Below are 53,185 nucleotides of genomic sequence, written 5' to 3'. Positions count from 1 at the left end.
TATAACGCTTTGACGTTTCATTGAGGCTCACAAAAGGGAAAAATCGCTACTTATCGTGGCGATTTTTCTTTTTGGGTGTTTGAAAAGCTATGCGGGGTATGGGATAACTAACTACGGGAATGATTCACAATGGTCACTAAGCTTTTTCTGAAAACGGCAAAGGTTTGGCTGATCGCTTACTTCCTTCTTTTTTGCTTCCATAGCTGATACAGCCTTGTCAGTACCATAGCAAGACTAATAATTGCAGCTAACAGCAAAAGAATCAGGAAAATGGCCAGAGGCTTGAACAATGCCCAAAGAATCATAATAAGTACATAAAGACCTGTCATTAAACTAATCACAAAGACTAATACAAGATAAAAAGTCAGCCAGGCTATTAAAGAACCCAGCCTTTTATCTTTAGGAACTTCAAACAAAACATGAAAAATAATTTCGACAATCTCTTCTAACATATACTCCCTGTATCAAGGCTCTCTTTTAGCAATTTTATTTAGTTTATTATAACAAAAAATCCCGTCTGGATGGACGGGATTTTCTTGATTGATAGGTTCAGCACAATTAAGCTTTACCTTCTGAACCAAAGACATCAATACGTTCTTCAACAGCTGCTTGGATAGCTTTAACGCCATCTGCCAAGAATTTACGCGGGTCAAAGAGTTTTTTCTTATCGTATTCAGCTTCATTTGCATCATAAGCACGCGCAAAGGCACGAGTTGCATTAGAGAACGCAATTTGACACTCAGTATTAACGTTAACTTTAGCGACACCAAGTTTGATAGCTGCACGGATTTGATCATCAGGAATACCTGATCCGCCGTGAAGCACGATTGGGAAACCTGGAACAGCTTCTGTCAATTTCTTCAAGTGATCAAGGTCAAGGCCTTCCCAGTTTTCTGGATATGGACCGTGGATGTTTCCGATACCTGCTGCCAAGAAGTCAATGCCTGTTTCAACCATTGCTTTCGCATCTTCGATTGGTGCCAATTCACCGCGGCCGATGATACCATCTTCTTCACCGCCGATAGTACCAACTTCAGCTTCAACTGAAATACCTTTAGCATGTGCTTTTGCAACAACTTCTTTAGCTTTTTCAAGGTTTTCTTCAACTGGAAGATGTGAACCGTCAAACATGATTGAAGTATAACCAACTTCGATACATTCAAGTGCATCTTCATAGTGACCGTGGTCAAGATGAATTGCAACTGGTACAGTAATGCCCATTGATTCTACAAGAGTTTCAATCAACACTTTACAAAGTTTGTAACCGCCCATGTATTTAGCAGCACCCATTGACGTTTGGATAAGAACTGGAGCTTGTTTAGCTTCTGCTGCACGCAGGATAGCTTGTGTCCACTCAAGGTTGTTTGTGTTAAATCCACCAACTGCATAACCGTTGTCACGAGCTGCTTGGATAAATTTTTCTGCTGAAACGATTGCCATTTTTAAAGGCCTCCTAAATATTTTTTGGGGCAACCCCATTACATTGTTTATTTTATCACTTTTACAGTAAAATTTCCAGCCTTTTCTTGAAAACTCACCAAAACAAAAAAAGCCGGCTCAAGCCAGCTAATATGCTATGCGGAGAGAGGGACTTGAACCCTCACGACCAAAAGCGGTCACAAGATCCTTAGTCTTGCGCGTCTGCCAATTCCGCCATCCCCGCAGCAACAAAATAAATTATATCAACTTCCTATATTGCTGTCAAGGATATTTCCCATATTTTTATAAAAATCCTCAAATTGTCTTTTTCTTAAAAGTTCTAACATGAAGTTAGCCGGCTGGATAGTTGAAAAGGTGACGCAGAGAGATCCTGTCATCACTGCAGCCGACATTATACACATTAGAGAGGCACTGAAAACAAGGTCTTTATATGTCGATGAGAAGTAAGTTAAAAAATCCAGAAAAATAATCAAAAGATTTCTCCAAAATGAGTAATTAATAACAATACTGAAAATCCCCTTGAATTTTTCTGTCAAAAGACCTAGACTATGGGCGTATTCGTTTTGTTAATCAATTTTCTTTAGCACAATGAGTATAAAAATCACATTTATTTAAAGGAGATTCAGTATGAATACTTTAGCTTTCGAGGCGTTCGAATCTTTGGATGCTGATAATCTTGCTCAAATTCAAGGTCAAGGCTGGGTTGGTGCCATTGCTGGTGGGGTCACTGGAGTTCTTGCCGGAGCCAAAGCTGGTGGAGCTGCTGCACTTCCAGTTATGTGTGTTCCTGGATTTGGTTGGGCTACTGAAGCCGGGGTTGTTGCTACCAGTGCCATTGCTGGTGCTGTGCTCGGCGCTGGAGTTGGTTATAATACACCATTATAAAGGGGTTGAGTTAGATATATGATATATGTTATTTACTCGTTAATATTATTAAGTTTTGCAGTATTAGTCTTAATTTCTAAGCGGAGTCAAAATGGTACTGTCAAGCTTATCTGTTTTGGAATTTTTATGCTGGAATGCATCTTAGTGATAGCTAATATGTTTTTTTCATTTTTGAATTAAATACTATTTTGTTAGTCGGCACTCTATTCAATTAATGCTATGATACTTAAAGTCGTCCCATATGACTTACGATAATGGCTCTTGCTGTTTATTATAGTTATATGGGGCTTTTTTGATAGATAGCAAAAGCTCTGTATCTCTAAAGCCATTACCTGCTGCAGAGATTACAGAGCTTATTTTTTAATCTGTTCTTATTATTAGTGACTGTTTTCAACTGCCGCTGTTACGAAAGCTGTATAGAGCTCCTCAGGACGGTTAGGGCGTGACTGCAGTTCTGGATGATACTGAGCAGCCACAAAAAATTTCTTGTCTGAAAGTTCTACAACTTCTACCAGGCGATTGTCAGGAGATACGCCTGAGAAGACAAAGCCGGCGTCTTCAAACTGCTGACGGTAGGCATTGTTAAATTCATAGCGATGGCGGTGGCGGCGCTGAACCACATCTTGATTGTCATAAGCTGCCGCTGCCTTGCTGCCCGGCTTTAATTTACATGGGTAAAGTCCCAGACGCAGGGTACCGCCCATATCTTCGATATCAATCTGATCACGCATAATATCGATAACGGGATATTTTGTATTTGGATCCAGTTCAGCAGAATTAGCCCCTTCAAGATTGAGGACATGACGGGCATACTCCACACAGGTCAGCTGCATACCAAGGCAGATACCAAGCATGGGAACATCATTTTCACGCGCATAGCGAATGGCTTCAATTTTACCTTCGGTACCGCGTTGCCCAAAACCGCCCGGCACAATGATGCCGTCTGCACTTTCCAGCAATTCAGCAACATTTTCAGCGGTCACATCATTGGCATTGATCCAATCAAAATCAATAGCCGTATCGTTAACATAGCCTGAATGTTTCAGAGCTTCAACTACAGACAGATAAGCATCCGGAAGCTCTACGTATTTCCCGACAAGGGCAATCTTAGTCGTTTTCTTAAGGTTCATCACCTTATCAACCATGGCAGACCACTCTGTCATATCGGCAGCCGGCACATTCAGTTTTAAATGATCGCAAACGATTTGATCCATGTTTTGCGCCTGCAGATTCAGCGGAATTTGATAGAGGTGGTCAACATCAAGCGATTCAATGACGGCTTCTGGCGCCACATCGCAGAATTGGGCCAGTTTATTCTTAATGCCTTGTTCGGCAGGCTTTTCCGTCCGAATAACAAGCATATTTGGCTGAATTCCCAGACCGCGCAGTTCCTTAACCGAGTGCTGAGTTGGTTTGGTTTTCATCTCACCGGCTGCCTTGAGGTAAGGAAGAAGGGTGGTATGAATGTACATAACATTATCAGAACCCACGTCAGCTTTCATCTGGCGCAGAGCTTCCAGGAAAGGAAGGCTTTCAATATCACCGACAGTTCCCCCGACCTCAGTGATAATAACATCCGAATCAGTAGTGGTAGCAGCGCGTTTAATCTTTTCTTTCAGAGCATCGGTAATGTGAGGAATAACCTGAACAGTAGCTCCCAGATATTCTCCTTTGCGCTCTTTACGGAGGACTTCACTGTATATTTTTCCTGTTGTTACGTTCGAATATTTATTGAGATTAATATCAATAAAACGTTCGTAGTGCCCAAGGTCAAGGTCCGTCTCAGCGCCGTCATCGGTCACATAGACTTCACCGTGCTGATAAGGGCTCATCGTTCCCGGGTCAATATTGATATAGGGGTCAAATTTTTGAATGGTCACCTTAAGACCGCGATTTTTCAAAAGACGGCCGAGACTTGCAGCCACAATCCCTTTGCCAATTGAAGAAACAACACCGCCGGTTACAAAAATATACTTTGTCATTAAATGCTCCTTTAGTTAATTTGGGAAGAAAAAAGAAAAATGCTCCCTAAGATTAGGGAGCTTATACCGACCTCAAAAGAGGTGCCCAGTAAATAATATAAACTATCTGACTTCATTTGTCAATGCAGAAACAAATACGAAAACTTACTCTTCGTCGTCATCTTCCTCTTCGTCATCGTCAGAGTAGTCATCATCTTCTTCATCTAAATCAACATTTTCGTCCAGATCTTCATCCGGAATAATTTCATTGATTTCAGAATCATAAGACTCCACTTCAGACTTTTCATCATCTGGGTTGTCATCATCGTAGTCAGTGTCTTCTTCAGGTGTATCGAAGCTTTCATCTTCAGGATCGTCATCACTGTAGTCGATAGCGTCCTCATCGCCGTCCATAAAGGCGTTGACACGTTTTCTCTTGCGTTTTGGCGCACCGTCTTCATCGTCTTCCAGAGTGACAATTTCTTCATCAATTTCATCGATGCCATACCAGGAGCGCAGACCCCATTTATTGTCACCAAGCGGAATAAAGCTGCCGTCAGTATTCAAATCTGAATAGAAGTAAGGCAGCGCATGACGAATATCTGAATCCGATTTTTCCAAATAAACTTGAATAGCATTAACAAGATCACTAAAATACATCTCATTGTCCCGGCCGCGTTCTTCTAAAATGGCACGGGCAACTTCAATCATTGAGAGTTCGCTTTTTTCTTGTCCAGCAAATACTTCTAATTCCAAGGTGATTCTCCTTATTTTGTCGTTAACTTATATTTTACGATATTTTTAGCAGTAAGTCAAAAGAGATCTTGCAGGATCCCTTCCTTATCTGACCTTTATACAGCAGGCCCTGCCCTCAGCTAAACAGACTTGATATAGTCCAAAATATCTAACATGTCTTTAGCCACATAATCAGCCTGTGACTGATCAATGGTCATGCGTTTTTCTTCATAGGCGACCGTCCGCATGCCTGCTCCCTTAGCTGATGCAATTCCTGAAGGTGAGTCTTCAACAGCAAGCGCCTGTTCACTGGGAACACCTAAGCGTTTGAGAACCGACAGATAAATGGCCGGATCAGGCTTACTGGCTTCAAAATCTTCACCGCTGACAATGACATCAAAATAATCCTTAATCCCGCAATTAGTCAGAATTTCTAGAATGTACTTCTTTTGCGTTGACGAAGCAACTCCCAAGGCAATGTGATTAGCCTTAGCATACTCCAAAACCGCAAAGATATCTTTGCGAAACAGCGGCAGATAGCTTTCCTTGCGATATTTTTGCGCTTCAACCCTTTGCAGCCCCTGTTCAATCGTTTCATCAGCAAGGTCCAGCTGACTGAGTTTTTTAATTCTCGTTAACAAATCTTTGCCGGATCGGCCGACAAGGCTGGAAAAGTCTTCATGAGTCAAAGCAGCTGGATTTTGGGCAATCGTTTTGATGTACTCCTGCTGCAATTGAAAATCCAGATACTCAGTATCAACGATGACACCATCCATATCAAAAACAATCAGTTTTATCATAGGCAACTCCTCATTTGCATTAAAGACTAGATATAATTGCGTTTCCTTCTACCTTATTATAACAGGCTGTTAAACACCTTGCTAGAAAAAGATGAAGAAATCCGTGACAGGGCTCTCTGTTTCTTTGATTTTTCTGCCATTACAGACCCTTAACCTTGCCTGTTCTGTAAATACCTGAAAAAATTAAGGACCTGGAGCAAATTCCCCAAGTCCTATTTAAGAAAAGCAGTGAAGCAGGCTTATTTAACGCTTGCTGTGCTTGTAATAGTATCAACAGCTTTTTTCATGGCAATGTCATGCTTGAGCATATCAGGCGACAGAAGTGAACGTACTTGTTCCGCATCCATGCTGTATTCAGCTGCAAGATCAGTGATTTCTTTTTCGATTTCTTCGTCTGAAGCTTCGAAGCCTTCTGCCTTAGCAATCGCCTCAATAACGAGGTTTGTTTTCACACGCTTGTCAGCGTCTGCTTCGTATTGTTTGTGAAGGTCTTCTTCAGTTGTACCGGTCAATTGGAAGTACATTTCTGATGAGATACCTTGGCGCTGCATATTGCCCATAAATTCCTGCATAGCACGATGAACTTCATCATGAACCATTTCTTCCGGCAATTCAACAATTTCCGCATTAGCAACAGCCAAGTCAATCGCTGCGCTTTCAACTGCATCATCATAGGCAGTTTCCTTAGCAGCTTCAAGTTCCTTACGGTACTTAGCCTTTAATTCATCCAAAGTTTCTACTTCTTCGTCAATATCTTTAGCCAATTCGTCGTCCAATTCTGGAACTTCTTTAGCTTTGACTTCATGGATAGTTGTTACAAATTTAGCGTCCTTGCCAGCAAGGTCTGCTGCTTGGTAATCTTCTGGGAAGGTAACGTTAACGTCAACTGTTTCGCCAGCTTTTTTGCCAATCAATTGGTCTTCAAAGCCAGGAATAAACTGGCCGCTGCCCAATTCAAGGGAGAAGTTGTCACCTTTGCCGCCGTCAAATTCAACACCGTCAACTGAACCAACAAAGTCGATAACGACAGTATCACCTTCAGCTGCTGCGTCTTCTTTCAGAACGAGCTCAGCTAAGTTGCTGCGTTCGCGTTCAATTTTTTCGTCCACTTCTGCATCAGTAACTTCTTTAGATTCTTCCACTGATACTTCAAGGTTTTTATAGTCACCAAGTTTTACTTCCGGTTTCGTTACCACTTCTGCAGTAATTTCCCAGTCTTGGCCTTTTTCCATTGATTTAACATCAATTTTTGGCTGAGCTACAACGTCCAGTTCCAGTTCAGCAACCGCTCCTTCGTATGCTGCTGGCAAAATACTGTTCAAAGCCTCTTCATAAAGAGCTTCTTCACCGAATTTTTGATTAAAAACAGTACGTGTAATATGTCCCTTGCGGAATCCCGGAACTGAAATATCTTTCTTCACTTTATTGAAGGCTTGGTCAAGAGCCGGCTGAATCTTGTCTTGGCCAATCGTGAACGTAACAACCCCACGATTTGTAGCTTTGTTTTCAAATGATGTAGACATGAAGTCATTTCTCCTTAAAATTTATTTGCACTTTCCAGTTTATCACATTTATTGTCAATTTGGAAGTTTTTTCTTCTATTTAACGGCGGCTAAATTTCGGAGAAAGCAACAAAATGTATTTTCGCTTGGGAAAACCCACTCCTTTTCTGAAACCCTTTTCATTTTTCTTAAAAAAAGGTATAATGTAAAGGAAAATGATTAAATTTTTCAAAATAAATTTTTTAGAAAGGTGCTCTTATGGTTCATACCACAACTGCTACACCCAGTCCTTTTCAGGAAAAAATAGCTGCAGCCTGCCGTAAAAAAGAGGCTCTTTTTGATGAAAGCCTCGGGCGCTACGCCTTGCGTTCCATGTTTGCAGGAGCCTATTTAACAATGAGTACTGCCGTCGGTGCCATCGCTGCCGATGTCATCTCCCAGTTTTCTCCTGCCTTTGGACGTTTCGCTTTCGCCTTTATTTTTAGTTTTGGTTTGGTTTATGTCTTGCTTTTTAATGGGGAGCTGGCGACATCAAATATGATGTTTCTGTCTTCAGGAGCTTACTACAAGCACATTTCCTTCAAAAAAGCCACAGTCATTTTAGTGACCTGTACCTTTTTCAATCTCATCGGCGCCATTATTTTGGCCTGGCTTTTCAACCAGTCATTCTCCTTTGATCAGCTGACCGACAAAAGTTTTTTAGTCAATGCCGTGCAGACAAAGCTGGCTAAGAGTGATTGGCAAAATTTCTTTGAAGGTATTACAGCCAACATGTTCGTCAATATCGCTATTCTGGGCTATATGCTTCTCAAAGAAGAAAGCGCCAAAATCACCATTGCCCTCTCAGCCATTTTCATGTTTGTCTTTTTAATCAACGAACACTTGATTGCCAATTTTGCTTCTTTCATGCTGGCTGCTTTCAGTTCTGTCGAACATATCAAAGGCCTTGAGCTCATCAATGTTCTGCGCCAGTGGATTGTCGTGTTCTTTGGCAACTGGATCGGCGGCGGTGTTTTCATCGGCTTAGCCTACGCTTGGCTCAACCAAACGCAGACCCCTCATAAGGAACAATAAATAACAATTAAAAGCGACACAAAGTCAGGCCTTGCAAGTGCTGATTTTGCTCCGCTTTTTTCTTTTGGTTTCATCCCTGCAGGCAAAAGGAATTGGTCCGTTGATAGTTTTGTGTTCTAATTGGATGGCACTTTCTGTCAGCCTCTTTTTAATTTTTGGTTTTTTTGATACACTAAAATCATGAAATTTATAACTTCCTATCTGGGCAATTTTGATCTGGAGAAGATGGTGTTTGACTTCTCTTCCAAGCTCCTGTCCATCTTCCTGTTACTTGTCGTTTTTGCAATCGCCAAAAAGGTCATCAACTACCTTTTTAAAAAAACCGTTGCCAAGTCTATGTCTCTGGCTAAATACAGCCAAGCTCGGCAAAAAACCTTGGTAAAACTCTTTCACAACCTGATGGACTACAGCCTCTATTTTCTGCTGATTTACTGGATGTTGGCAATTATCGGACTTCCGGTTTCAAGTCTTTTAGCCGGTGCAGGAATTGCAGGTGTCGCTATAGGGCTCGGCGCCCAAGGATTCCTTTCTGATTTGGTTAACGGCTTTTTCATTTTGCTTGAGCGTCAGTTTGATGTTGGTGATTCCGTCAAGTTAAATACGGTAACTGGAACTATTGCTGGAACGGTTGTCAGCGTCGGCATCCGAACCACACAAATCCGCGATTTTGACGGGACCCTGCATTTCATTCCCAACCGCAGTATTACCATTGTCAGCAATCTGTCCCGCGGTGATATGCGGGCGCAGATTGATATTCCCATTTACGCTGATACAAGCCTTGAAACAGTGACTGCTGTTATCAACCAAGTCAATGAAGAAAATGTTCCCAATTATCCTGAAATTGTTGGTGTCCCCAGTATCTTAGGCGCAACACCATCTGCAGCAACAGGACAGATGGTCTTTCGGGTAGACATCTTTGTCCAAAACGGCAGACAAAACCATATCTACTATACGTTTTACCGCCTCTATCAAGAAGCGCTTACAGCGGCTGGAATTGCTTTGCCTACAGCTAATAGTATGACTAGGCCCCAGTTTCAAAAATAAACAAAACCAGCCCCTTGTCAGAGTTAGTCTGTTAAGAGGCTGGTTTTTAAAATTTACGAATAGGATCCGGCTGATAAGTTGCCCGACTGCCGCCGATAAGTTTGGGACGGCTGGCCAAGGCTGTGACATGGGCTCCGCCGAGTTCTCGCACAAGGGGACGCAAGGGAACCTGCACGCGCTTGATATGCATACCAATAGCCGTATCGCCGATATCAAGACCCGCATGGGCTGTGATTTCTTCAACTTCCACAGGATCGTTCATGTATTTAAAGGCTGCCAGCTGGCCGCTACCGCCGGCATGAAGAGTCGGCAGAACATTGACGATTTCTAAATCTTTTTTCTCAGCCAATTTACGCTCAACCACCAGAGCACGATTGAGATGCTCACAGCCCTGAACTGCCAGATAAATACCCCTGTCATTGAGATAAGACAAGATTGTCTTAACAATCGTTTCGCCAATCTCAAGACTGGAATTCTGCCCAATCACACCGCCGGCAACTTCACTGCTGGATAGGCCGAGAACAAAAATCTGACCGTTTTTAATAGCCGAACGCTCAATGATATCAGCAACAATGCTGTGCGTTTGTCTTTGTATTTCTTGTAAATCCATCTTATCTCCTTTCCAAACGTTTAAAGTTTAGACAGGTAAGGTAGCCAATCAGCATGCCAAAAAAGTTTTGCAGGACATTGCCCCAAATACCGGCCAGCGAAGCTCCCAGACCGTAAAAAGGAATAGAAAACAAAAAGTAAAGCCCAACCATGGTCAAAGAGGCTAAGACGAGCCCTAAACAATGCTTTCTACCGGTCCATCCGGCAAAATAGCCCTGTCCACCGTGCGCCAAAAGACTGATGAGCATCCAATTGGGATAGCCAGCAGTCAGATCCAGCAAAAATGCGGACAGACCGCCAACAGCAGCTCCTTCTTTGCTCCCTAAATAAAAGGCCGTGAAGTAAATACCAGCATCTAAAAAAGTTAAAAAGCCTGTCGGTGTCGGAATCTTTAGAAATAAGCCAAAAACAACACTTAAAGCCGTTAAAACTGCAAGCAGGCTTAGACGCTGCACCTTGTCATCTTTCATAATTTTGTTTTACCCCATAATCATCTGAGTGTTCAATCGCCTGATAGACAAAGGCCTTAGCTTCGCTGACAGCTTCTTGAACAGTCTTGCCAAGTACTAACTGACTGGCAATGCTTGACGCAAAAGTACAGCCCGCCCCCGTATTATTTTTGTCTAAGACAGGGCAGTCCAGCACTTGAAAATGCTGCCCGTCATAAAAGACGTCCAGAGCTCGATCCTTGCGAAAACGATTGCCGCCCTTGACAACCACATTTTGAGCGCCCATGCTATGCAGCATCTGAGCGGCTTCCTTCATATCCTCTAAACTTTCTATGGTTTTTTGGGTCAATAGCTGCGCTTCGGTCAGATTGGGTGTAATAATAGTGACATAGGGGAAAAACCGAATCAGTTCATCTCGCAGTGCACTGACTTCCAGATCGTGATTTTCCTTGCAAACAAGGACCGGATCTAAAACCACAGGAATCCCTTTTTGCTCTTTAATGAAGGTTAAGGCTTTTTCAGCTACTTCCACATTGGGGAGAAGTCCCAGTTTTATGGCAGAAAAATCAATATCTGCCAAACTGTCTAACTGCTGGCCAAAAATATCGCCGTCCACGGGGAAGACTTCAAATCCTTTTTCTGTTACAGCAGTAAGGCAGCTCACTGCTACAAACCCCTTAAGTCCATTAACTGTATAGGTTGCCAGATCGGCAGATAAACCGCCGCCGCTAAAAATATCATTTCCTGAAATCGCTAAAATATATTTAGTCATCATAAATAATCTCCTTAAGATAAAGCCCATTGCCTGCAGCTGTCGGACCGGCTAAATGGCGGTCTTTTAACTCCAAAATACTGTCAATCTGTTCAACCGGCATGCGGCCATTGCCAATTTTCAGCAGGGTTCCGACCATATTTCGAACCTGCTTATACAAAAAACCGTTTCCCGTAAAGGTGAAAATCAGCAAGTGGTTCTCCCCATCAAAAGCAACGTCTGCACGGCTGATTGTCCTAACTTTATTATCAACACTTGTCCCGGAAGCTGTAAATCCTGTGAAATCATGCCTTCCCCGCAGTTTTTTGATTGCCGCTTCAATGGCAGTGACATCAACCGCATAGGGAAAATGCGTCGCATAATGGCGCATGAGAGGATTTTTAGGCCGACCCAGATCAACTAGAAATTCGTAGGTTTTACTATGCTTGCAATACCGTGCATGAAAATTTTCAGAAACCTTATCAACCCTGATAACATCAATATCGTCCGGTGTCTGCGTATCCAAACCAAAGCGCAGTCTTTCCAAATCACGCTCCTCATCCAGGTCAAAATGAATAACCTGACCGTAAGCATGAACGCCTGCATCTGTTCGGCCTGCACCGTGAATCTTAACAAATGTGCCGCTGTTCAATCTCAAAAGCGTCTTCTCAATTTCTTCCTGAACCGTTCTTGCATTTTTCTGCCGCTGAAAGCCGGAAAAATCTGTTCCATCATAAGAAATAATTGCTTTATATCGTACCATAAATGCATTATAGCATGCTAAAAGCTGAGGGACAAGACAAGAACCTTTCATCTGTACGGGGACAGTTTAAACGCTAAAAATCATCAGACATTCCAGCCGACCCATAACTGCAATTACAGATAAAGTCATCCTTGATCCCCGCTGTTAAAGAGACCTCAAGCATTTAAAAACTGAAGAACAAAAGTTTACGGCTACGAAAAAAACCTGAGATAAAATATCTCAGGCTCTTTTAGCTGTTTTACATCTCATCAAAAGCATCTTTTACCTTGTTAAAGAAGCCTTTTTTCTTAGGATGAACGGGATCGAGGCCGCTGGCCTTAGCAAAAGCCTGCAGAGCCTCTTTTTGGGCATCGTTTAGTTTTGTCGGTGTAACAACCTTGACGGTCACATGCTGATCCCCCTGTCCATTGCCGCGCAAACGCGGTGCTCCTTTACCCTTAAGACGGAAAGTTTTGCCTGTCTGGGTTCCGGCAGGGATGGCCAGTTCAACATTGCCGTGAACAGTCGGTACCTCAACGGTATCTCCAAGAGCCGCCTGAACAAAGTTAATGTTCAAGCTATAGTAGATGGTCGATCCATCGCGTTCAAATTTGTCGCTCTTAAGAACATTGATGATAACAAAGAGATCCCCATAAGGACCGCCGTTAAAGCCGGCTTCTCCCTGACCTGCCAAACGGATTTGCTGACCGGTTTCAACACCGGCAGGGATTTTAACAGAGACCTTATGGCTTTGTTTTTCATGGCCTGTTCCACGACAGGTTTGACAAGGCTCCTTGATTTCCTTACCGCTGCCATGACAGACATCACAGGTCACCTGACGGCGCATCATGCCAAGCGGCGTCTGAGTATCCACATTGATAACACCTGAACCATGGCACTTACCGCAGGTAACAGGACTTGTGCCGGGTTTGGCTCCTGAACCGTCACAGGTGTGACAAGTTGCTTCGCGGTTGTAGTGAACCTCTTTTTCTGTACCAAAAACAGCCTCTTCAAACTGAAGATTGACACGATACTGAAGATCATCACCCTGACGGGGGGCATTCGGATTTCTGGAAGCTCCGCCGCCGAAGAAACTTGAAAAAATATCCTCAAAACCGCCGAAACCTGAGCTGTCAAAACCGCCAAAACCACCGTTGCCGCCGAAACCGCCATTGGCTCCTGCCGGACCGTATTGATCATAAGCGGCACGTTTTTGCTCATCTCCCAGTGTTTCATAGGCTTCTTGAATCTCTTTGTATTTTTCTTCGGCTCCAGGATCCTTATTAATATCGGGATGGTATTTTTTTGACATCTTCCGATAAGCTTTTTTAATTTCGTCCTGGCTGGCGTCCTTTGACACCCCCAGACGATCATAATATTCTGTATTATTCATCTTAAATACCTTTTGTTATTTTTTTGATAATTTTCTTAGGTGGTGGGGACGCAAGCGACCGACTATGTCGTTCCATTGCTTATTTTTGAACCCAAAGGTTTCAAAAATCCCCTCGTAACAGTAGCTAAAGCTACTGTTACTCTCACCACGGCAAAAATTATCGGCTGTGCGGTCTTTGACCGCTTTTATTGCTGACGCTATTACCCAAAAACAGAGGCTGGGGTTCAACCTCTGTGATAAATATAGTTACGACAGTAGTATCAACACCAATCCTAACACAACCGGTAGAATGATTAACTCCAATAATTTCTGCAATAAATAAATCGGTTTTCTTCCAAATAAAGTCTCATTTCCGCCCTCATCTTTAGGATATGCAACTACTATTAGGGCCCCAAAGGCAACAATAAATAACAAAAATAGAGCTAATAATCCATACATACCATTTCTCTTCCTTTACTTCTCAGTAAACTCGCCGTCTACGACATCATCGCCGCCCTTGTCTGATGAATCTGCGGATTGGGCTCCTTCTTGGCCGGCTTGTGCTTGCTGCTGAGCGGCTGCTTGTTCATAGAGTTTCATAGCCAAGGCTTGCGCTTTTTCATTAAGCGCTTCAAGCTTAGCCTTCATATCGTCAATATTATCTGATTCTTGAGCTTTCTTCAATTCATCAAGAGCTGCCTGAGCCGCATCACGTTCAGTATCAAAACCTTTGCCTTCGGTTTCCTTGATGGTCTTTTCAGTAGCAAAGATAGCTTGGTCAACTTCATTTTTAAGGTCAACTTCTTCTTTGCGTTTTGCATCAGCTTCGGCATTGGCTTCAGCATCTTTCATCATGCGGTCAATTTCTTCTTCGCTGAGTCCATCGTTAGACTTGATAACAATAGTTTGTTCTTTTTGAGTGCCAAGATCCTTAGCTTTAACAGAAACAATACCGTTTTTATCGATGTCAAAGGTTACTTCGATTTGCGGAATACCGCGAGGAGCAGCTGGAATATCGGTTAATTGGAAACGTCCGAGAGTCTTGTTGTCTGCGGCCATTGGACGTTCACCTTGAAGCACGTGGATGTCAACGGCTGGCTGATTATCTGCTGCAGTTGAGAAGACTTGTGATTTAGAAGTTGGGATAGTTGTGTTGCGGTCGATGAGTTTTGTGAAGACACCGCCCATTGTTTCGATACCGAGTGACAATGGTGTTACGTCAAGCAGAACGACGTCTTTAACATCACCAGTGATGACACCGCCTTGGATGGCAGCACCCATAGCAACAACTTCGTCTGGGTTTACTGATTTATTTGGTTCTTTGCCAGTTTCAGCCTTAACAGCTTCAACAACGGCAGGAATACGAGTTGAACCGCCGACCAGAATAACTTCGTCAATTTCTGACAAGCTCAAACCTGCATCAGAAAGAGCTTGGCGAACTGGAGTCTTCGTGCGTTCTACCAGGTCACGCGTTAAATCATCAAATTTCGCACGGGACAGACTTGTTTCCAAGTGAAGCGGTCCAGCCTCACCGGCAGTAATGAACGGCAAGCTGATTTGAGTTGAAGTCACACCTGACAGATCTTTTTTGGCTTTTTCAGCAGCATCCTTCAAACGTTGCAGGGCCATCTTATCTGTTGATAAGTCGATACCGTTTTCTTTCTTGAATTCTTCAACCAGCCAGTCAATGACTTTTTGGTCAAAGTTATCACCACCGAGTTTGTTGTCACCGGCAGTTGCCAATACGTCGAAGACCCCGTCACCCAATTCAAGGATAGAAACGTCAAAGGTACCGCCGCCAAGGTCAAAGACTAAGATTTTTTCATCTTTATCTTGTTTATCAAGACCGTAAGCAAGAGCTGCCGCAGTTGGTTCGTTGACGATACGTTCTACTTCAAGTCCGGCAATTTTACCAGCGTCTTTTGTTGCTTGACGCTGTGCATCGTTGAAGTAAGCTGGAACAGTGATAACAGCTTTAGTGACTTTTTCACCCAGATAATCTTCTGCATAACCTTTAAGGTATTGAAGAATCATTGCTGAGATTTCTTGAGGTGTGTATTCTTTGCCATTAGCCGCAACTTTTTCAGAAGTTCCCATTTTTGATTTAATGGAAAGAATTGTTTCTGGATTGGTTACTGCCTGACGTTTAGCAGCATCACCAACAACAATTTCACCATTCTTGAATGAAACAACTGAAGGTGTCGTACGGTTACCTTCTGGATTTGCGATAATTTTGCTTTCAGTTCCTTCGAGAACTGCGACTGCTGAGTTAGTTGTACCTAAGTCAATACCGATAATTTTGCTCATTATGTTTTTCCTCTTTTTTATAAATTCTTTTTGATATTTTCCTTAAGTGGTGGGGACGGCAGCGACCTCCTTCGGAGTTCCATGCCTAAATTTTGAACCCAAGGTTTCAAAATTTCCCTGTCAGATAACAATTCTTGTTATCTGACTATCACCACGGCGGAAAATATCGTGTAGCTCACTTCGTTCGCCTTTTGATGCGCGAATCAGTGAGGGATCTGTGCTAGCCTGCGGCTTGCACTTTATTTGTTTCATTAGCAGTAGCTGGCTGCACTTTCTACGCCCTTCAGACGATGAAAATACTAGTCAGTCTTACAGGGATGCGTCAGCGAAATCAAAGATTTCTGACTTACCACCTAGTTTACCGTCGTTTCGGACGTGATTATCTTTATTTTATTGATTAGCCAACATCATTGGCTAGTAAGGAGTCTAGGCAATCCGCCATAGCGGTTGCCGTATAATGATGAGGCATTTTAATGCCCATCATTATTGACTAGTTATACACCACCACCATGGCCGGTCTTAGCAAACGTTCATGGAGTTTGTAGCCCTTTTGCAAGACCTGTGCAATCGAATCTGCAGGGTGTTCTTCATCTGCTTCAAGAGTTTGTACTGCCATGTGAAGATTGGGATCAAAGTTTTCCAGTTCCACTTCTTCAACTCCCTCTTCTTTGAGAGCCTGAATTAGACTTTCCTGCACCATTTCGAGCCCTTTCTTGACATCGTCTGTTAGACCTTCCACAGCCAAAGCTCTTTCCAGATTATCAAGACTGGGGAGAATTTTCTTTGCCAAGTCCTGCGAGCGATACTTTTGTAAGCTCTGACGCTCTTCATTGGCACGGCGCTGAACATTTTGCATTTCAGCATGGGCACGCAGATACTTGTTTTCAAAATCTTCTGCTCGGTCAAGTGCTTCCTGCAGCTCCTTATTTTCAGGAGTTTCTTCAATAGCCTCTTCTGTGACTTCTTCAGCTGCAGATTCAGTTGTTTCAGCTGCTTTTGCTTCTTCCTTGAGCTCTTCTTTAGTCTCTTTTTCCGACAAGGTTACACCTCTTTCCTTTTTGTTTTTAACAATAAAATCAACTGTTTTCTTTGCTTAATGAACTTCATAATGATTACTGTTGAGATAACGGTAAAAGTCCCCAAGCTTAATAGCTAAAATACGGCTGATAATAGTAATCAGACTGACCGTCCGCCGATAATCCAAGTCCACCGGACCAATCACTGTCAAAATGCCAAATCCTCTGTAAGGAATCAGAAATTTCTGACTGATGACCGTCAGCTCTGCTAAACTTTTCTCGCGGCTTTCAGCAATTTGCACCCGATAAGTTTCATCTTCCGGGAGTGTCTCGCGAATCTCCAAAGCAGCGGACTGCGGATTATCCAGAAATTGATAGGTTTCAAGTCCTGCAAATTCCAGTGTTTTAATTTTACCGGAGATGAAGACCTTCTCTTGAAAAATTTGTTTGAAAATATGATCAAATAAATCCAAAACATTATCTGTCCGCGGAAAATACTTTTGAATAATCTGCGGAAGTTCTGTTCGCAAACGGTAATGGATATCCAGCACCGTCTGATTCAAGAGACGTTCCCGAACAATTTTAACAACAGTCAACAAATCGCTGTCCAAAAAATTCTTAGGGATGGCAAACTGCACCGTTATAGGACTGGCCTCATCTAAGGTTAAAACTGCCAAGGCATCGTGATTGCTGAGCTTAACAATATCAAAGGTGGTCAAGCACTGCCTCTTTGGCTCCACATCCATAATCAATGATGTATAGCCTGTCAGCTCTGCCAGAACATCGCTGGCTTTTTGCAAAAGGTCATCTAAACGAAAGACCTCAAAATCAAAAGCCTTAATCACTTGGTAGGTATCCTGTTCATCCAGATTATCTGGATTTAAAGAGTGTTCCACAAAGTAGCGAAAGCCTTCTTGGCTGGGCAGACGGCCGCTGGAGGTGTGCGCTTTTTCCAAAAGCCCCAGCTTCTCCAAAGCCGCCATATCATTTCTGATAGTTGCACTGCTTGAAGCAATCGAATTTTGGAGCGTTTTAGAACCGATGGGCTCATGCGTCTTAGTAAAAATCTCAACAATCAAATTGAGAATATCTTTTTGACGTTGGGTAATCATCTAAGCTGACCTCCAATCTCTGCTCAATAAAATTAGCACTCTTAACAACTGACTGCTAACTTCATGATTCCATTATACCCCATTCATAATTTCTGTCAAGGAAAAAACATCATTTTTTAGCACTCTTTTTATCTGAGTGCTAAAAATACATCTTAAGACCTAGTTTGTTTTTGAAATAGCCTTAAGAAGCCTTAGCTTACAGGTCTTCAAAGCTCAGCAGGTATATTATTCAGCACACCAAAAAACCAGGATGTCCCGCATGAGCATCGTGCACATACTTGGACTAATCCCAGTCTTATCGATCATAATTTGTCAAGTTGTTTTCTTCTATTGTAGTAATTAATTTATCAGCATAGTTGGGATCGCTGTTAAAACCTGCAGCCTGCAGAGCTCTGGCAACTGTTTTGTAGCCGCTGGAAGTTGTCATTGTTGTATAGAGCGCCTTATCCCATACCTTGTCCTGACGCAGGAGTGCCAGATAGTCATACAAGGAATCTTCCCAAGATTTATAAACAAGATAGCGGTTGGTAACCTGATGCCAACGGCCGTTTTTATACTCACGGCTTTTCAAACGAACTCCTCCCTGACCGGGTCTGGCTTTAATACTGAAGAGATTGTGGTATTTACTCGCCAGCAAAGTCCGGCCAAAATTGCTGTCCAAGGCTGCCTGTCCGATGATTACTGAGCTTCTCACCCCGTATGTTTTAGACAATTTTTGCGCTGTCGGAGCAATTTCTCTGATAAATTCTTTATGGCTGTAGGCACTGGCAGTCTCCTTTTGAGCACTCGCCAATCCTCCGCTGCCTAAAATCGGAAGGAAGACAGCCAGAAAAAGAAGCGAAATGATTACCACAAAAAACTTAAATTTGAGTCGTGCTCTCACCGCCTATTTCTCCTTTAACTTTTTTAAATATTCTTCTAAGGTCAGATTATGCTTGGTCATGTATTTGGCAGATTTTACGCCAACGTAGCGATAATGCCAGTCCTCATAGTCAATGCCTGTCGCACTCTTTTTATCCTTAGGAAAGCGCAGCACAAAACCATACTTAGGCGCAAGCTCAGCAACCTTGGCAACAACATCCGGATCGCTTTGATTGAGACTGTCAACAGTACTCATATCAACAGCCAAGCCCGTTTGATGCTCGCTGGCTCCCGGAGGCTGCGAATAGGTCTGCACCTGCTTTTCGGCTTCTTCCTGACTGAGACCGGAATTGTTTGCCTTTTCCTGAGTTACGTAGTTATTATAAAGTTCTTCTTGATAGGCAACACTGCGGTAGCCTGATATCAAGTGCTCACTGGCATCAATTTTTTGAGCCGCTGCCAAAAAACCGCGGGTGTTCTCTGCAATACGAGAATCTACTGAAATACCGTTAATCTCGGTTAGATCAGGATTCATCTCAGCTTTTTTATGGTCTCGGTTGACTAAAACCAGTTCCCAGTCATCTGGCGATGCATCCGGCAGATTCGCCGTCTGAGAAGAGGAGGTCTTTTTTTGAGCTGTGTGTGCTGTTTTGCTTTTGGCAGCTTCCTGATGAGTGCCCTGCTGGCCCTTATTCAGGAAAAGGTAGATTCCAAAAATAAAGAGCAGAACAACCCCGATTTGCACTAAAACAGTCAGTAAATTAGTTTTCTTTCTCATTAGCTTCTTTCAAAATTTGTCTTCCTTGGTGGCGGTAAGCCATGTCTGCAATCGTTTCAATAGAAAACTTCTGATTTTCATAAGAAACAACCGTCACACTGCCATTATCAATAGCAGTTTTCTCTTGTGCATGATCAACCAGCCATACAAATGTTCCTATGGTCAGGCCGTGACTGACAACGATAGCATTGCCACCGCCTGATTTTTCAATGGACTGGGCAATGGCTTCAAAGCCGCCGTAAATACGATTCTCAATCACTTCCCAGGGTTCAGCCCAATTAGCTGTATCTACTTCAACAAGACTGGCTGCCAGCTCAGGGTAAGTAACTTCTGTAAGAGTCTTACCCGTATGAAAAGCTGCTGTCCGTGGCAGAACTCCCTGAAACAGATCCCCGTCATAACCGCCGTCAAGACTGCCAAAACACCATTCTCGGATGCGCTTATCACGTGTGTAAGGCAGACTTTCATTGCCCGTCTCGCGAAGGATAATTTCCATGGTCTGCATGGTTCTGCCGCTGTCACTGGAGAAAGCTGCTTTAAAAGGTATCTTAGCCTCTCTCAGACCAATACCCAGCTCTCGTATTCCTTCTTCACCGAATTTTGTCAGAGGGGTATCACTCCAACCTTGGGCACGTCCAATTGTATTAAACATTGTTTTCCCATGTCTAGCTATATAGAGTTTTGTTTTTGCCATTTTTACCCTCCTAATCTAGCCTATATTATATCATGAAATGAAAACACTTGCAAAAAACTTGCAAGTGCTCTCCTAATTCTTAAAACTGTGTATTGGCGCAGGAATCTGACCGCCGCGGCCAATAAAATCTGCAGATGACTTTTTATTAACTGACATGACCGGGGCAGCCCCCAGCAGCCCGCCAAATTCGATCATATCGCCTTCTTTTCCTTTAGGAATAATCCGGACAGCTGTTGTTTTTTGATTAATAACACCTATAGCCGCCTCATCGGCAATCATAGCTGCAATCGTTGTATCCGGTGTATCAGCCGGAATGGCGATCATATCAAGGCCGACCGAACAGATAGCTGTCATAGCTTCTAATTTTTCAAGGTTGAGCGAACCGTTTTGCACAGCGGCAATCATGCCTTCGTCTTCAGAAACCGGAATAAAGGCTCCTGACAGACCGCCAACCTGATTGCAGGCCATGACACCGCCCTTTTTGACTTGGTCATTAAGAAGAGCCAGCGCTGCCGTTGTCCCATGAGTTCCGACCGTCTCCAGCCCCATTTCTTCAAGAACGCGGGCAACTGAATCTCCAACTGCCGGAGTCGGAGCCAGCGACAGATCAACAATGCCGAATTTGACACCGAGACGTTCACTGGCCAGTGTCCCCACTAACTGACCGATACGGGTAATTTTAAAGGCTGTCTTTTTAACCGTTTCAGCAACAACATCAAAACTTTGGCCGCGGACTTTCTCCAGAGCACGCTTAACAACTCCGGGGCCTGATACTCCGACATTGATAACAGTATCAGCTTCACCTACGCCGTGAAAGGCACCTGCCATAAAAGGATTGTCCTCAACAGCGTTAGCAAAGACGACCAATTTAGCAGGTCCCATTTCAGAAGCGGCAGACGTTTCCTTGATAATCCGGCCCATATCACGGACAGCTGTCATATTGATCCCCGACTTGGTTGAGCCGATATTGACAGACGAGCAGACAAAGTCAGTCTCCGCCAGAGCCTGCGGAATGGAGTTGATGAGAATTTCATCGCCTTTTTGATAACCCTTTTGCACTAAGGCCGAAAAGCCGCCGATAAAGTTCACGCCAATGTCTTTGGCTGCACGGTCAAGCGCCTTAGCCAAAGGCACATAGTCACTGGCATCTGTGGCAGCACCAATGATAGAAATCGGGGTTACGGAGATACGTTTATTAACGATGGGAATGCCCAGTTCTGCCGAGATATCATCGCCAACTTCGACCAGCTTGCCGGCTTTTTCTACAACCTTACTGTAGATTTTATCCGCAGCCTTATTGATGTCCGAATCGATACAGTCAAGCAGTGAAATCCCCATAGTAATGGTACGGACGTCAAAGTTCTGCTCTTCAATCATAGCGATTGTTTCAGTAACCTGTTTAATATCCATTTGCTCAAGCCCCCGTCTTATAAGTTATGCATGGCATCAAAAATAGCCGAACTTTGGATATTGATTTTGACATTCAAAGTATCGCCAAAAGTCTCAAATTCTTTTCTAAGCTGAGCAAAATCTTTTTTCTCATCAGCAGAAACGACGGCCATCATAGTAAAATACCCCTCTAAAACAGTCTGTGTAATATCATCGATATTAAGCCCCAGCTCCGCAATTTTCGTTGCTACACCTGCTACAATTCCAGTCCTGTCTTTTCCAACTACTGTAATAATCGCTTTCATAAAAGCCTCCAAATGTATGATATTTTATTTATTTTAGCATAAAAAAGATGAAAATTCTATATTCAAAAGATCATTAATGTTCGGTTTTTCCTCTATTTTACCCTTGTCTAACTGAAAAAATGTGCAGCAGCTATTACATTTCTAAACGTTAGCTGTAAGAAATAGCCACAGTAGCTTTTCCTTGCTTTTCACCGCCAAAGATGATAAACTATAATTAGTTTATAAACTAACAAGGAGAAGCTTATGTTTGCAGGCAAGAGACTGAAAAAAAGAAGAGAAGAGCTTGGGCTTTCACAGGCGCAGATGGCCGATCAGCTGGGAATTTCCCGCCCGTCTTATTTTAATTGGGAAGCGGATAAAACCCAGCCCAATCAAAAAAATTTAGCTAAGCTGGCTCGGCTGCTAAAAGTGGAGCCTGCTTATTTCTCTGCCCAGTATGATATTGTCCGGATTTACAGTCAGCTAAACAGGGACAATAAGGAAAAAACACTCAACTACTCACAAAATTTACTGAATCAGCAAAACAAGGCGGTGCAACCAATGGAAAACACACTCTATAGCTACAAAGTTTACGAAAAGCTGTCCGCAGGTACCGGCTACTCTTACTTTGGAGACGGCAATTTTGATACCGTCTTCTATGATGAAGAACTGGACCACGATTTTGCTGCTTGGATTTTCGGAGATTCTATGGAGCCGACTTTTCTAAACGGTGAGGTGGCTCTTATTAAGCAGACCGGATTTGATTATGACGGTGCCATTTATGCAGTCGATTGGAACGGTCAAACCTATATCAAGAAAGTCTACCGTGAGGAAAAGGGGCTGCGCTTAGTCTCTCTCAATAAAAAATACGCCGATAAGTTCGCACCTTATGAGGACAATCCGCGAATTATCGGGCTGATCGTCGGCAATTTTATGCCTCTTGAAGCTTAGGATGCCTGCTAAGAACTAAAGACAGTTTTAACGCTCGCCCTACAATGCGGACAGGGTGAAATCACGATACAGTATCTTTAAAATCAAAGAGCAGGACAAACCGATTCTTTTAAGATTATCGATTTATCCTGCTTTTTTACTTATGTCAAATACCCTAACAGCTAGCTTATGCCTTCTTTTCCACATAGATCTGGGCAGCGACAGCTGACGTAATCAGCAGCTGCCTGCCATCCTTTTCAACTGTATAGGCTCCGGCAAAATCATCATACTCCAAAAGCCTTAGTTCATCACCAATCTTTAAAGAACGCTGCTCCATATATTTGAGCAGCTGAAAATTATCCTGAACACGTTTTAAGATGTAAGACCCCTTCTTGTCTGTTCCCTTCAAGGTCGTATGGTATTTTTCAACCAGAGGCTCCCCGTGCTGAGGAATAGTACCGCCATGCGGACAGACTTTTGGATAATTGAGCAGTTTGTCCAAACGTTCAATAAAAATATCGGACACCGTATGCTCCAGCACCTCGGCTTCTTCATGAATTTCGTCTGCTGTATAGCCCAGATGATTCATCAAGAAAACTTCAATTAAGCGATGCTTGCGGTAGAGGGCTGATGTTAAAGCCATCCCTTCTTTGGTTAAAAGATAGCCTGCCTGCTTATCCTTAAGAATCAGGCCTTCCTGCAGAAGCTTTTTGACCATTTCTGAAACGGCCGGAGCAGAGACTGACATTTTGGCTGCAATCTGCTTGTTGCTGATTTTTTCGCCGTGCTCACCGAGTTCATAGATAATTTTAAGATAGTCTTCTTTGTTAGGTGTCATAGTTTATCCTCTTCTTTGTCAAACTCATTATATCAAAATGTTAACAAAAAGGGGATAAAAGTTTTTATTATCAGCCGTTTTACAGGGTCACCTTAAGTGAACAGGTCTATCCAGATAAAAAGATCAACTGCATGGATACAGCCTATTGCGATAAGCCTGCAGTAATTTTATCTAAATTCCATTTCATCATGGCATAGTAGCTGTCCCCGACCTGTCCTTTTTTAGCGATTGAATCTGTAAAAATCTTAGCCGTGATAGGAATGCCCGTATCCTTAGAGACAGTCTTCATTGGACGTTCATCAACGCTGCTTTCCACAAAAAGTGCCGGAACTTGTTTTTTACGCAGAGTTTCAACCAACTGTCGGATTTGATCTGGTGTGCCTTCTTCTTCCGTATTGATTTCCCAAATGTAGGCCGATGGAATATCGTAGGCCTGCGAAAAATACTTAAAGCAGCCTTCGCTGGTGACAATCATTTTCTTTTCAGCTGGAATACGGCTGATTTTTTCTTTAGCTGTTTGGTGCAGCTTTTCAAGCTTGGCGCTGTATGCCTGAAAATTTTTCTGATAATAGCGCTTGTTTTTAGGATCTTTTTCCGAAAGATGTTTCATAATATTCTTAGCATAAATAATGCCATTTTGGAGATTAAGCCAGGCATGAGGGTCTTCCCTGCCTTTTCTTTTGCCGCCTTTAAGGTAAATGATTTTAACACCGTCACTGACTGCAAAGTAATCTTTGCCGGACTTTTTGCCGGCATTTTTGACAAGTTTTGTAAACCAAGCCTGACCGCCATTTTCAAGATTAATGCCGTTGTAAAAAATCACATCAGCCTGAGAGGTTTTTTTGACATCTTCTGCCAAAGGTTCATATTCGTGCGGGTCACGGCCGACAGGAACGATGCTGTGCAGATTAATTTTATCGCCAGCGATATTTTTAGTAATGTCCGCAATAATTGAATTTGTAACTACCACATTCAGCTTTTTAGCAGCCGTCTTTTGTCCGGAACAGGCGGGTAAAATCACTAGGGATAAACAGGCAAGCAGTACTAAACCAAATTTTTTCATATCAATCCTCCTTTATATTATCGTCAAACAGAGCGCTTTTCACTATTTCTTTTTAGGAACCTTTGCTTAGGCGCAAAGACAAAGGAAAGCAGGAAAATCAGCGCTGAGGTCAAAACAATACTGGAACCGGCAGCAATATTAAAACTATAACCGATAAACAGCCCTAAAACAGATGACACAGCTCCTAGGAACGATGACAAAAAAATCATAGATTTCAAACTGTTGGCATAGAGATAGGCTGTTGCTGCAGGTGTAATCAGCAAGGCAACAATCAAGATGGTCCCCACGCTTTGCATAGCTGTCACGGATACTAAAGTCAGTAAAATCATCAGCAGGTAATGATAACGATTGACAGACACCCCCATCGATTTTGCCAAGGTAGGGTCAAAAGATGTCAGCAAAAGCGGTCTGAAAAACAGGGCGATGACTACCAAAACTGCCAGCGAGATTCCTAAGGTAATCCATTTGTCTGTGTCTTGTACCGCCAAGATATTTCCAAACAAAATATGAAACAGGTCGGTCGAACTGTTAGCCAGGCTAATCAAAATAACTCCTAAAGCCAAAAAGGAACTGAAAGTTATGCCGATAGCTGTATCTCCCTTTATAATGCTGTTTTCCTTAATAAAGGTAATCATAAGCGAAGCCAGAAGACCAAAAACAATAGCTCCTATAAAAAAGTTGATTCCTAAAATATAAGATAGGGCGACTCCCGGCAGAACAGCATGAGATATAGCATCTCCCATAAGAGACATTCCGCGAAGAATAATAAAACAGCCGATGGCTCCTGCGACAATACCGATAACAACAGCCGTGATTAAAGCATTTTGCAAAAAATGAAACTGCTTTAAACCTGTTAAAAAGTCTATAATCACCTAGACACCTCCTCCCACTAAAAATGAAGATCCGTAGGTTCTGCTTAAATTCGCGGGCGTAAAGACATCCTTTGCAGGGCCAAATGCAAGGACTTTTTGATTTAAAAGCAGCACTTGGTCAAAATAAGCCTCGACCTTGCTCAGATCATGGTGAATGACTAAAATCGTTTTTCCTTTGGCCTTAAGCTCCTGCAGAATCTTCATGATCGTCTCTTCGCTGACGGTATCAATGCCGGCAAAAGGCTCATCCAAAAAAATATAATCCGCCTCTTGAACCAAGCAGCGAGCTATGAGCATGCGCTGAAACTGGCCGCCGGAAAGCTGATTGATGGGCCGCTCAGCATAATCCGCCAAATTAACCTGAGTCAGTGCTTCCTCAACTTTCCTCCAATCCTGCTTTTTTAACCGTGAAAAGAAAGCAAGGCGATCAAACAGCCCCAGAGCTACGCAGTCTTTTACTCGGATTGGAAAATTCGGATCAATGTCAGCCTTTTGTTCGACATAAGACACTTTTTCAAGCATCTGGTTCAGCCTTTTCCCATCAATAAAGCTGTCTCCTTGATGATCCACCATCCCCAAAATCCCTTTAAAAAGGGTTGACTTTCCAGCACCATTAGGTCCGATAATGCCAGTAATTGCAGAAGGGGTGATTTCTAAGGAAACATGATCTAAAACAAGCCGATTTTGATAAGCGACACTTAAATTTTCTATTTTTAGCATCTTCTCCTCCTTTTATAGATAATATAACTTAATATAAAAATTAAGTCAAGTTAATTTTTATATTAAAGGTGCTTTTTTAGTTGCCGATAGCAGCTGACCAGCCTGTTCCTATTTGAAAATAAAAAAACAAGACAGCAAAGTGATTTCCTAACCACTTTTACTATCTTGTTTTTACTAAACGCTATCAGGCTAAGCTGCTGACAGCTGTGCCTATTGTGTTTGTTTTAAGGTTTTCTTTAAAAGTCTCAGCAGAAAGACTGTCTTAAGCTTTATCCCCCTGTTGTCTGCGCGACACACTGCCTAAATATTGGCACCAGGTTTGTCTGGCTCCATTTTCCAAAAGACTGACGGCAATCGTTTCAGCACTTTTTTTACTGTCTGCTAAGGCAATCAGACAGCCGCCGCGGCCGCCGCCGGTTAATTTCGCTCCTAAGGCGCCAGCCTGCCGTGCCACCTGACTCAATCGGTCCAAAGCAGCATTGGAAACTGTCAGAGAAGCTAACAGCTGATGGGCCTCATTCATAATTTCTCCCAGTTCTTGCGCCTGATTGTTCAAAAGAGCCTCCTTGGCTAATCTGGACAGTTCCCCTAATTCTTTGATTGACAGTTGAGCATTAAACCGATTTTTTTCTTGTTTTAAAAGTTCCTTAACCGACTGGATGGCCTTCAAAGTCTGACCCGTCTGGCCCGTATCAGCAACGACCAAATAAGCATCCATGTCAATCGTCAGCTGTTCAATCGGCTGATCCTTGACAAAAAAAACAGGGACTGTGCCGCTGGTCGTGACCGTGTCAATTCCAGAGGGATTGCCGTGCGCAATTTTTTCTGAGGACTGAACAATCTCCCAAAGTTCCTTGTCACTCAGATCCTTTCCATAAAAATTAAAAAGACTTCTGGCAATGGCAACTGCCACTGCAGCACTTGAACCCATGCCGCGCTCCGCAGGAATAGTAGAGCGAATCTCTATATGGATGGGCGGATCCTGCGGTGCTCCGATGCGGTAGAGGGAAAAACGAATGGCATGCTTAAGGCTTTCGAGGATTTCAGGCATCTTATGTACCAGGCCGTCATAGAAATCACAGGTGACCGTCAGCGCCTCGCCTTCTGCTTTGACTTCCGCTATCGTTTCCACAGCCGAAAAAGGCAGGGCAATTGCCGGTTCCCCGTAAACAACCGCATGCTCTCCCATTAAAATAATTTTCCCGGAGGCTTTCCCTAGGGCAATCTTTTTTTCAATGATAATGTTTCTTTTTTCTTTTAATTGAGGGTTAATCATATTCTTATTATATCACTTTTCTTAAGACTCCCAGATTTAAAAGATATTTTTTCTTAAGGTTTAGCACAATAATTATTTTTTTGCACCTAATATTCAATAAAAATCAAAAATAGACTGGGCGACGAGCTGAAGACTGCACTAGAACACGGCAAAGTGAAGGCAACGACGTGTATAGTTTGGATTTTTGAAGAGTATAAAACTCCCTCTTTATAGCTGCTGAGCTGCAGCTTGATAAAAGAGAGAGCCTTTTTTAAAAGTCTAGATCACCGCCATTACTTGCAATGACTTTTTTCATCCACTGATAAGACTTTTTAGGACTGCGCTTGAGACTGCCCAGGCCTTTGTCGTCCATATCAACATAGATAAAGCCATAACGTTTTTTCATCTCACCTGTTGAAAGAGAAACAAGGTCAATCGGGCCCCACATCGTATAGCCTAGACAAGCCACACCGTCAATATTGATGGCATCTGCCATGGCACGCAGATGGTCTCGCAGATAGTCAATCCGATAATCATCTTCTACATAGCCATTTTCGTCCGCCTGATCAACAGCTCCCAGCCCATTTTCAACGATAAAGAGCGGCTTTTGAATGCGGTCATAAATCTCATTCATGACATGGCGAAGCCCCAAAGGATCAACCGCCCAGCCCCATGGCGTTTCCTCCAAATAGGGATTCGCTGAGCCTCCGACATTGAACCAGTCATCACCTGCCTGAGTCGTGTTGGAACGATAGTAGCTAAAGGAAATAAAATCCAGCTGTCCTTCCCGTAAAAGCTCCTCGTCTCCTTTAGCCATCTGAATAGCTTTGACACCATGTCTTCGCCAAATATCCTTAGCATAGGAAGGATAATAACCGCGCCCCATGGTATCAATGAAATACCAATTTTCACGCCGTTCCTGCAGACGCTGAAAGACATCCTCTGGCTTGCAGGTAGCAGCGTAGAGCTCACTCATGGCGTACATGGCACCGAATTGGCTGTCTGGCATCATTTCATGCCCTAGCTTAACAGCCTTGGCACTGGCTACAAACATATGGTGCGCTGCCTGGTAGCGATCCTGGCCGGTTGAATTTCTGGTGCCGCAGGGGCCAAAGCCTCGAACGGCATTGATTTCATTAAAGGTCAGCCAATAACGGCAGCGATTCCCGTAACGCTCAAACAGCACTCGGCAGTATTTGATATAAGCATCGATTAAGTATCGGGAAGACCAGCCGTCATATTTTAAAGCTAAATTCACAGGCATCTCATCGTGGCAAATCGTAATCAGAGGTTCCATCTGGTACTTGGCCATTTCATCAATAACGCGGTCATAAAACTGCAGGCCTTCCTCATTGGGAAATTCTTCTTCTCCGGTAGGAAAAATGCGGCTCCAGCAAATAGAAAACCGAAAGACATTGAAGCCCATGCCAGCCATTAAGGCAATGTCTTCCTTGTAATGATGGTAAAAATCGACAGCCTTGTGACTGGGATAGTATTCATCATCCAAGAAAACCGGTCTGGCTTTGGGAGGCACCGGATCGGCATAGAAGAAAGAACTTCTGGGCCTAATGATAGAGCCGTCAGGCATTTCCATAGTATGATGGCGGGGACGCTCTGCTGAGCCATCTGTTTCATAATCGTGAGACAAGAGCCCGCGGCCGCCCTCACCAAAACCGCCTTCAAACTGAAAGTCCGCCGTAGCACCGCCCCATAAGAACCCTTCTGGTAATTGATAAGTCATAAATCTTCTCCTAAAGTACTGTTCCTGATTTTATTTTTCCTTCATGTCTGAGGGAAATGTGTTTGCCCTTGCTGTCCGTAACAACCATTATTGTGGTTATGTCATAGCCTTTTTGCACTAAGGCCTCACGGTCAATTTTCACAATGGGCTGTCCGGCCCTGACTAAATCCCCTTGTTTAGCAAGAACATCAAATCCTTGACCCTTTAACTCAACCGTATTGATCCCAATATGGACAAGAATTTCCACGCCGTCTGGTCGTGTCAGCCCAAAAGCATGGCCGGTTGGAAAAACGGTTGTCAATTTTCCGTTTGCAGGGGCAACGATAAAGTCACTTTCCGGACTGACAGCCACACCGTCTCCCATCATTTTTGATGAAAAGACTTCATCAGCAACGGCTTCAAGCGCCAGCAGCTGACCATCAGCAACAGCTACAATAGCATCATCTGCCACTTCAACCTTAACAGGCTCTGTCGGTTCTTCAAAGTCTTTGCTGTCAACACCTAAAACAAAGGCAACAACTGCCGCGACAGCAATGGATACTAAGATGCCGACCGCTGCAGCCATGGCTGTTTCCTTAAAAATCGGCAGAGACAAAATATTCGAATAGCCCATGACATAGGCCCGAACACCGAGGAGACTGGCAACAAGACTGCCAGCAAAACCGCCGGCCATAACGGCGTACATTGGTTTTTTGTATTTCAGATTAACCCCGTAAATAGCCGGTTCTGTAACACCGGCAACAATACAGCCGATGGCAATAGACAGGTACTCACTGCGTTTCACTTTATCTTTGGTCCGCGCTGTCACGCCCAAAACAGCTCCGCCTTCAGCCATATTGTGCATCAAGAAGGCTGGCCGCAGCATAGAATCATAACCCGGATCAGAAATCAGCTGAGGCATAAAAGGTGTGATGGCAGTATGCATTCCAGCCATAACCATCCATGGAAGCGCCGCTGCCAATAAGCCGACTGCCAAAGCACCGACCGTTCCATCCAACCACATAAAGAGGGCGGCAATTCCTCGGCCAATATAATTTCCCAAAGGCCCTAAAATGAGAAAACCTAAACTGCCGGCAATAAAAATGGTTCCCATCCCGACAAAAACAGCCTTAAAAATAGTCGGAATAATTTTATTCAGCAGCTTTTCTGCATAATAGGCTACGATTGCAATCAGTACAGCAGGCAGCAAGGTTGTTCCATAAGAGAGCAGATTGACTGGCAAACCAAACAAACTAACGGGCTTTGCGGCTGTTACCAAAGCTGTAAAATTCCCATGCAGCAAGGATGCTGCTGCAGCCATAGCGTAAATCTGAGTTCCGCCAAGTTTAGTTGCTGCCCCGTAAGCTACAAAAATAGGCATAAAATAAAAGGGCGCATCTGCAATAGCCGAAAGCAGCTGATAGCTGGAGGTATTCGCATAATCCGCACTGATGAAGGTAACCACCAGTAAGAGTGCTACTTTCAGCATACCGCCAGCGATCAGACCCGGAATCATCGGCGTTACTGTGCTGGAAATAAAGCCGATTATTTTGTTCAGAACATTTCCCCAAGTCAAGGGCTCCTTTTGTTTTAAATCACCATCTAAATTTTCATCAATCACTCCGCCAGTCTTAATGTCAAAGTCATGAAGAATAGCATCATAGACAGGAAGAAGATTTTCTCCTAAAATGACCATATACTGACCACCGGCGTAGACCACTCCGATAACGCCATCCAGCGCTTCTAGAGCTTTTTTGTCTGCTTTCGTAGCATCTTTGAGGTTAAATCTCAGACGTGTCATGCAGTGTGACAGTATCTCAACATTGGCTGCGCCGCCGACGTCTAAAACGATATCTTGGGCTAGTTTCTTATAATCCATAGCTCCCTCCTTTTGATAAAATTATCAAAAAAAATTGTTATTTTTTACAAATTATACGACCTTTTGAAAGCGGTGTCAATATCTTTTTGGTAATTTTTTTATTATATTTTGACAATTTTGCCGTTTTCAATTACAATATTATATTAGGTGGAAAGCTATGAATTTTTTAGAAAACATTGAACTGCATAAAACAGATTATTCCAAGACCGAATGGAAAGTCTATCAGTACGTCATCAAAAACATTGAAACGTTAGAGACCTTTACAATTACTAAAATTGCTGAACTGTCACACACTTCGACCTCTGCTGTCCTGAGATTCTGTCAGACCTTGGGCTACAAAGGCTTTAAAGATTTCCGCTATGCGGCTATTGATTACCTTCATCATTACTACAAGCGGGACTCTGCCGATATTTTGGATCAGATGACCGATAATTACACCAGTCTTATCAATCAGATACGCAATCTCAACCGAGATGATATTAATCGTCTGACTCAGGCAATTTTGACACCTGAAAAACTGCATATTTTTGGTATTTATTTATCCTCTCTGCCGGCTAGATACCTGCATATGGGCCTGCAAAACATCGGTATTGCCAGCCATTTTGCAGGCGATTTAAACAGCGGCTCCCATCTAACCAACATCATCAGCGAAGAGGACACACTGGTTATGTTTTCTGTGGTAGGCAGCATTTCCAATTATAAAAAAGCCCTGTCGGCTCTGCAGAACAATATGCCCAAGAATTCCTACTTGATTACTCTCAATGAAAAAGCCACATCCGCTAAATATTTCGGGCACACCATCGTTCTTCCCGGAAGCGTCTTCAGCCAGCAGTCCATTGTCGATATCCAGTCTGTAGCTATTATTTTTGTGGAAATCCTTCTCAATTTAATTCATGAGAAGCTAGGATGATTGAAATAAAGCTGCCAAGGAGCTGTTGAAGTCAGCTTTCCTTCTGCACAATTAGTTAGGACTGAAGCCGCTGTGCTGATATTTGTCGTCTGGAAGGCTATCTAAGCTCAAACCGGCAGGGTCAATCAGTCTTTCTTACTCCCCGCTATTGCCTTTATCAACTCTAAATCAACTCAAAAGGGGCACTGTTAATATCAATCACTCACTGCATTGATAAAAACTCAAAAACGAGGCTGAGCTAAAAACCCAGCCTCGTTTTGCATCTATCAAAGCAGTATCAGATTGACAGTAAGAAAATGTTAGATTCGTTTTAGAGTTCTCCTGACTCCCCTTTAAAGGTAACTGTCATGGTTGTTCCTTGGCCTTGGACGCTTTGGACGGTGATGGCAGCATCGTGGATTTGCAGGGCATGCTTGACGATGGAAAGTCCCAGGCCGGTGCCGCCGACTTTTTTCGAACGGCTCTTATCCACTCTGTAAAAGCGCTCAAAAATACGCTCTTGTTCAGTGTCATCAATTCCAATGCCTGTATCTTTGGCCTCCAAGATAACTGTATCCTGCTGCGGCTTCACACTGACAAAGACTTCGCCATGCTCCCGATTGTACTTAATGGCATTGTCGCAAAGATTGTAAATAACCGAATGAAGCAGGGCCGGATTGCCTGTTACTAAAGCCGTCTGCCCCGATAAGTTCAAAGATACTTTCTTTTGGGTCGCTCTGGATGAGAGGGTGTCCAGTACATTTTTTGCCACCTGATACAGATCAACGGTTTCCATCTTTACTTGGGAAGACTCATCTAAATGCGATAGATTAATAATGTCTTCAACCAGCTGAATCATGCGCTGTGACTCAATGTAGATTTTTTCCGAAAACTGCTGTACATCCTGACTGGAGACCAAATCATTAGTCATCATTTCAGAATAACCGGCAATCAGGTGCAAAGGTGTTTTTAGCTCGTGGGAGACGTTTGCTGTAAATTCCCGTCGCATATTTTCTGCCTGCAGCTGTTCCGTAACATCAAACAGCAAAATCATGACACCGGTCACCTTGCTGTCTGCGGTAATCGGCCGTATCAGCATACGGTAGCTATCCTTGCCAAAAGCAATCAGGCCTTCTTTTTTCTTGCCTGTCAAACCTTCTTCCAAAAGCTGGTTGAGTGCAATATCGCGGGTTATTTCTAAAATATCCTTGCCCAGACAGCTCTTATCTGTCTGAAAAAGCTGCATGGCTGCTGCGTTAATACTGATAATAGAGCGTTTTTCGTCTAGCAGAATCATGCCTTCTCTGATTTTAGAGATAATGGTGTCAAATTCTTGTTTTCTTCTTGTCAGCAGGTCATCTTGCTTTTGCAGTTCTTTTTGGTGCCGATCAATGCGTCTTAGAAGCGGTGACAGCTCTTCGTAAACATCATTGGCCAGCGGCTCCTCCAAATTCAAGCGATTGAGAGGTAAGACCAGTTTTTTGGCGGTGTATCTGGCCACAAGAATTGAGAGCAGTACCGCCAGGACTACAATCAAAATCAGCGGCTGCAGCATGCCCAGCAGTAAGAGAAGAATGCTGCGCTGAGTGATTGACAAGCGGACAATCGTTCCATTATCCAATCTTTGAGCAACATAGAGCGAACGCTGGGTCAGCGTTGACGAATAGCGCGTACTTTCGCCATAACCGTCTTTCAGCGCTTCTTTAATTTCTTCGCGGTTGCCATGGTTGCTCATTTTAGCCGGATTCGACTTGGTATCATGGAGAACCTTCCCCGTGTTATCTACCCAGGTGATACGAACATTGGACGTTTTCAGACTGTCAAAATAATCTTGTCCGTCCAGAGAAATTCCTTGAGCTGCCAATGCAGTCTGCGTCTGCAGCTGTTCCGTCTCAACTTCTGTAAAATAGCGATAGAGCACCCCCATTATTAAAATCAAAGACGACAGAAAGACACCAATATTGGCTAATAAAATCGACCGAAATAGTTTTTTAGTCATGCGGCTCCTCCATTCGATAACCGACTCCGCGCACGGTATGGATGTATTCTCCGCAAGGCCCCAGCTTTGTCCGCAGAGTGCCAATATGAACATCCACCGTCCGCGTTTCAATCAGGAAATTATCGCTCCACACTTTTTCCAACAGTTCCTGACGGGTAAAAACACGGCTGGGATGGCGCATGAGTGTAGACAGCAATTCAAATTCCTTGAGTGTCAGATCAATCCGTGCACCGTTTCGTGTCACTGTGTAATTGCTCGGATTGAGCCTCAGCTGACCAAAGACAAGCTCTTCATCTTTTTGCCCGCTGCCGCTGCGGCGCAGCACTGCCTTAATACGAGATACCATCTCCATCATGCCAAAAGGCTTGACCAAGTAATCATCTGCTCCCAGATCCAACCCTTTGACCTTGTCATATTCAGTTCCCTTAGCTGTCGCCATGATAACAGGAATATGGGAGCCGGCCTTATCTGAGCGCAGCTTTTTTAGAATGCTGAGCCCATCTTCCTCAGGCAGCATAATATCTAAAAGAATGAGTTGGGGCTGCTCTTTATTGAGAGCCTGCCAAAAAGACTGACTGTCAGGAAAGCCCTGAGCTTCAAAACCTGCAGTGCGCAGGGTATATAGCATCAGCTCACGGATATCATCGTCATCTTCAATGCAAAATATCATGTTGCTTCTCCATCTAACTGCCCTGTGATTGAAAAAAGTACCCACTTGGCAATATTAACTGCATGGTCTCCGATTCGCTCGATATATTTTGAAACCATCAGGACATCAATGGCATATTCTCCGTCGGCATCTGCCTCGGTAAAATATGTAATCAGTCCTGCTTTTATTGTATCAAATTGTTGGTCAACATGGCTGTCTTTAATAATAACTTCTTGGGCCAGAGCTTCATCATCACGAACAAAAGCATCAATACTGTCTGTTACCATCTGAACGACAAAACGTGCCATTTCTTGGAGAAGCTGAACCTCTTTCTGCCCGGATTTAATATGCTTTAAGGCGATAATACTAGCAATCTCAGCCGACTGAGAGCCAATGCGCTTCATGTCATAAATCATTTTAAGAGCAGCTGATATCCGCCGTAAATCCTTAGCTACCGGCTGCTGGCGAAGCAGGAGCTTCAAGCACTGTGACTCAATATCTCTTTCCAGCTGATCAGTCTGACTGGCAATTTCACTGACATTGTTAACCAGATAAAATTCATCGTCTTCTAAAATATCAAGAGATTTGGAAATGGCCTCTTCGCAAAGGGCCCCCATTAAAATTAAATCTTTATTCAGTTCATTAAGCTGATTTTCGAATTTTGAACGCATCAACCAAACCTCCCTGTAATGTATTCTTCCGTCCGTTTATCCTGCGGCAGTGAAAAGAGCTGGCTGGTCTTATTGTATTCAATCACTTCTCCCAGGAGGAAAAAGGCTGTTTTATCAGAAATACGGACCGCCTGCTGCATGTTGTGAGTGACCATGACAATGGTGTATTTTTTCTTCAGTTCTGTTACCAGATCTTCGATTTTAGCAGTAGAAATCGGGTCTAGGGCACTGGTTGGCTCATCCATTAACAGCACATCGGGTTCAATCGCCAGAGCTCTGGCGATACAGAGACGCTGCTGCTGACCGCCGGACATGCCAAGTGCTGACTTGTTCAAACGATCCTTCACCTCATCCCAAATGGCCGCATTCTTTAAAGAGCGCTCAACAATTTCATCCAGCTGCGCTTTAGCATGAATGCCGTGTGTCCTCGGACCAAAAGCAATATTGTCATAGATACTCATTGGAAAAGGATTGGGCTTTTGAAAAACCATACCGACTTTTTTGCGTAAAACATTAATGTCAATATCGCGGTAAACATCTTGCTTATCAAGCAGCACATCGCCAGTGATTCTACAATTTTTGACAAGATCATTCATGCGGTTGAGGCTCTTTAAAAGGGTTGACTTCCCGCAGCCTGACGGTCCGATAAAGGCCGTTATCTCATGCTCTTCAATAGCCAGATTGACATCTTTTAAGGCATGAAAATCCCCGTAATATAAATCCAAATGATTGATGGCTAATTTACTCATTGCCTGTCTCACTTCCTAATTTTCTCGCAATTGTCTCCGAAAGGAGGTTAATGATAATCACCAGCACCAGCAAGACAACTGCTGTCGCGTAGGTTTGGTTAATATACAGCCCTTCTCCCGAAATGGCATACATGTGCACTGCCAAGGTTCTGGAAGACCGAAAGAGGCTCTTGGCGACTTCTGCTACTGTTCCCGCCGTAAAGATAAGGGCAGCTGATTCACCGACAATTCTCCCGATAGCCAGAATAACACCCGAAAAAATACCTGGCATCGCACTGGGCAGCACGATGTGAAAAATAGTGCGGAGCTTTCCGGCACCCAGAGCAAAACTGCCTTCACGGTAACTGTCAGGCACAGATAAGAGGGCTTCTTCTGTCGTACGCATGATCAAAGGTAAAATCATGATGCTTAGGGTCACTGCTCCAGACAGGAGCGACAGACCAAAATGCGCATATTTCACAAAGAACAGCGCTCCGAAGAGACCGTAAATGATGGACGGAATCCCAGAAAGTGTCTCTGTTGCAATACGGATGACAGAAACAAAAGGATTTTCCCGTTTGGCATATTCTGTCAAATAAATAGAGGCCCCGATACCGATAGGAACTGCCAAAATTAAGGACAAGACCGTGATAAAGACCGTGTTGACAAGGGCCGGCAGCAGGGAGACATTCTCACTGGTATAGTTAACTTCAAACAGTTTAGGGCTGAGATTGGGAATCCCCTTGATTAAGATGTAGCCCACAATAAAGACAATAGCTACAAAAGTAAGCACAGCTGCACCATATACCAGCAGGAACAAAAAAAGAGAGACCGGATCCTGCTTGTAGGACTTTAATTTCTGCTGAAAATTTCGTTGATTTATATTTTCCTTTTCCATGACTAATCCTCTTTATGAAGCAGGGAGAAACTGATATTGATAATAAGGACAAAAATAAACAGAATAACCGCTGTCCCGATTAAAGCTTCTCTATGCAGGCCGCTTGAGTAACCCATTTCCATAACAATATTGGTGGTCAGGGTTCGAATGCCGGATGTCAGAGAATCAGGCAAAACAGCTTGGTTGCCGGCAACCATGATAACTGCCATGGTTTCACCAATTGCTCGGCCAATACCTAAAATCACAGCTGCCAGAATCCCACGTTTGGCTGCTGGTAAAACGGCAAAAAAGACGCTGCGTTCATGCGAGGCTCCCAAGGCAAGCCCGCCTTCATAATAACTGTTGGGCACTGCTCGGATGGCCGATTCAGAAACGCTGATAATGGTTGGTAAAATCATCAATCCCAGCAAAACTGATGCCGTAAGAACACCCATACCAAATCCGCCGATATGTTCCCTGACAAAAGGCACTAAAACCACGAGACCAAAGAAACCGTAAACAACAGACGGAATGCCTGCCATGAGATTGATAGCGCTGCGCAGGGGCCTGTAAATTTTTTCCGGACAAAATCTGGCCATAAAAACTGCTGTCAGCACACCAATAGGAACCCCTATCACAAGGGCCCCCAAAGTGACATAAACGGATCCCACAATCATAGGAAAAATGCCATATACATTATTAGCAGGCTGCCAAACAGTACCTAGGAGAAAGTTCTTAAGACCGATTTTTTGAATGGCAGGGATACCGCTTGAAAAAAGGAAAACACAGATTAAAATAACCGATATAATAGAAATACAGGCGGTAAGAAAGAATACCGCTTGCATTATTTTTTCTTTAGAATGATTCATTCACAGCTCCTTATTTTGAGAGAACATCATCCCATTTTGTCGTATCGCCCTTAAAGATAGCTTTGACCTGTTTGCTGGTCAGCTCCTTGACGCTGTTGCCTTTATTGACAATAATCGCAATCCCGTCCAGAGCAATTTTCTGCGATTTCACACCTTTTGAGGTTTCCGATTTTTCAAGTTCTCTTGAAGCCATTCCAATATCACAGGTTTTGTCAATGGTATTGGTAATGCCAGTTGATGAGTCGCTCTGCTGAATTTCAATCGTTACCTTAGAATTGACTTTCAGGTAAGCTTCCTTTAGTTTTTCCATAACCGGCGTTACTGAGCTTGAGCCTGAGATAACCAATTTCCCGGAATCAACACTGGATTTATATTTTTCTTTTCCGTCAACTGCAATATAGCCGTTATTTTCAACAACCTTTTGACCGTCGCTGCTCATAATGTAGCTGATGAAATCCTGAGCCACATCACTGATCTTATCGTGTGTCACGATGTTAAACGGACGGGAAATTTTATAGCTGCCGTCCTTGACATGCGCAATCGTCGCCTTAGTACCGTCAATCGATACAACCTTGACCTTGTCGTCTAAAGAGCCCATGGAAACATAACCAATAGCATTTTCATCACCGGCAACTGTTGTCAGCATCACCGCTGTAGAGTTTGTAACAGCAGCTTTATCGGTTGTCAAATCAACCTTTTCGCCGTTGCTCTTTTCCTCTTCAATGCCAAAGAGCTCAACAAAAGCCCCTCGCGTTCCCGATCCGTCTTCACGGGAAACAACATTTATCGTCTGTGAAGACGACTTTGAGTTTGAATTGCCGCAGGCACTCAACAAAGCTAAACCAGCCAAACCAGTCAGCGCAAGCGCCGATATGAATTTCAATTTTTTCATGATAGACTCCTCATCTAAAGACAGTATTAATCTTACAGTCCTTATTATACGCACCAAACATCAAATCTTTTACCTTGGTTGTGTAAAGTTTTTGTAAAATGTTCCGGTGGGTTAGTTTGTCCCAGCAGCATTCCTATATAAAGGGGCAGGCAGCTTTGCTTTGAAAATCTATTCAAACAGCCTTTTCATTGCTATTCAATCGCTCTCAGCAGACCTGCAAAAATTTAAACAGTATAGCAAAAACACTCCATAGCTGAACCATGAAGTGTTGATAACTGTTGATATACCTGAATTATTAGCGTTTTTGAGAACTGCTCAGATTTTTATATCCAACTGCCTTATCGTTTATTCTTACCTTTTAATGTTAAGCAATACATATAAGATTGATAAAGGGGCGGAGTCAAACTTTTATGAATCTTAATACTATTTACGCTATCAAAAAAACAGTTGATGATTTAACAGGAAAGTTTAGCTTTTCTAGGAAACATTATGACTGTAAAGAGCTTAATATTATAAATAATTTAGAACTTCTTTGAGATTTGAAATAATTTTATCAGCCTTTTTCTGGTTGATACAATAATCTTGACTTAAAGCGAGTGTATAAAGACAAGCAGCTTTAGCAGATTGGATACCAAGTTCAGAATCTTCTACAGCTAAGTATTTCCCTTGACCAAGAGCACTTTGTGCACGTTGATAAATTTCTGGATGAGGTTTACTCTCTCTAAGCTCCTCTCCACTGATCACAAAATTGACATATTTTTCTAAATCTGTCTCTACTAGCATCTTTTTAATTTCCCTGTAGGGGGAAGATGACGCAATAGCAAGTTTCTTCTTCCTTTTTGTAATTTCCTGAAAAAGCTTTAAAACTTCTGGTCTCATCGCTTTTTTAAAATCAAGCGAGTGCTCTTCCATATAAACCTTATATCTCCTTTTTAAGTCCTCTTTATTAGAAATATCATCAGGGATTAGCATTTCCCATATTTTTTCATTAGTTTCTCCAATAAAAGTCTCAATCGTCTTAGTTTTTGGAACAATTGCATTTTCTGAACAAAAATCTAAGCGACGCTTAAAATAAAAACGTTCACTATCAATTAAAACACCATCCATGTCAAAAATAACACCATCAAACATATCCTAATCTCTCCAAATTCAAAAGGCTGAGTTTCCCCAGCCATTAATACACATATTAGTATTCTAGTTTCCACATGTAGCGACGTTTGGTCAACGGATGCTGCCTTGCAATAGCAAGTTGTTCAGCGTAAACTCTGAAAACTGCTGTAATCACAAATGGATTAAAGTAATCTACAACTGTTTTCTTAACAGCTGACGACAAACCAAAATCAAGTGCATCCAAGGTTGTGACTTTGGCATCGAAGCGCTGTAGGAAAGTTAAGGCACGAGCATCAATTGGACGAGTGCTTCCTTCATTCATAAAGAGGATAAAAGGAACATCCTTTTCCACAATTTCAAATGGTCCATGAAAAAATTCACCAGAGTGGAAATTCCCTGAGTTGATCCACTGCATTTCCATCATCAGACAAACCGAGGAAGAGTAAGCAACCTCAGCGGTTGCTCCACTGCTCATCACATAGATGCCAGGCACATCTTTATATTGCTCTGCAAAATGTTTCGCATCTTTTTCTACTGTTTTTACAGCCTCATCACAAAAATCATAAATACGATTCAATCCATCAATCATATCAGGATAATACTCATAACCTTCTACTTGATTCAAAATTTCCACAGCTAACTCAAGGGCATAACCCATTTTTTCCAATTTAGCAGAGTAGCTCTCTGCAAATCTATGAACAATGGTATAATCGGCATCAACTGTCAAAGGTGAGCCTTCAGATCTGGTTAAAGCAATAACATGGGCACCATGTTCTTTTGCAATACTGTTGGACTCAACCGTTTCCGGCGTAGTTCCCCCTAATGAAGCAGAAATAACAATTGTTGAAGAACCAAGATTTGCAGGTGTTGCAAAATTAAATTCATTAGCAGTATAATGGCTAACTTGCAAGCTTTTGGCATTGTGGTCTAAAAAATATTTTGCCGGATAAAGTTCACCTTTTGACGCACCGCAGCCAACAAACATAACAGATGTAATGTCGTTAGAACCAACAATTTCTGAAATAATGTCTTTTGAATTCATATAAATTCCTCCTTTTATTTACAAATTATAAATTTATGCCAATACGCCCAGAGCACTTAAAATAATACCCCCCACAATCGAAATAACCAGCATCCAAGTAACACTGACCTTCTTTTGCAATAACCAGTACATCAAGAAGGTCAGAGACAAAGGCAGCATCTGCGGCATGATATCATCCAAAACATCTTGAAGGATAAAGCTCTTGCCGGTAGTAAGTGGTGTCGTAATGCCTATCATACTAGCAATCATTGAACCAATAACCATTAGACCGACAATTGAACAAACATACATTACCTTATCCATCAATCCTTCAGAATAAAGTCGAGTAAGATATTTTTGACCGACTTGATAACCTAATTTCCCACCATAATAAGTTACTAAATAAGAAGGGACAAAAGATATGAACATTGCAAGAATTGGTCCCAAAATGCTTCCTTGCCGTGCCAGAGTAATTCCCAAACCAAAAGCCAAAATGCGAATCGTACCTTGGAAAAATGAATCACCAACCCCAGATAGAGGTCCCATCAAACTCGTCTTCATCGCGTTAATAACATCCGGGTTAAAATCTGTAGGATTTTTAGCATACTGTTCTTCCATTGACGCCGACAAACCTAAAACAAAAGCACTTGTTTGAGGAGTACAATTATAATAGGCCATGTGACGCTCATAAGCTTCCTTTTTTCGAGGAAGATCTTTGACATCAGGATAGAGACGATCTAAGGTTGGAGCAATACCGTACAAAAATCCCATATTCATTTGACGTTCATAATTCCAGGAAGCCTGAATTGTCCATGAGCGCCAGAAAAATTGTCTAAATCTTTTCTTGTCTTCATTTGTTGTTTTTGCCATTTATCTATCTCCTATAAGTCATCATCCAGAGGATCTGCTTCATTACCTGCAGAAACCGCAGCTGTAGAAAATTTTACATCAGCCATAAAGAAGGCTACCAAACATGCAAAGAGAGCCACTCCAGTCACTCCTAAGCCAGAGTAAGCAGTGATTAGAAAACCTAACAGTAAAAACGGGAGCATTTTTTTCGTCAGCATTGTTTGTAACAGTAAAGCAAAACCAAAGGCCGGAAGAATTTTAGCAGCTACTCCTAATCCCGTTGTTAACCATTTAGGTACCATAGTTACAATATCTCTTACTAAGTCAGTACCAAAATAAATTGCTAAGAAAATCGGAACAAAATACATCAAAGAATATAAAACTGTTCCCCAAATAATATGCATGTGGAGTGCACCGGTAAAATTAGCTCTCGAAATCATGTCATCAGCGACATGTGTTAAATTAGACAGGATCGTCCTCATTAATACGCCTAATAATTGTCCTAAAACAGAGATTGGAACTGCAATGGTCAAGGCCGTTTCGGTATTTGCATGAGATAGAATAGAAAATGCTGTAGCAATAATGGCTGCCATATTCATATCCGGCGGTGCAGCAGCCCCAATATTAACAAGACCCAAAGCCATTAATTCCAAAGATGCTCCAATCGTTAATCCTTGAGTAACATCTCCTAAAACAATACCTACCAAGGTACTGACAATCAGCGGTCTTTCAAAATTCAAACGTCCCAACAAACGAGAGTCGAGGACACAGAAAACACCAACTAATCCTAGTAAAACAGCTTTTACAAACATTGTTTGCCCTCCTTATATAGTTTTAAAGTTTATCTGACAGACTTTCTTTTTTTGAAGTCGGAACCTGTTGCATAAAGAGATTAATTCCCATATTTTTTAGAACACGTGAATCCTCCACTTCCTCTTTATTAAGATAAATGGCTTGACTGTATTGCGTAGCGTTTTCTTTTTTAGGAAGAACACCATAGTTGATTTCAGAAATTTTTGGATATCCCTCGCAAAATGCACGTGCTGCTGCAGTATTACCTAAAATAATCATGATATTCTCATTTAAAGTTTCTACTTTAGGCATTTTACTTAGTGCAGTTTCAAGAGTAAAAATATTCAGCTTCACTCCTGAAGGTTTTGACAGACTTAAAGACATTTTTTTAAATTCATCTTCAGCAGTTTCATCATCTATGACAATTATTCTCTCAATACCTAATGTTTTACTCCAAGCAAAGACAACTTGACCATGCAAGAGACGGTAATCAATTCTAACCAATTTAATCATAGGTCATCATCCTCCAAATTTGAATCTTCTATCAACTGATTTATTGATATGAGACTATTTTTTCCTTCATTAATGGCATCTGTAATGTCTGCCTCTTCGCTAAGTGTTAATAAAGTCAAGATTAAAGGCAAATTCATACCAGTAATTAATTGAACCTTTGGAAAATCTAATAGTAGTTCGGTCATCTCCGTATTAACACTACCTCCCAAAATATCTGTTAAAATAATAATTCTTTCATCAGTTACTCCTTTAATTTTTTCTTTCACTGAATCCTTAATCGATTCAATTCCATTACAATAAGCTGAAAATGCAAAGAGATTAGGTTGGGAGCCTGTAATCATTTCCACTGTATGCTTCATTCCTTCCGACAGTTTTCCGTGACTTGCTAAGATTATCATTTTCCTCTCCTTTTATAACGTATTATAACGTATTATCTTTAGCCAAAATTAAATTCAATATGTTTTTACATATCGAATTTATAATACTCACCAAGATAATACTGGTGACCAACGTGAATAGGTTTATTGTTCTGATCAGAAATCCTGACATTCAGATAGAAAAATGCTGTTCCAACAGGCAAAGACATTAAGGTCGCCAACTTATCATCTGCTAAAACAATTTCCAGTGTTTTAGCATCAGAGTTTTCAGCTTTTATTCCTCGCTTTTCTAAAATGTTGTAGAGAGAACCTTCGAGATTCTCCTCCATTAAAAAGGAAAAATCTTTAAGAGAAAAATAATTATTTTCTAGAAAAATAGGCATACCATCAGCAAAACGTTTACGCTGAATATAAAGAACTTCATCGTCTAAATCAATTTGCAGCTTTTCAGCAATTTCAGGTGTTGGTAACATTATGCGTTTTTCTAATACTTCACTTGATGGCTGTAAACCGTTCTTTAAACAGCTTTGTGAGAAGCCCATAACATACGACAGTTTGCGATTGACTCTTTTATGATTGACAAAGGTCCCTTTACCCTGCTTTTTGATAAGATAGCCTTCCGAGACAAGCTCTTTGATTGCCTTCCTGACCGTGACACGACTGACTCCATATAATTCTTCAAGCTCAGTCTCTGTTGGAATTTTTTGACCGACAAGATAAGTGTTATTTCTTATCTTGTCCTTCAAACTACTTTTAATTTGAATATAAAGTGGCACTTGGCTATTTGTAACTGGCATACCATTCCTTTCTTATAATACGTTATATAACGTATTTACACTTGTAATAATACGCTTTCAATTTAACTTTGTCAAGCTATTTTTAATTATTTTAAAATAATTTAGATAATCTAACAAGTTACATTTATCGTAAACAGTCATCACACAGACATTAGAGTAAGTATAGATATAATAAAAGGAACTACTTAAGAAGTACTTAAGCACAAAAAAATCCTACTATGCTTCAAATAACTTTAAGAAACTTATTCAGCTCAAAATTTTTGATAATGAAAATATAAACAATTAAATTCTGGGTATAAACACATTTCTTATCAAAATAAATAGGCAGCAAAACTTATAATCAATGCTAAATGGAGTAAAAACAAAGTTAACTATCATAAAATTAAAATTTGAGAAGAAAATTGTATATAAATTATTTTACTTAATGAACTAAAAATTTTCCAATAAGGCTTAAGGAAATTTTATTCAAAAGCCAGCTAAAGGGTAAATTCTTAGCTGGCTTGAAGTATGTATATAATCATACTAATTAACATTTTTGAAAACTAGCTTTTTCCTAACTGTACTGGATTATTAAACGCTGTTATATCAAGCGGCTTCAATCCTTTGCTTTTCGTCCTAGTCTCATAAAATTGAACTATAATCGAAAACAATTATTGGCTGAACTAAAATGACATATAAGCCTGCAGCCTGTTTGGCATCCCCGCATACAATAGTTCAACTAATCTTTCAACCTCCAATGACATGCCTGACTTAATCCAGCCAATCATTTTATAGATCACACCAAACCAGTACAAACTCAATAAGAATTCAATTTCATCATCAATTTGTGCTAAACCAATATAATCATACGAGACATCCATTAATAAATCATAATAATTTTCAACAAAAAACTTATTATCGAATTCAGTAACCAGCACACGCAAAAAATTCTTTTTTTCTTTTAAATTATTTAGCAGATACTCCGTGCTGTCCCGGTAGCTTTTTCCCTGTTTAAATAAGGCAAAACTTTTTTCTAAATCCTCGGAAAAAATCGAAAACATGGCCGAAGGAATATCCTGAAAATAATGATAAAACGTTTGCCTGGACATACCGGCCTCTTTCATAATCATTGAGACAGTGAGACTTTCATAACTGGTTTTTTCAAGTAAGTGGATAATGGAATTAGAAATGATCTTTTTAGTTGGTACTGTCATTGCAGATGCTCTTACACTTTCTCTGTTTTGTCACAACAAAAGTAACATTTTGTCGCCTTGAAAACGGTTTCATTATGCTATGATAATTATATCACAATGAGGATATAAAAGGGGGTCTAAACATGACTTATCAAAAACTTCTCGAGGAAATTAACTTCCCAAATGGCGGAAAATCTCCTTCAGCTATTGTTATGGCTCCAATGGAAGCAAAAGGTGCCAATCTTGATGGCAGCGTCAGTCAGGCCGATTTAGATTACTTCAGTATTCGGACCAAAGTTGCCGGCTTGATTATCACCGGGGCCATGAATGTTAACATGATCGGACGTGGTTTTAAAGGACAGATCGGCATTTTTGATGATAAATTCATTCCAGGTCTTAAAGAACTGGCACAAACCATCAAAAAAGATGGCAGTAAAGCCATTGCACAGCTCTACCATGCAGGCCGTGAGGCAGATATTACGCAGAATGGCGGCGTTGCTGCTGCCCCAACTGAAATGGAATTCCCATTTTTAAATCATCGTCCTCGGGAATTATCTGCCAGTGAAATCGAAGAAACCATTAAGGACTTTGGCAGAGCTGCCAAACGCGCCATCGATGCAGGCTTTGACGGCGTTGAAATCCACGGAGCAAATCACTATCTCCTTCAGCAATTTTTCTCTTCTTATTCAAATCATCGCACCGATAAATGGGGCGGCTCATTAGCGAATCGAATGAATTTCCCTCTGGCTGTGGCCAAGGAAGTCTGCCGTGTTGTCGATGAATATGCACCAGAAGGTTTTATTGTAGGATATCGCATCTCTCCAGATGAAATTCACGAAGAAACCATTGGATATACTGTGGATGACAGCATGCAATTAGTTGATGCGCTGCTAAAACAAAATAAATTGGATTATATCCATATTTCTCTATTTACTCACTATGATGCTAAACCTGATGGGCACGATGACAGTTACGCAGCTTTAGCCAATAAAGTTATTAAGGGACGCGCCAAGTTAATCATTGTTAGCGGTGTATCTACAGCCGATGATGCATTAGATGCCTTAAATGAGGCTGATTTAGTTGCCATTGGCCGGGCAGCATTGGTTGAGCCAGCATTCACTCAGAAAATCAAAGACGGCAAGACAGATACCATTCTGACAAAGGTCGAAAACTTAGAAGAGCTCAATTGGCCGGACGATTTAATAGAGTGGTACCGTGCTGAAAACTCTCCGCTTCCTCCGATTGAAGGCATTTAAATATTATCAAGAACACCAAAAGGCCTCAGGCAGCAATACCCCCTGAGGCCTTTTTTCTTAGCATCTTAGTTAGTTAATAGTTAATGAATTCCTATTGATTATGTCGTGACACCTGCCTCCGTTTATGACCAAGATGTGGCTTTCGAACTCCTTGAAAATAGTCCTATGTCCCTCATTTATGGTGATAAGGGCTATGTTGATACGAAGGTCAAAGCAGAGCTAACACATTATGGGGGTAGGTCCATTTCCAAACTAAGCAAAAACATGGTAGTCTTTTAATTGTTTGAAAACTACAGGATTAGTCGTTTGAGGAAACCTATCGAAATAGTAATTTCGGTTTTAGGGTTGTTTGGAATGGAGCAGTTACGTTACCGAGGTCTTCAAGCGCTTAAATTAGAGTAGAGGCAATATTACTTGTCTATTCCTTAATATTTAAAGACAGTCACGATAAGTTCAGAATAAATTTGAAATATTCGATGGCTTACGCCCGATTAACTAGCACAAGAGATTAAAGCAGATAGTCTAATAGATTTTCTTCAAAGAATTGAAGCAAAGAATCAATATCAGTTGTATCTCTCCACATGAAATAATTTCTTTCAAACCCTTGGTACCAAAAGTCAATTTCTCTATTTCTTCTTGGATCCCTTGTTATATCTCCAACAAAAACTACCCAAAAAGGGAGAATTTCATCACTAATACCACTTTTTTCACGTATTACTTTTAATAAGCCAGGCGTAAAATATTTATTGCTTCTCTCATGGGCGTTCCCTCGTCCATCTTGCATATTACCTCCTTCAATCCAGCCATCTTGACGTTTGATTTCCCCAAATAATGTTTTACCAGATTGAAGATTACGGATAGCAAAATCCATACTAATCCCCCACTGATAATCTTTTCCATTTGATTTAGTAATGCTAACATTATAAATAGCATCTAAAGTTTGTTGCGGAAGTTGGTGTTTAGAATATATATCTCCAAATTCTTTTGGATGTTGGTCAACTTTAAAAACTCCTGGATAAGCACCATCAAGAGCTATTTGAAGGGCTTTTGCAAAGATTTCTTCAGTTTTCAATGCTTTTCCACCGCTTATTGTTTGCCAGTTAGCCCTTCCTCTTAATTCATTACTAGCCATCGGAATCTCCAATCTCTTTTAATAATTTATAGGGCGCAATTTTTAGTGCACTTGCTATTTTCTCGAGTGTTTTTATACTTGGATTTCTATTTCCCATTTCTAAATCGCTTATATAAGTCCTATGTAATTGAGATAGTTCTGCCAATTTTTCTTGGGATAGATTCCTTTGAGTTCGAAAATATCTTATGTTATGAGAAACGATAGTAATTAACATATTTGCTCCTTACTGGAAATAGTATCAAAATAAAATAATTTTTCCACATACTATAAGTAACACTCCCGAAGTTTTAAAAAATATGATACAATGTTTTTAGACTTTAACGAAAGGAAACATTTATGACTGAAAAAAAAGTCTCTGGTTATTCAATATATAATATTGAAGCCCAGAAACGGACCAAGTTAAATCCTTTAAATGAATTATACCCAAAATTACCCTCTAAAAAATACGATGTTATTTATGCAGATCCACCTTGGGATTACGGTGGTAAAATGCAATATGATAAGTCAAGTAATAAAGATATTAACGTTGGTTTCGAGAAAAATATCTTTATTAGTTCCGCTTCGTTTAAATACCCCACGGTTAAGCTTAAAGAACTTAAAAAACTAGATGTCAATAGCATTGCTAAGGATGACTGCTTACTTTTCATGTGGACAACTGGCCCACAAATGGCTAATTCTATTTCTCTAGGAGAGGCCTGGGGCTTTAAATATAAGACTGTCGCTTTCGTATGGGACAAAATGGTTCATAATCCAGGTCAATATACTTTATCTCAAACAGAATTTTGTCTTGTATTTAAAAGAGGAAGAATTCCAAAACCTAGAGGTGCTAGAAATATTAGACAATTTCTACAATATCCCAGAGGCAAACACAGTGTGAAACCACTCCAAGTAATCGATAGAATTACCAAAATGTTCCCTAATCAAGAAAAAATCGAGCTATTTGCTCGAATTAATTTCAATGGTTGGGATAACTGGGGACTTGAAATCCCTAGCTCAAAAATCGAGATTCCTACCGGTGAAGAAGACACTTCATCATCGAAGAATCATGAAATTAAACTTTTTTAAAAGATAAGAAAATGGCGTCATTACAAAGTGGACGCTATTTTACTCCCTCATAACTCCCTCATAGAATTTTCTTCTACTCATCGTCTAGTTCCCTCTATTATGCTAATTTCTAAAACATCCTCGACTTGAAACAAGTAGTATCTATCACTTGCTTTTATGGTAATTTCTTTTAAATTTAGTTTCTTAACTGACCCTAAACAACTCTCTTTATTCTTGCCCTTTCTAATCACAAACATTTCCCTTAAATACTCTACATAAAACTGACCACGCAAGGTCAGTTTTTCAAACCGAAAATTTATTTCGGTTGTATATTCTTCCTCTTCTCAATAAATATTCAATAAGCCATCTCAATGAAAACCAACAATTAATCTTGTCATTGTTGGTAACTAAGGTAAATAATTACGCGAATTTTAGGACACTCCGTAATTACATCAACTCAGTCTTCGACTGGGTAGAAGAACTTGAATACATCCACATAAACTGTCTAAACAAAACCATTAGCCGAATTAAAACAACTTAAAAAACAGTTCCTAAAAGAAAGCAACCGTGAAAAAGATTTAGCTTTAGATGAAAAGGAGCTACGTCTTTGGTTAAAAGCATTTGACGATGATTCAGAGAATGGTCTCATTGAATTTAAAGACTATGTTCTTTTCTATGCCACTTTCTTCCTGTCTAATAGAGAATCTGAGAGTTATGCATTTCAATGGAAGTATATTAATTTTAAAAACAATGAAATTTTGATTGAAAATACCTTGGACAGATTTGATAATGTTAAAACCACTAAAGGTGGCAAGAGAAGAGTCTTTAATGAATGCTCCACTAGAGCTAATGAATTTTCTTAAGAAATGGAAGGACAACCAAAAGCAAGAACTGAGACCTTTTGGAATTAAGCAAACCAACAATCAATTTGTATTCACTCACAATGATAGGAAAATAATATTAATAAAGTAATCCACATTGATTATCTAAACTATCAAATGAAGCATTTAGAAAAAACACCATCCAAAATTAACTCACACCTCACAAGTTACGCCATACTGGCGCAACTCTCGCCAAACAAGCAGGGACATCACTAGAAGCTATTTCTGAGGCGCTGACACATAGTGACACCCTCACTACCAAAACTTACGTTAATACTTCAAATATTGTACCAATGGCTGTTGGGGAAATTGCCTACCGAAACCTAAAATAAATAATGGTGTGAATTTGGTGTGAAAAGTGGTGTGAATTTTGCTAAAAAACCATCAAAAAACACCCCATGGTGTGAACCATGAAGTGTCTGTAAACGTTGATATATCGCTAATAATTAACGTTTTGAGAATTGTGAAGCTTTACGCGCTTTCTTAAGACCTGGTTTTTTACGTTCAACCATACGTGCGTCACGTGTAAGGAGGCCAGCGCGTTTCAATGAATCGCGGAAGTCTGGGTCAACTTCAAGAAGTGCGCGTGCGATTCCGTGGCGGATTGCGCCTGATTGACCAGCATAGCCGCCGCCGATAACATTAACGAAGACGTCGTATGAACCTTCAGTAGAAGTTACTGCAAAAGGCTGGTTGATAACGAGACGAAGGTCAGCATGCGGAATGTATTCTTCAACATCTTTTTTGTTTACTGTAATTTTTCCAGTGCCTGGAACCAAGCGAACGCGTGCAACAGCGTTTTTACGGCGTCCAGTACCTGTATATTGTGCTTGTGCCATTATATTTTACGCTCCTTTCCTCTTAGATAAGACCTGTAATATCAAGTACTTCTGGCTGTTGTGCAGCATGTGTATGCTCAGGACCAACGAAAACTTTCAATTTCATGCCTTGTGCGCGTCCAAGAGTATTGTGCGGAAGCATTCCTTTAACTGATTTTTCAATCAAACGAACAGCATTTTTAGAACGCAGTTCACCTGCTGAGATTTGCTTCAATCCACCTGGATACATTGAGTGAGTGTAGTAGATTTTATCAGTTGCTTTCTTACCTGTTAATTTCACTTTTTCAGCATTAATAACGATAACAAAGTCACCTGTGTCAGTGTGCGGTGTGAAAGTTGGTTTATTTTTTCCGCGAAGAACGCTGGCAACGACTGCTGAAAGACGTCCAAGAGGCACATCAGTGGCATCAACAACGTACCATTTACGTTCAACTTGGCCTGGTTTAGCCATAAATGTTGTTTTGTTCATGATTTCTCCTATACGAATCTTATGTTTACAAGTAGTGGATGTTCCGGTCCACTGGTTATTTGAAGGGTTCCGGGGCCTTTCAAATGGGGTAAACAATACCGTCTTATATAATATCAAAAAATCAACCTCAAAGTCAAGAGGTTTTTCTTGTAAATCACAAGTTTTTTATCTGCAAAAACGGCCTCTGTCAGAGCGATCCAGTTTCCCTATCCGCTAAAGCTGTTCAAGCATTGCTGCTGGAATGACAGCAAGCAGTCATTCCAGTTCTTTAGCCGGCAAAAGGGTTACCGATCACTCCTGACAGATCCTTGCAAACTGCTATTCTTCCCAAAAAAGCTCATCCAGTGTTTTTCCCAATACCTTGCAAATTTTAAGACAGAGATTGATGGTGGGGTTGTAGTCTCCTTTTTCAATAGCTGAAACTGTTTGACGCGATACACCGACTAGGTCAGCCAATGCTTGCTGAGACAGATCCTTCCTGGCACGCGCAGCCTTCAGACGTAAATTTTTCATGAATCCGCCTCCTTTTTATCCAAATGCTTCTTATAAAGCATGACACTTATAATAATGGCAAAGGCGATAAGCAGCAGCAGAGACATCCCGCCATTTTCGGGAGAAAATGTATGGTTAAGAAGATTTTTGATGATCACGATTAACTCAAGAATCGACATCGTGCCAAACAGCCCAATTGAGGCCATTCCAATGGTCTTATTAATAGGAAAGTAAGCATCGTGCAAAACGGCATAAGAAACATAAATCACGATACCAACCAGCATAATCAGTAAAGCCAGCAGTTCCCCATTGAGGACTTTCATGAGTTCCTCGCTCCAAATGACAGCAGCGGCGCTCGTAAATATCATATCGTGTGCTGCATAGCGATAAGCTCTGTTTTGAAGAAGCTCTTGCCGTTCATCATATTCTTGCGTTTTTTTGGAACGTTTATAACCGACAGCTAAAACAGCAATAACCGCGGCGAACAAAACGAATTTTATTGAGATAATCATGAGTCTGTCCTCCTTTTCTTTTTACACCTATATTGTAGTCTTTAATTTTCTTTTTGTCAATTATATTTTACATTTTATCTGAAATAATAGTCAAAAAAGACAAGCAAAACGAATTTGCTTGCCTAAGATTAATGTTATCGTGGATTTTTACCAATGGTAAAGACAGCTAAGGTATTAGGGCCGACATGGGCTGAAATAACAGGGCCTAAGGGCAGTATCAAAACTTTTTTTATTTCTTCGTTTTCTAACAGCTGGGCTTTCAAACTTTCTGCACCTTCACTATCATTGGAATAGGCGACGACTGCGGTATCATGGCCAAGGTCGGCTGTTGCTCGTTTAATCATTTCTCTCATGCCCTTTTTACGGCCGCGCAGTTTTGCCAGCGGTACTAATTTCCCGCTCGGATCCAGCCATAGTAAAGGCTTGATATTGACAAGACTGCCGACAAGAGCAGAAGCCTTAGACAGTCGGCCGCCACGCATTAGATGGTAAAGATCGTCAACTAAAAAGAAGGTGTGCAGCAGCGGAGCTGTATCAAGCACGAGCTTTTTAACCTCTTGAAGCGAGCGTCCTTGATCTCGCGCCTGAGCGGCCAGCATAGCCAAATAGCCTTCGCCACCGGCTGCTGCCAAGGTGTCAACCACTTCGATCATAGCATCGGGGTATTCTTCCAAAACAACATCACGCGCTATCAAAGCTGACTGATAGGTTCCGGATAACACCGATGAAAAGGCAACATAAAGCACTTCATCTCCGTTTTCAGCTGCCTGACGAAAGACCGATTCAAACTGACCTGCATTGATCTGGCTTGTTGTGGGTTTGCTGCCCGCAGTCATTTTTTCCAGCAGCACTTCACTGGTCAGGCGGTTAGGTCCTACCGTTTCATAAGTGACATCGTCCAGTTGAACAGTCAAGCCCAGAAGCTGAACATTATTTTCCTGAGCCCAGCTTTCCGGTAAATCAGCGGTAGAATCTGTGATAATTGTAAAGCTCATGCTTAACCTCCTAAAATCTATCATTCCATCGTAAAAATTAATTTTAAAATCATTACCAGTTATTATAGCAAAAGAATTCGCTGCAAGCGAGAACGCAGCTGAACTGCTCAAAACCTACAAACGATTTCTAAAAACTTCATACATAAGAAGGGCAGCCGCAACACTGGCATTGAGGCTCTGCACATGGCCATCCATAGGAATGGTAATCATCTCATCCACTTGTTTTTTGATGTTGGCAGAGATCCCCTTGCCTTCATTGCCAATAATCAAGGCCAGCT

58 protein-coding genes, 1 tRNA gene and 1 pseudogene (1 of these 60 running past the window's edge) are annotated in these 53,185 nt (G+C 41.7%); 9 read left to right on the top strand and 51 right to left on the bottom strand.

All coding sequences use genetic code 11. From position 1 onward, the window contains the following. Window positions 1–176: 176 nt before the first annotated feature. The 3 genes from BMI76_RS09145 to BMI76_RS09135 all read right to left on the bottom strand — a co-directional run bounded on the left by BMI76_RS09145 (window position 177) and on the right by BMI76_RS09135 (window position 1,663). A complete protein-coding gene (locus BMI76_RS09145) occupies window positions 177–452 on the bottom strand; it encodes a hypothetical protein (protein ID WP_257615266.1) in 276 nt (91 codons plus the stop codon). Window positions 453–558: 106 nt separating this feature from the next. Next, on the bottom strand, window positions 559–1,440 hold the full coding sequence (locus BMI76_RS09140; RefSeq protein WP_075347269.1) for a class II fructose-bisphosphate aldolase: 882 nt from the start codon (window positions 1,438–1,440) through the stop codon (window positions 559–561). A 137-nt stretch (window positions 1,441–1,577) separates the two neighbouring features. Next, window positions 1,578–1,663 (bottom strand) — tRNA-Leu (locus tag BMI76_RS09135). 404 nt (window positions 1,664–2,067) lie between these two features. Here BMI76_RS09135 and BMI76_RS09125 point away from each other — a divergent pair. Next, window positions 2,068–2,325 (top strand): hypothetical protein, encoded by a 258-nt coding sequence (locus tag BMI76_RS09125; protein WP_083623737.1) that lies wholly within the window; start codon window positions 2,068–2,070, stop codon window positions 2,323–2,325. A 377-nt stretch (window positions 2,326–2,702) separates the two neighbouring features. On the opposite strand, the gene BMI76_RS09120 is transcribed toward BMI76_RS09125, so the two are convergent. From BMI76_RS09120 to tig, 4 genes are all read right to left on the bottom strand, one after another. Then, entirely contained in the window at window positions 2,703–4,307 is a 1,605-nt protein-coding gene (locus BMI76_RS09120; protein ID WP_075347267.1) for a CTP synthase, read from the bottom strand. Window positions 4,308–4,451: 144 nt separating this feature from the next. Then, a complete protein-coding gene (gene rpoE / locus BMI76_RS09115) occupies window positions 4,452–5,042 on the bottom strand; it encodes a DNA-directed RNA polymerase subunit delta (RefSeq protein WP_075347266.1) in 591 nt (196 codons plus the stop codon). Window positions 5,043–5,161: 119 nt separating this feature from the next. Next, window positions 5,162–5,821 (bottom strand): HAD family phosphatase, encoded by a 660-nt coding sequence (locus BMI76_RS09110; RefSeq protein ID WP_075347265.1) that lies wholly within the window; start codon window positions 5,819–5,821, stop codon window positions 5,162–5,164. 239 nt (window positions 5,822–6,060) lie between these two features. Next, window positions 6,061–7,344: a trigger factor gene (tig, locus tag BMI76_RS09105; RefSeq protein WP_075347264.1), complete on the bottom strand. Its 1,284-nt coding sequence runs from the start codon at window positions 7,342–7,344 to the stop codon at window positions 6,061–6,063. 237 nt (window positions 7,345–7,581) lie between these two features. Between tig and BMI76_RS09100 the strand changes: the two genes are divergently transcribed. Both BMI76_RS09100 and BMI76_RS09095 read left to right on the top strand, forming a co-directional pair. Beyond that, window positions 7,582–8,397 (top strand): formate/nitrite transporter family protein, encoded by an 816-nt coding sequence (locus BMI76_RS09100; protein WP_075347263.1) that lies wholly within the window; start codon window positions 7,582–7,584, stop codon window positions 8,395–8,397. A gap of 180 nt (window positions 8,398–8,577) precedes the next feature. Next, a complete protein-coding gene (locus tag BMI76_RS09095; protein ID WP_075347262.1) occupies window positions 8,578–9,441 on the top strand; it encodes a mechanosensitive ion channel family protein in 864 nt (287 codons plus the stop codon). A 46-nt stretch (window positions 9,442–9,487) separates the two neighbouring features. On the opposite strand, the gene BMI76_RS09090 is transcribed toward BMI76_RS09095, so the two are convergent. The 14 genes from BMI76_RS09090 to BMI76_RS09025 form a co-directional block, all read right to left on the bottom strand. Beyond that, on the bottom strand, window positions 9,488–10,051 hold the full coding sequence (locus BMI76_RS09090; protein WP_075347261.1) for a TIGR01440 family protein: 564 nt from the start codon (window positions 10,049–10,051) through the stop codon (window positions 9,488–9,490). A gap of 1 nt (window position 10,052) precedes the next feature. Next, complete coding sequence (locus BMI76_RS09085) at window positions 10,053–10,520, bottom strand: ECF transporter S component (protein WP_075347260.1); 468 nt, start codon at window positions 10,518–10,520, stop codon at window positions 10,053–10,055. After that, the gene (locus BMI76_RS09080; protein WP_075347259.1) at window positions 10,510–11,274 is read right to left on the bottom strand and encodes a bifunctional hydroxymethylpyrimidine kinase/phosphomethylpyrimidine kinase; all 765 of its coding nucleotides are present in this window, start codon (window positions 11,272–11,274) and stop codon (window positions 10,510–10,512) included. Before BMI76_RS09080 ends, BMI76_RS09085 begins: the two co-directional genes overlap by 11 nt. Continuing rightward, window positions 11,264–12,013 carry a tRNA pseudouridine(38-40) synthase TruA gene (gene truA / locus BMI76_RS09075; protein WP_075347258.1) on the bottom strand — a complete coding sequence of 250 codons (750 nt, stop codon included), beginning with the start codon at window positions 12,011–12,013 and terminating at the stop codon, window positions 11,264–11,266. The genes BMI76_RS09080 and truA overlap by 11 nt, the downstream gene beginning before the upstream one ends. A 238-nt stretch (window positions 12,014–12,251) precedes the next feature. Continuing rightward, the gene (gene dnaJ / locus BMI76_RS09070; RefSeq protein ID WP_075347257.1) at window positions 12,252–13,385 is read right to left on the bottom strand and encodes a molecular chaperone DnaJ; all 1,134 of its coding nucleotides are present in this window, start codon (window positions 13,383–13,385) and stop codon (window positions 12,252–12,254) included. 246 nt (window positions 13,386–13,631) lie between these two features. Beyond that, window positions 13,632–13,823, bottom strand: a complete 192-nt coding sequence (locus tag BMI76_RS09065; protein ID WP_075347256.1) for a hypothetical protein — start codon at window positions 13,821–13,823, stop codon at window positions 13,632–13,634. Window positions 13,824–13,838: 15 nt separating this feature from the next. Continuing rightward, on the bottom strand, window positions 13,839–15,671 hold the full coding sequence (dnaK, locus tag BMI76_RS09060; protein WP_075347255.1) for a molecular chaperone DnaK: 1,833 nt from the start codon (window positions 15,669–15,671) through the stop codon (window positions 13,839–13,841). Between the two features lie 490 nt (window positions 15,672–16,161). Beyond that, window positions 16,162–16,710 carry a nucleotide exchange factor GrpE gene (gene grpE / locus BMI76_RS09055; protein WP_075347254.1) on the bottom strand — a complete coding sequence of 183 codons (549 nt, stop codon included), beginning with the start codon at window positions 16,708–16,710 and terminating at the stop codon, window positions 16,162–16,164. Between the two features lie 54 nt (window positions 16,711–16,764). Beyond that, entirely contained in the window at window positions 16,765–17,799 is a 1,035-nt protein-coding gene (gene hrcA / locus BMI76_RS09050) for a heat-inducible transcriptional repressor HrcA (protein WP_075347253.1), read from the bottom strand. A 295-nt stretch (window positions 17,800–18,094) separates the two neighbouring features. Continuing rightward, window positions 18,095–18,682 (bottom strand): glycoside hydrolase family 73 protein, encoded by a 588-nt coding sequence (locus BMI76_RS09045; protein WP_075347252.1) that lies wholly within the window; start codon window positions 18,680–18,682, stop codon window positions 18,095–18,097. A gap of 3 nt (window positions 18,683–18,685) precedes the next feature. Continuing rightward, the gene (locus BMI76_RS09040) at window positions 18,686–19,438 is read right to left on the bottom strand and encodes a M15 family metallopeptidase (RefSeq protein ID WP_075347251.1); all 753 of its coding nucleotides are present in this window, start codon (window positions 19,436–19,438) and stop codon (window positions 18,686–18,688) included. Next, window positions 19,422–20,132 carry a histidine phosphatase family protein gene (locus BMI76_RS09035; protein WP_075347250.1) on the bottom strand — a complete coding sequence of 237 codons (711 nt, stop codon included), beginning with the start codon at window positions 20,130–20,132 and terminating at the stop codon, window positions 19,422–19,424. Before BMI76_RS09035 ends, BMI76_RS09040 begins: the two co-directional genes overlap by 17 nt. A 72-nt stretch (window positions 20,133–20,204) precedes the next feature. Then, complete coding sequence (locus BMI76_RS09030; RefSeq protein ID WP_075347249.1) at window positions 20,205–21,542, bottom strand: PFL family protein; 1,338 nt, start codon at window positions 21,540–21,542, stop codon at window positions 20,205–20,207. Between the two features lie 17 nt (window positions 21,543–21,559). Then, window positions 21,560–21,826, bottom strand: a complete 267-nt coding sequence (locus BMI76_RS09025; RefSeq protein WP_075347248.1) for an ACT domain-containing protein — start codon at window positions 21,824–21,826, stop codon at window positions 21,560–21,562. A 243-nt stretch (window positions 21,827–22,069) separates the two neighbouring features. Here BMI76_RS09025 and BMI76_RS09020 point away from each other — a divergent pair, with 243 nt between their 5' ends. Continuing rightward, complete coding sequence (locus BMI76_RS09020) at window positions 22,070–22,756, top strand: LexA family transcriptional regulator (RefSeq protein ID WP_075347247.1); 687 nt, start codon at window positions 22,070–22,072, stop codon at window positions 22,754–22,756. A gap of 166 nt (window positions 22,757–22,922) precedes the next feature. On the opposite strand, the gene BMI76_RS09015 is transcribed toward BMI76_RS09020, so the two are convergent. The 7 genes from BMI76_RS09015 to BMI76_RS08985 all read right to left on the bottom strand — a co-directional run bounded on the left by BMI76_RS09015 (window position 22,923) and on the right by BMI76_RS08985 (window position 31,082). Further along, window positions 22,923–23,573 (bottom strand): metal-dependent transcriptional regulator, encoded by a 651-nt coding sequence (locus tag BMI76_RS09015; RefSeq protein WP_075347246.1) that lies wholly within the window; start codon window positions 23,571–23,573, stop codon window positions 22,923–22,925. 142 nt (window positions 23,574–23,715) lie between these two features. After that, window positions 23,716–24,636 (bottom strand): metal ABC transporter substrate-binding protein, encoded by a 921-nt coding sequence (locus tag BMI76_RS09010; RefSeq protein ID WP_075347245.1) that lies wholly within the window; start codon window positions 24,634–24,636, stop codon window positions 23,716–23,718. A gap of 23 nt (window positions 24,637–24,659) precedes the next feature. Continuing rightward, window positions 24,660–25,508, bottom strand: a complete 849-nt coding sequence (locus tag BMI76_RS09005) for a metal ABC transporter permease (RefSeq protein ID WP_075347244.1) — start codon at window positions 25,506–25,508, stop codon at window positions 24,660–24,662. Next, window positions 25,509–26,228 carry a metal ABC transporter ATP-binding protein gene (locus tag BMI76_RS09000; protein ID WP_075347243.1) on the bottom strand — a complete coding sequence of 240 codons (720 nt, stop codon included), beginning with the start codon at window positions 26,226–26,228 and terminating at the stop codon, window positions 25,509–25,511. Window positions 26,229–26,490: 262 nt separating this feature from the next. Then, window positions 26,491–27,504, bottom strand: coding sequence for a mevalonate kinase (gene mvk, locus BMI76_RS08995; RefSeq protein ID WP_075347242.1), 1,014 nt, complete (start codon window positions 27,502–27,504; stop codon window positions 26,491–26,493). Between the two features lie 250 nt (window positions 27,505–27,754). Further along, window positions 27,755–29,224 (bottom strand): glycoside hydrolase family 1 protein, encoded by a 1,470-nt coding sequence (locus BMI76_RS08990; protein WP_075347241.1) that lies wholly within the window; start codon window positions 29,222–29,224, stop codon window positions 27,755–27,757. Window positions 29,225–29,234: 10 nt separating this feature from the next. Then, a complete protein-coding gene (locus tag BMI76_RS08985) occupies window positions 29,235–31,082 on the bottom strand; it encodes a glucose PTS transporter subunit IIA (RefSeq protein ID WP_075347240.1) in 1,848 nt (615 codons plus the stop codon). Window positions 31,083–31,239: 157 nt separating this feature from the next. On the opposite strand from BMI76_RS08985, the gene BMI76_RS08980 reads away from it, so the two are divergent. Then, the gene (locus BMI76_RS08980) at window positions 31,240–31,992 is read left to right on the top strand and encodes a MurR/RpiR family transcriptional regulator (RefSeq protein ID WP_075347239.1); all 753 of its coding nucleotides are present in this window, start codon (window positions 31,240–31,242) and stop codon (window positions 31,990–31,992) included. Between the two features lie 310 nt (window positions 31,993–32,302). Here BMI76_RS08980 and BMI76_RS08975 read toward each other — a convergent pair whose 3' ends face one another. From BMI76_RS08975 to BMI76_RS08905, 15 genes are all read right to left on the bottom strand, one after another. Beyond that, window positions 32,303–33,970, bottom strand: a complete 1,668-nt coding sequence (locus BMI76_RS08975; protein WP_075347238.1) for an ATP-binding protein — start codon at window positions 33,968–33,970, stop codon at window positions 32,303–32,305. Then, window positions 33,963–34,640 carry a response regulator transcription factor gene (locus BMI76_RS08970; protein WP_075347237.1) on the bottom strand — a complete coding sequence of 226 codons (678 nt, stop codon included), beginning with the start codon at window positions 34,638–34,640 and terminating at the stop codon, window positions 33,963–33,965. Before BMI76_RS08970 ends, BMI76_RS08975 begins: the two co-directional genes overlap by 8 nt. Beyond that, window positions 34,637–35,293, bottom strand: a complete 657-nt coding sequence (gene phoU, locus BMI76_RS08965) for a phosphate signaling complex protein PhoU (RefSeq protein WP_075347236.1) — start codon at window positions 35,291–35,293, stop codon at window positions 34,637–34,639. Before phoU ends, BMI76_RS08970 begins: the two co-directional genes overlap by 4 nt. Next, a complete protein-coding gene (gene pstB, locus BMI76_RS08960; protein WP_075347235.1) occupies window positions 35,290–36,039 on the bottom strand; it encodes a phosphate ABC transporter ATP-binding protein PstB in 750 nt (249 codons plus the stop codon). Before pstB ends, phoU begins: the two co-directional genes overlap by 4 nt. After that, window positions 36,032–36,916 (bottom strand): phosphate ABC transporter permease PstA, encoded by an 885-nt coding sequence (gene pstA / locus BMI76_RS08955; RefSeq protein ID WP_075347234.1) that lies wholly within the window; start codon window positions 36,914–36,916, stop codon window positions 36,032–36,034. Before pstA ends, pstB begins: the two co-directional genes overlap by 8 nt. A 2-nt stretch (window positions 36,917–36,918) precedes the next feature. Further along, entirely contained in the window at window positions 36,919–37,764 is an 846-nt protein-coding gene (gene pstC / locus BMI76_RS08950; RefSeq protein WP_075347233.1) for a phosphate ABC transporter permease subunit PstC, read from the bottom strand. A 10-nt stretch (window positions 37,765–37,774) separates the two neighbouring features. Further along, complete coding sequence (locus BMI76_RS08945; protein WP_075347232.1) at window positions 37,775–38,656, bottom strand: substrate-binding domain-containing protein; 882 nt, start codon at window positions 38,654–38,656, stop codon at window positions 37,775–37,777. 510 nt (window positions 38,657–39,166) lie between these two features. Beyond that, window positions 39,167–39,787, bottom strand: a complete 621-nt coding sequence (locus tag BMI76_RS08940) for an HAD family phosphatase (RefSeq protein WP_075347231.1) — start codon at window positions 39,785–39,787, stop codon at window positions 39,167–39,169. Between the two features lie 55 nt (window positions 39,788–39,842). After that, on the bottom strand, window positions 39,843–40,808 hold the full coding sequence (locus tag BMI76_RS08935; protein WP_075347230.1) for an SIS domain-containing protein: 966 nt from the start codon (window positions 40,806–40,808) through the stop codon (window positions 39,843–39,845). Window positions 40,809–40,841: 33 nt separating this feature from the next. Then, window positions 40,842–41,657: a PTS system mannose/fructose/sorbose family transporter subunit IID gene (locus BMI76_RS08930; protein WP_075347229.1), complete on the bottom strand. Its 816-nt coding sequence runs from the start codon at window positions 41,655–41,657 to the stop codon at window positions 40,842–40,844. Window positions 41,658–41,668: 11 nt separating this feature from the next. Next, on the bottom strand, window positions 41,669–42,448 hold the full coding sequence (locus BMI76_RS08925; RefSeq protein ID WP_075347228.1) for a PTS sugar transporter subunit IIC: 780 nt from the start codon (window positions 42,446–42,448) through the stop codon (window positions 41,669–41,671). 22 nt (window positions 42,449–42,470) lie between these two features. Further along, window positions 42,471–42,941, bottom strand: a complete 471-nt coding sequence (locus tag BMI76_RS08920; protein ID WP_075347227.1) for a PTS sugar transporter subunit IIB — start codon at window positions 42,939–42,941, stop codon at window positions 42,471–42,473. Continuing rightward, window positions 42,938–43,339 (bottom strand): PTS sugar transporter subunit IIA, encoded by a 402-nt coding sequence (locus BMI76_RS08915; RefSeq protein ID WP_075347226.1) that lies wholly within the window; start codon window positions 43,337–43,339, stop codon window positions 42,938–42,940. The genes BMI76_RS08920 and BMI76_RS08915 overlap by 4 nt, the downstream gene beginning before the upstream one ends. A gap of 65 nt (window positions 43,340–43,404) precedes the next feature. Next, window positions 43,405–44,115: a GntR family transcriptional regulator gene (locus BMI76_RS10950; protein ID WP_075347225.1), complete on the bottom strand. Its 711-nt coding sequence runs from the start codon at window positions 44,113–44,115 to the stop codon at window positions 43,405–43,407. 662 nt (window positions 44,116–44,777) lie between these two features. Then, window positions 44,778–45,308 carry a TetR/AcrR family transcriptional regulator C-terminal domain-containing protein gene (locus BMI76_RS08905; protein WP_075347224.1) on the bottom strand — a complete coding sequence of 177 codons (531 nt, stop codon included), beginning with the start codon at window positions 45,306–45,308 and terminating at the stop codon, window positions 44,778–44,780. A gap of 122 nt (window positions 45,309–45,430) precedes the next feature. Between BMI76_RS08905 and BMI76_RS08900 the strand changes: the two genes are divergently transcribed. Together BMI76_RS08900 and BMI76_RS10705 are read left to right on the top strand one after the other, a co-directional pair. After that, entirely contained in the window at window positions 45,431–46,543 is a 1,113-nt protein-coding gene (locus tag BMI76_RS08900; protein WP_075347223.1) for an NADH-dependent flavin oxidoreductase, read from the top strand. Window positions 46,544–46,648: 105 nt separating this feature from the next. Next, entirely contained in the window at window positions 46,649–46,822 is a 174-nt protein-coding gene (locus BMI76_RS10705; RefSeq protein ID WP_180372839.1) for a hypothetical protein, read from the top strand. A 229-nt stretch (window positions 46,823–47,051) separates the two neighbouring features. Here the strand turns inward: BMI76_RS10705 and BMI76_RS08890 are convergent, their stop codons facing one another. Together BMI76_RS08890 and BMI76_RS08885 are read right to left on the bottom strand one after the other, a co-directional pair. Further along, window positions 47,052–47,675, bottom strand: coding sequence for a MunI family type II restriction endonuclease (locus BMI76_RS08890; protein WP_075347222.1), 624 nt, complete (start codon window positions 47,673–47,675; stop codon window positions 47,052–47,054). Beyond that, the gene (locus tag BMI76_RS08885; protein WP_075347221.1) at window positions 47,668–47,889 is read right to left on the bottom strand and encodes a helix-turn-helix domain-containing protein; all 222 of its coding nucleotides are present in this window, start codon (window positions 47,887–47,889) and stop codon (window positions 47,668–47,670) included. Before BMI76_RS08885 ends, BMI76_RS08890 begins: the two co-directional genes overlap by 8 nt. Before the next feature lie 122 nt (window positions 47,890–48,011). Here BMI76_RS08885 and BMI76_RS08880 point away from each other — a divergent pair, with 122 nt between their 5' ends. After that, window positions 48,012–48,740 (top strand): MT-A70 family methyltransferase, encoded by a 729-nt coding sequence (locus BMI76_RS08880; RefSeq protein ID WP_075347220.1) that lies wholly within the window; start codon window positions 48,012–48,014, stop codon window positions 48,738–48,740. Window positions 48,741–49,026: 286 nt separating this feature from the next. Further along, window positions 49,027–49,932: pseudogene (locus tag BMI76_RS10790) on the top strand (tyrosine-type recombinase/integrase); the annotation flags it as partial. Window positions 49,933–50,046: 114 nt separating this feature from the next. On the opposite strand, the gene rpsI reads toward BMI76_RS10790, so the two are convergent. The 6 genes from rpsI to rlmB form a co-directional block, all read right to left on the bottom strand. Continuing rightward, window positions 50,047–50,439, bottom strand: coding sequence for a 30S ribosomal protein S9 (gene rpsI / locus BMI76_RS08870; protein WP_075347219.1), 393 nt, complete (start codon window positions 50,437–50,439; stop codon window positions 50,047–50,049). Between the two features lie 22 nt (window positions 50,440–50,461). Further along, window positions 50,462–50,908, bottom strand: a complete 447-nt coding sequence (gene rplM / locus BMI76_RS08865) for a 50S ribosomal protein L13 (protein WP_075347218.1) — start codon at window positions 50,906–50,908, stop codon at window positions 50,462–50,464. Window positions 50,909–51,226: 318 nt separating this feature from the next. Further along, on the bottom strand, window positions 51,227–51,421 hold the full coding sequence (locus BMI76_RS08860; protein WP_075347217.1) for a helix-turn-helix transcriptional regulator: 195 nt from the start codon (window positions 51,419–51,421) through the stop codon (window positions 51,227–51,229). Beyond that, the gene (locus BMI76_RS08855) at window positions 51,418–51,912 is read right to left on the bottom strand and encodes a hypothetical protein (RefSeq protein ID WP_075347216.1); all 495 of its coding nucleotides are present in this window, start codon (window positions 51,910–51,912) and stop codon (window positions 51,418–51,420) included. The genes BMI76_RS08860 and BMI76_RS08855 overlap by 4 nt, the downstream gene beginning before the upstream one ends. A 134-nt stretch (window positions 51,913–52,046) precedes the next feature. Continuing rightward, window positions 52,047–52,907 carry a DegV family protein gene (locus BMI76_RS08850; RefSeq protein ID WP_075347215.1) on the bottom strand — a complete coding sequence of 287 codons (861 nt, stop codon included), beginning with the start codon at window positions 52,905–52,907 and terminating at the stop codon, window positions 52,047–52,049. A gap of 114 nt (window positions 52,908–53,021) precedes the next feature. Continuing rightward, on the bottom strand, window positions 53,022–53,185 hold the end of the coding sequence (gene rlmB / locus BMI76_RS08845; protein ID WP_075347214.1) for a 23S rRNA (guanosine(2251)-2'-O)-methyltransferase RlmB. The gene runs 577 nt beyond the window's last position; only the last 164 of its 741 coding nucleotides appear in the window; its start codon lies beyond the right edge, outside the window — the gene reads right to left on this strand; its stop codon occupies window positions 53,022–53,024.

Source organism: Streptococcus sp. 'caviae' (assembly GCF_001937065.1).
In the GTDB taxonomy this organism is placed as follows: Bacteria; Bacillota; Bacilli; order Lactobacillales; family Streptococcaceae; genus Streptococcus.
The sequence above is the reverse complement of the archived record's forward strand: the minus strand, read 5'-3'. Positions and strand labels throughout refer to the sequence as shown.

Excerpts from the sequence above, each read along its gene's own strand:
- BMI76_RS09145 (WP_257615266.1), bottom strand. The coding sequence starts at position 452 with ATGTTAGAAGAGATTGTCGAAATTATTTTTCATGTTTTGTTTGAAGTT.
- BMI76_RS09140 (WP_075347269.1), bottom strand. The coding sequence starts at position 1,440 with ATGGCAATCGTTTCAGCAGAAAAATTTATCCAAGCAGCTCGTGACAAC.
- BMI76_RS09125 (WP_083623737.1), top strand. The coding sequence starts at position 2,068 with ATGAATACTTTAGCTTTCGAGGCGTTCGAATCTTTGGATGCTGATAAT.
- BMI76_RS09120 (WP_075347267.1), bottom strand. The coding sequence starts at position 4,307 with ATGACAAAGTATATTTTTGTAACCGGCGGTGTTGTTTCTTCAATTGGC.
- BMI76_RS09110 (WP_075347265.1), bottom strand. The coding sequence starts at position 5,821 with ATGATAAAACTGATTGTTTTTGATATGGATGGTGTCATCGTTGATACT.
- tig (WP_075347264.1), bottom strand. The coding sequence starts at position 7,344 with ATGTCTACATCATTTGAAAACAAAGCTACAAATCGTGGGGTTGTTACG.
- BMI76_RS09100 (WP_075347263.1), top strand. The coding sequence starts at position 7,582 with ATGGTTCATACCACAACTGCTACACCCAGTCCTTTTCAGGAAAAAATA.
- BMI76_RS09095 (WP_075347262.1), top strand. The coding sequence starts at position 8,578 with ATGAAATTTATAACTTCCTATCTGGGCAATTTTGATCTGGAGAAGATG.
- BMI76_RS09090 (WP_075347261.1), bottom strand. The coding sequence starts at position 10,051 with ATGGATTTACAAGAAATACAAAGACAAACGCACAGCATTGTTGCTGAT.
- BMI76_RS09085 (WP_075347260.1), bottom strand. The coding sequence starts at position 10,520 with ATGAAAGATGACAAGGTGCAGCGTCTAAGCCTGCTTGCAGTTTTAACG.
- BMI76_RS09080 (WP_075347259.1), bottom strand. The coding sequence starts at position 11,274 with ATGATGACTAAATATATTTTAGCGATTTCAGGAAATGATATTTTTAGC.
- truA (WP_075347258.1), bottom strand. The coding sequence starts at position 12,013 with ATGGTACGATATAAAGCAATTATTTCTTATGATGGAACAGATTTTTCC.
- dnaJ (WP_075347257.1), bottom strand. The coding sequence starts at position 13,385 with ATGAATAATACAGAATATTATGATCGTCTGGGGGTGTCAAAGGACGCC.
- BMI76_RS09065 (WP_075347256.1), bottom strand. The coding sequence starts at position 13,823 with ATGTATGGATTATTAGCTCTATTTTTGTTATTTATTGTTGCCTTTGGG.
- dnaK (WP_075347255.1), bottom strand. The coding sequence starts at position 15,671 with ATGAGCAAAATTATCGGTATTGACTTAGGTACAACTAACTCAGCAGTC.
- hrcA (WP_075347253.1), bottom strand. The coding sequence starts at position 17,799 with ATGATTACCCAACGTCAAAAAGATATTCTCAATTTGATTGTTGAGATT.
- BMI76_RS09040 (WP_075347251.1), bottom strand. The coding sequence starts at position 19,438 with ATGAGAAAGAAAACTAATTTACTGACTGTTTTAGTGCAAATCGGGGTT.
- BMI76_RS09035 (WP_075347250.1), bottom strand. The coding sequence starts at position 20,132 with ATGGCAAAAACAAAACTCTATATAGCTAGACATGGGAAAACAATGTTT.
- BMI76_RS09030 (WP_075347249.1), bottom strand. The coding sequence starts at position 21,542 with ATGGATATTAAACAGGTTACTGAAACAATCGCTATGATTGAAGAGCAG.
- BMI76_RS09025 (WP_075347248.1), bottom strand. The coding sequence starts at position 21,826 with ATGAAAGCGATTATTACAGTAGTTGGAAAAGACAGGACTGGAATTGTA.
- BMI76_RS09020 (WP_075347247.1), top strand. The coding sequence starts at position 22,070 with ATGTTTGCAGGCAAGAGACTGAAAAAAAGAAGAGAAGAGCTTGGGCTT.
- BMI76_RS09015 (WP_075347246.1), bottom strand. The coding sequence starts at position 23,573 with ATGACACCTAACAAAGAAGACTATCTTAAAATTATCTATGAACTCGGT.
- BMI76_RS09010 (WP_075347245.1), bottom strand. The coding sequence starts at position 24,636 with ATGAAAAAATTTGGTTTAGTACTGCTTGCCTGTTTATCCCTAGTGATT.
- BMI76_RS09000 (WP_075347243.1), bottom strand. The coding sequence starts at position 26,228 with ATGCTAAAAATAGAAAATTTAAGTGTCGCTTATCAAAATCGGCTTGTT.
- mvk (WP_075347242.1), bottom strand. The coding sequence starts at position 27,504 with ATGATTAACCCTCAATTAAAAGAAAAAAGAAACATTATCATTGAAAAA.
- BMI76_RS08990 (WP_075347241.1), bottom strand. The coding sequence starts at position 29,224 with ATGACTTATCAATTACCAGAAGGGTTCTTATGGGGCGGTGCTACGGCG.
- BMI76_RS08985 (WP_075347240.1), bottom strand. The coding sequence starts at position 31,082 with ATGGATTATAAGAAACTAGCCCAAGATATCGTTTTAGACGTCGGCGGC.
- BMI76_RS08980 (WP_075347239.1), top strand. The coding sequence starts at position 31,240 with ATGAATTTTTTAGAAAACATTGAACTGCATAAAACAGATTATTCCAAG.
- BMI76_RS08975 (WP_075347238.1), bottom strand. The coding sequence starts at position 33,970 with ATGACTAAAAAACTATTTCGGTCGATTTTATTAGCCAATATTGGTGTC.
- BMI76_RS08970 (WP_075347237.1), bottom strand. The coding sequence starts at position 34,640 with ATGATATTTTGCATTGAAGATGACGATGATATCCGTGAGCTGATGCTA.
- pstB (WP_075347235.1), bottom strand. The coding sequence starts at position 36,039 with ATGAGTAAATTAGCCATCAATCATTTGGATTTATATTACGGGGATTTT.
- pstA (WP_075347234.1), bottom strand. The coding sequence starts at position 36,916 with ATGGAAAAGGAAAATATAAATCAACGAAATTTTCAGCAGAAATTAAAG.
- pstC (WP_075347233.1), bottom strand. The coding sequence starts at position 37,764 with ATGAATCATTCTAAAGAAAAAATAATGCAAGCGGTATTCTTTCTTACC.
- BMI76_RS08945 (WP_075347232.1), bottom strand. The coding sequence starts at position 38,656 with ATGAAAAAATTGAAATTCATATCGGCGCTTGCGCTGACTGGTTTGGCT.
- BMI76_RS08940 (WP_075347231.1), bottom strand. The coding sequence starts at position 39,787 with ATGTTTGATGGTGTTATTTTTGACATGGATGGTGTTTTAATTGATAGT.
- BMI76_RS08935 (WP_075347230.1), bottom strand. The coding sequence starts at position 40,808 with ATGAATTCAAAAGACATTATTTCAGAAATTGTTGGTTCTAACGACATT.
- BMI76_RS08930 (WP_075347229.1), bottom strand. The coding sequence starts at position 41,657 with ATGGCAAAAACAACAAATGAAGACAAGAAAAGATTTAGACAATTTTTC.
- BMI76_RS08925 (WP_075347228.1), bottom strand. The coding sequence starts at position 42,448 with ATGTTTGTAAAAGCTGTTTTACTAGGATTAGTTGGTGTTTTCTGTGTC.
- BMI76_RS08920 (WP_075347227.1), bottom strand. The coding sequence starts at position 42,941 with ATGATTAAATTGGTTAGAATTGATTACCGTCTCTTGCATGGTCAAGTT.
- BMI76_RS08915 (WP_075347226.1), bottom strand. The coding sequence starts at position 43,339 with ATGATAATCTTAGCAAGTCACGGAAAACTGTCGGAAGGAATGAAGCAT.
- BMI76_RS10950 (WP_075347225.1), bottom strand. The coding sequence starts at position 44,115 with ATGCCAGTTACAAATAGCCAAGTGCCACTTTATATTCAAATTAAAAGT.
- BMI76_RS08905 (WP_075347224.1), bottom strand. The coding sequence starts at position 45,308 with ATGACAGTACCAACTAAAAAGATCATTTCTAATTCCATTATCCACTTA.
- BMI76_RS08900 (WP_075347223.1), top strand. The coding sequence starts at position 45,431 with ATGACTTATCAAAAACTTCTCGAGGAAATTAACTTCCCAAATGGCGGA.
- BMI76_RS08890 (WP_075347222.1), bottom strand. The coding sequence starts at position 47,675 with ATGGCTAGTAATGAATTAAGAGGAAGGGCTAACTGGCAAACAATAAGC.
- BMI76_RS08885 (WP_075347221.1), bottom strand. The coding sequence starts at position 47,889 with ATGTTAATTACTATCGTTTCTCATAACATAAGATATTTTCGAACTCAA.
- BMI76_RS08880 (WP_075347220.1), top strand. The coding sequence starts at position 48,012 with ATGACTGAAAAAAAAGTCTCTGGTTATTCAATATATAATATTGAAGCC.
- rpsI (WP_075347219.1), bottom strand. The coding sequence starts at position 50,439 with ATGGCACAAGCACAATATACAGGTACTGGACGCCGTAAAAACGCTGTT.
- rplM (WP_075347218.1), bottom strand. The coding sequence starts at position 50,908 with ATGAACAAAACAACATTTATGGCTAAACCAGGCCAAGTTGAACGTAAA.
- BMI76_RS08860 (WP_075347217.1), bottom strand. The coding sequence starts at position 51,421 with ATGAAAAATTTACGTCTGAAGGCTGCGCGTGCCAGGAAGGATCTGTCT.
- BMI76_RS08855 (WP_075347216.1), bottom strand. The coding sequence starts at position 51,912 with ATGATTATCTCAATAAAATTCGTTTTGTTCGCCGCGGTTATTGCTGTT.
- BMI76_RS08850 (WP_075347215.1), bottom strand. The coding sequence starts at position 52,907 with ATGAGCTTTACAATTATCACAGATTCTACCGCTGATTTACCGGAAAGC.